Annotated in this window: 51 protein-coding genes and 1 pseudogene (2 of these 52 only partly in view); 23 read left to right on the plus strand and 29 right to left on the minus strand. The window is 71.0% G+C overall.

All coding sequences use genetic code 11. The features are described from left to right. From ACZ3I3_RS11195 to arfA, 3 genes are all read left to right on the plus strand, one after another. Window positions 1-96: the 3' portion of a carbohydrate ABC transporter permease gene (locus ACZ3I3_RS11195; protein ID WP_467364217.1), read on the plus strand. Its footprint begins 843 nt before the window's first position; only the last 96 of its 939 coding nucleotides appear in the window; its start codon lies off the left edge, out of view; the stop codon is at window positions 94-96. Next, on the plus strand, window positions 93-947 hold the full coding sequence (locus tag ACZ3I3_RS11200) for a carbohydrate ABC transporter permease (protein ID WP_467364218.1): 855 nt from the start codon (window positions 93-95) through the stop codon (window positions 945-947). Before ACZ3I3_RS11195 ends, ACZ3I3_RS11200 begins: the two co-directional genes overlap by 4 nt. 94 nt (window positions 948-1041) lie before the next feature. Then, window positions 1042-2556, plus strand: coding sequence for an arabinosylfuranosidase ArfA (arfA, locus tag ACZ3I3_RS11205; protein ID WP_467364219.1), 1515 nt, complete (start codon window positions 1042-1044; stop codon window positions 2554-2556). A 13-nt stretch (window positions 2557-2569) separates the two neighbouring features. Here arfA and ACZ3I3_RS11210 read toward each other — a convergent pair whose 3' ends face one another. Together ACZ3I3_RS11210 and ACZ3I3_RS11215 are read right to left on the minus strand one after the other, a co-directional pair. Beyond that, entirely contained in the window at window positions 2570-3676 is a 1107-nt protein-coding gene (locus tag ACZ3I3_RS11210; RefSeq protein WP_467364220.1) for an NHL repeat-containing protein, read from the minus strand. A 90-nt stretch (window positions 3677-3766) separates the two neighbouring features. Then, window positions 3767-6739 (minus strand): glycoside hydrolase family 35 protein, encoded by a 2973-nt coding sequence (locus ACZ3I3_RS11215; RefSeq protein WP_467364221.1) that lies wholly within the window; start codon window positions 6737-6739, stop codon window positions 3767-3769. Between the two features lie 81 nt (window positions 6740-6820). Between ACZ3I3_RS11215 and ACZ3I3_RS11220 the strand changes: the two genes are divergently transcribed. Together ACZ3I3_RS11220 and ACZ3I3_RS11225 are read left to right on the plus strand one after the other, a co-directional pair. Continuing rightward, window positions 6821-7279, plus strand: coding sequence for an RrF2 family transcriptional regulator (locus ACZ3I3_RS11220; RefSeq protein ID WP_467364222.1), 459 nt, complete (start codon window positions 6821-6823; stop codon window positions 7277-7279). 341 nt (window positions 7280-7620) lie between these two features. Further along, a complete protein-coding gene (locus ACZ3I3_RS11225; protein ID WP_467364223.1) occupies window positions 7621-8271 on the plus strand; it encodes a DUF4360 domain-containing protein in 651 nt (216 codons plus the stop codon). Window positions 8272-8327: 56 nt separating this feature from the next. On the opposite strand, the gene ACZ3I3_RS11230 is transcribed toward ACZ3I3_RS11225, so the two are convergent. Beyond that, complete coding sequence (locus tag ACZ3I3_RS11230; RefSeq protein ID WP_467364224.1) at window positions 8328-9059, minus strand: alpha/beta fold hydrolase; 732 nt, start codon at window positions 9057-9059, stop codon at window positions 8328-8330. Between the two features lie 100 nt (window positions 9060-9159). Between ACZ3I3_RS11230 and ACZ3I3_RS11235 the strand changes: the two genes are divergently transcribed. The 3 genes from ACZ3I3_RS11235 to ACZ3I3_RS11245 all read left to right on the plus strand — a co-directional run bounded on the left by ACZ3I3_RS11235 (window position 9160) and on the right by ACZ3I3_RS11245 (window position 12299). Further along, window positions 9160-9711, plus strand: coding sequence for a YciI family protein (locus tag ACZ3I3_RS11235; RefSeq protein WP_467364225.1), 552 nt, complete (start codon window positions 9160-9162; stop codon window positions 9709-9711). Between the two features lie 186 nt (window positions 9712-9897). Beyond that, entirely contained in the window at window positions 9898-10878 is a 981-nt protein-coding gene (locus tag ACZ3I3_RS11240) for an arabinan endo-1,5-alpha-L-arabinosidase (protein WP_467364226.1), read from the plus strand. Beyond that, on the plus strand, window positions 10860-12299 hold the full coding sequence (locus ACZ3I3_RS11245; RefSeq protein WP_467364227.1) for a family 43 glycosylhydrolase: 1440 nt from the start codon (window positions 10860-10862) through the stop codon (window positions 12297-12299). The genes ACZ3I3_RS11240 and ACZ3I3_RS11245 overlap by 19 nt, the downstream gene beginning before the upstream one ends. A gap of 114 nt (window positions 12300-12413) precedes the next feature. Here ACZ3I3_RS11245 and ACZ3I3_RS11250 read toward each other — a convergent pair whose 3' ends face one another. From ACZ3I3_RS11250 to ACZ3I3_RS11285, 8 genes are all read right to left on the minus strand, one after another. Then, a complete protein-coding gene (locus tag ACZ3I3_RS11250; RefSeq protein WP_467364228.1) occupies window positions 12414-14237 on the minus strand; it encodes a pyridoxal phosphate-dependent aminotransferase in 1824 nt (607 codons plus the stop codon). Between the two features lie 162 nt (window positions 14238-14399). Then, window positions 14400-15548 (minus strand): aldose epimerase family protein, encoded by a 1149-nt coding sequence (locus ACZ3I3_RS11255; protein WP_467364229.1) that lies wholly within the window; start codon window positions 15546-15548, stop codon window positions 14400-14402. A 75-nt stretch (window positions 15549-15623) separates the two neighbouring features. Further along, window positions 15624-16868, minus strand: coding sequence for a multiple monosaccharide ABC transporter permease (gene mmsB, locus ACZ3I3_RS11260; protein WP_467364230.1), 1245 nt, complete (start codon window positions 16866-16868; stop codon window positions 15624-15626). Beyond that, window positions 16865-18415, minus strand: coding sequence for a multiple monosaccharide ABC transporter ATP-binding protein (mmsA, locus tag ACZ3I3_RS11265; protein WP_467364231.1), 1551 nt, complete (start codon window positions 18413-18415; stop codon window positions 16865-16867). The genes mmsB and mmsA overlap by 4 nt, the downstream gene beginning before the upstream one ends. A gap of 46 nt (window positions 18416-18461) precedes the next feature. Continuing rightward, a complete protein-coding gene (chvE, locus tag ACZ3I3_RS11270; protein ID WP_467364232.1) occupies window positions 18462-19574 on the minus strand; it encodes a multiple monosaccharide ABC transporter substrate-binding protein in 1113 nt (370 codons plus the stop codon). Between the two features lie 142 nt (window positions 19575-19716). Beyond that, window positions 19717-20685 (minus strand): glycosyltransferase family protein, encoded by a 969-nt coding sequence (locus ACZ3I3_RS11275; protein WP_467364233.1) that lies wholly within the window; start codon window positions 20683-20685, stop codon window positions 19717-19719. Between the two features lie 111 nt (window positions 20686-20796). Then, the gene (locus ACZ3I3_RS11280) at window positions 20797-21801 is read right to left on the minus strand and encodes a zinc-dependent alcohol dehydrogenase (protein WP_467364234.1); all 1005 of its coding nucleotides are present in this window, start codon (window positions 21799-21801) and stop codon (window positions 20797-20799) included. A gap of 61 nt (window positions 21802-21862) precedes the next feature. After that, the gene (locus tag ACZ3I3_RS11285) at window positions 21863-23026 is read right to left on the minus strand and encodes a mandelate racemase/muconate lactonizing enzyme family protein (RefSeq protein ID WP_467364235.1); all 1164 of its coding nucleotides are present in this window, start codon (window positions 23024-23026) and stop codon (window positions 21863-21865) included. A gap of 243 nt (window positions 23027-23269) precedes the next feature. Here ACZ3I3_RS11285 and ACZ3I3_RS11290 point away from each other — a divergent pair, with 243 nt between their 5' ends. From ACZ3I3_RS11290 to pdxR, 5 genes are all read left to right on the plus strand, one after another. Continuing rightward, the gene (locus ACZ3I3_RS11290; RefSeq protein WP_467364236.1) at window positions 23270-24088 is read left to right on the plus strand and encodes an SCO2400 family protein; all 819 of its coding nucleotides are present in this window, start codon (window positions 23270-23272) and stop codon (window positions 24086-24088) included. 113 nt (window positions 24089-24201) lie between these two features. Continuing rightward, window positions 24202-24882 carry a class I SAM-dependent methyltransferase gene (locus tag ACZ3I3_RS11295; RefSeq protein ID WP_467364237.1) on the plus strand — a complete coding sequence of 227 codons (681 nt, stop codon included), beginning with the start codon at window positions 24202-24204 and terminating at the stop codon, window positions 24880-24882. A gap of 94 nt (window positions 24883-24976) precedes the next feature. Then, window positions 24977-25582, plus strand: coding sequence for a LysE family translocator (locus tag ACZ3I3_RS11300; protein ID WP_467364238.1), 606 nt, complete (start codon window positions 24977-24979; stop codon window positions 25580-25582). A gap of 1 nt (window position 25583) precedes the next feature. Next, window positions 25584-26318 (plus strand): B3/B4 domain-containing protein, encoded by a 735-nt coding sequence (locus tag ACZ3I3_RS11305; protein WP_467364239.1) that lies wholly within the window; start codon window positions 25584-25586, stop codon window positions 26316-26318. Window positions 26319-26383: 65 nt separating this feature from the next. Further along, complete coding sequence (gene pdxR, locus ACZ3I3_RS11310; RefSeq protein WP_467364288.1) at window positions 26384-27895, plus strand: MocR-like pyridoxine biosynthesis transcription factor PdxR; 1512 nt, start codon at window positions 26384-26386, stop codon at window positions 27893-27895. 16 nt (window positions 27896-27911) lie between these two features. Here the strand turns inward: pdxR and ACZ3I3_RS11315 are convergent, their stop codons facing one another. Beyond that, on the minus strand, window positions 27912-28358 hold the full coding sequence (locus ACZ3I3_RS11315) for a MarR family winged helix-turn-helix transcriptional regulator (RefSeq protein WP_467364240.1): 447 nt from the start codon (window positions 28356-28358) through the stop codon (window positions 27912-27914). A gap of 126 nt (window positions 28359-28484) precedes the next feature. On the opposite strand from ACZ3I3_RS11315, the gene ACZ3I3_RS11320 reads away from it, so the two are divergent. Both ACZ3I3_RS11320 and ACZ3I3_RS11325 read left to right on the plus strand, forming a co-directional pair. Then, window positions 28485-29507: an NADP-dependent oxidoreductase gene (locus tag ACZ3I3_RS11320; protein WP_467364241.1), complete on the plus strand. Its 1023-nt coding sequence runs from the start codon at window positions 28485-28487 to the stop codon at window positions 29505-29507. Between the two features lie 94 nt (window positions 29508-29601). Next, complete coding sequence (locus ACZ3I3_RS11325; protein ID WP_467364242.1) at window positions 29602-30021, plus strand: organic hydroperoxide resistance protein; 420 nt, start codon at window positions 29602-29604, stop codon at window positions 30019-30021. Between the two features lie 69 nt (window positions 30022-30090). On the opposite strand, the gene ACZ3I3_RS11330 is transcribed toward ACZ3I3_RS11325, so the two are convergent. Further along, on the minus strand, window positions 30091-31236 hold the full coding sequence (locus tag ACZ3I3_RS11330; protein WP_467364243.1) for a serine hydrolase domain-containing protein: 1146 nt from the start codon (window positions 31234-31236) through the stop codon (window positions 30091-30093). Continuing rightward, a complete protein-coding gene (locus ACZ3I3_RS11335) occupies window positions 31233-33806 on the minus strand; it encodes a M14 family zinc carboxypeptidase (RefSeq protein ID WP_467364244.1) in 2574 nt (857 codons plus the stop codon). Before ACZ3I3_RS11335 ends, ACZ3I3_RS11330 begins: the two co-directional genes overlap by 4 nt. Window positions 33807-33949: 143 nt before the next feature. On the opposite strand from ACZ3I3_RS11335, the gene ACZ3I3_RS11340 reads away from it, so the two are divergent. Beyond that, entirely contained in the window at window positions 33950-34777 is an 828-nt protein-coding gene (locus ACZ3I3_RS11340; protein ID WP_467364245.1) for an EI24 domain-containing protein, read from the plus strand. Here ACZ3I3_RS11340 and ACZ3I3_RS11345 read toward each other — a convergent pair. Continuing rightward, window positions 34728-35960: a pyroglutamyl-peptidase I gene (locus tag ACZ3I3_RS11345; RefSeq protein WP_467364289.1), complete on the minus strand. Its 1233-nt coding sequence runs from the start codon at window positions 35958-35960 to the stop codon at window positions 34728-34730. The two genes, ACZ3I3_RS11340 and ACZ3I3_RS11345, sit on opposite strands and share 50 nt — an antisense overlap. 135 nt (window positions 35961-36095) lie before the next feature. After that, window positions 36096-37013: pseudogene (locus ACZ3I3_RS11350) on the minus strand (LysR family transcriptional regulator); the annotation flags it as partial. A 41-nt stretch (window positions 37014-37054) separates the two neighbouring features. Here ACZ3I3_RS11350 and ACZ3I3_RS11355 point away from each other — a divergent pair. After that, window positions 37055-37441 carry a RidA family protein gene (locus ACZ3I3_RS11355; protein WP_467364246.1) on the plus strand — a complete coding sequence of 129 codons (387 nt, stop codon included), beginning with the start codon at window positions 37055-37057 and terminating at the stop codon, window positions 37439-37441. On the opposite strand, the gene ACZ3I3_RS11360 is transcribed toward ACZ3I3_RS11355, so the two are convergent. Then, complete coding sequence (locus tag ACZ3I3_RS11360) at window positions 37438-38025, minus strand: TetR/AcrR family transcriptional regulator (protein WP_467364247.1); 588 nt, start codon at window positions 38023-38025, stop codon at window positions 37438-37440. The two genes, ACZ3I3_RS11355 and ACZ3I3_RS11360, sit on opposite strands and share 4 nt — an antisense overlap. A 64-nt stretch (window positions 38026-38089) precedes the next feature. On the opposite strand from ACZ3I3_RS11360, the gene ACZ3I3_RS11365 reads away from it, so the two are divergent. Beyond that, window positions 38090-40570 (plus strand): beta-glucosidase H, encoded by a 2481-nt coding sequence (locus ACZ3I3_RS11365; RefSeq protein WP_467364248.1) that lies wholly within the window; start codon window positions 38090-38092, stop codon window positions 40568-40570. A gap of 86 nt (window positions 40571-40656) precedes the next feature. Here ACZ3I3_RS11365 and ACZ3I3_RS11370 read toward each other — a convergent pair whose 3' ends face one another. Together ACZ3I3_RS11370 and ACZ3I3_RS11375 are read right to left on the minus strand one after the other, a co-directional pair. Next, window positions 40657-41628, minus strand: a complete 972-nt coding sequence (locus ACZ3I3_RS11370) for an aldose epimerase family protein (protein ID WP_467364249.1) — start codon at window positions 41626-41628, stop codon at window positions 40657-40659. A gap of 27 nt (window positions 41629-41655) precedes the next feature. Then, a complete protein-coding gene (locus ACZ3I3_RS11375) occupies window positions 41656-42543 on the minus strand; it encodes an SGNH/GDSL hydrolase family protein (protein WP_467364250.1) in 888 nt (295 codons plus the stop codon). Window positions 42544-42802: 259 nt separating this feature from the next. Here ACZ3I3_RS11375 and ACZ3I3_RS11380 point away from each other — a divergent pair, with 259 nt between their 5' ends. Continuing rightward, window positions 42803-43297: a DUF3145 domain-containing protein gene (locus ACZ3I3_RS11380; protein ID WP_059420918.1), complete on the plus strand. Its 495-nt coding sequence runs from the start codon at window positions 42803-42805 to the stop codon at window positions 43295-43297. Window positions 43298-43427: 130 nt separating this feature from the next. Here ACZ3I3_RS11380 and fabF read toward each other — a convergent pair whose 3' ends face one another. The 5 genes from fabF to fasR form a co-directional block, all read right to left on the minus strand. Further along, complete coding sequence (gene fabF / locus ACZ3I3_RS11385) at window positions 43428-44699, minus strand: beta-ketoacyl-ACP synthase II (RefSeq protein WP_467364251.1); 1272 nt, start codon at window positions 44697-44699, stop codon at window positions 43428-43430. An 86-nt stretch (window positions 44700-44785) separates the two neighbouring features. Next, window positions 44786-45034: an acyl carrier protein gene (locus tag ACZ3I3_RS11390; RefSeq protein ID WP_187821659.1), complete on the minus strand. Its 249-nt coding sequence runs from the start codon at window positions 45032-45034 to the stop codon at window positions 44786-44788. Between the two features lie 81 nt (window positions 45035-45115). Continuing rightward, window positions 45116-46117, minus strand: a complete 1002-nt coding sequence (locus ACZ3I3_RS11395) for a ketoacyl-ACP synthase III (RefSeq protein WP_356929095.1) — start codon at window positions 46115-46117, stop codon at window positions 45116-45118. A 15-nt stretch (window positions 46118-46132) separates the two neighbouring features. Continuing rightward, window positions 46133-47065 carry an ACP S-malonyltransferase gene (locus tag ACZ3I3_RS11400; protein WP_467364252.1) on the minus strand — a complete coding sequence of 311 codons (933 nt, stop codon included), beginning with the start codon at window positions 47063-47065 and terminating at the stop codon, window positions 46133-46135. 89 nt (window positions 47066-47154) lie between these two features. Beyond that, entirely contained in the window at window positions 47155-48360 is a 1206-nt protein-coding gene (gene fasR / locus ACZ3I3_RS11405; protein ID WP_467364253.1) for a fatty acid biosynthesis transcriptional regulator FasR, read from the minus strand. A gap of 61 nt (window positions 48361-48421) precedes the next feature. On the opposite strand from fasR, the gene ACZ3I3_RS11410 reads away from it, so the two are divergent. Continuing rightward, window positions 48422-49072: a pirin family protein gene (locus tag ACZ3I3_RS11410; protein ID WP_467364290.1), complete on the plus strand. Its 651-nt coding sequence runs from the start codon at window positions 48422-48424 to the stop codon at window positions 49070-49072. Here the strand turns inward: ACZ3I3_RS11410 and ACZ3I3_RS11415 are convergent. Together ACZ3I3_RS11415 and ACZ3I3_RS11420 are read right to left on the minus strand one after the other, a co-directional pair. Then, entirely contained in the window at window positions 49069-49884 is an 816-nt protein-coding gene (locus tag ACZ3I3_RS11415) for a serine hydrolase domain-containing protein (RefSeq protein ID WP_467364254.1), read from the minus strand. The genes ACZ3I3_RS11410 and ACZ3I3_RS11415 overlap by 4 nt on opposite strands. Before the next feature lie 18 nt (window positions 49885-49902). After that, window positions 49903-50370, minus strand: a complete 468-nt coding sequence (locus ACZ3I3_RS11420) for a GNAT family N-acetyltransferase (RefSeq protein WP_356929091.1) — start codon at window positions 50368-50370, stop codon at window positions 49903-49905. A gap of 98 nt (window positions 50371-50468) precedes the next feature. On the opposite strand from ACZ3I3_RS11420, the gene ACZ3I3_RS11425 reads away from it, so the two are divergent. After that, window positions 50469-50933 (plus strand): MerR family transcriptional regulator, encoded by a 465-nt coding sequence (locus tag ACZ3I3_RS11425; RefSeq protein ID WP_356929090.1) that lies wholly within the window; start codon window positions 50469-50471, stop codon window positions 50931-50933. Next, entirely contained in the window at window positions 50930-51943 is a 1014-nt protein-coding gene (locus ACZ3I3_RS11430) for an aldo/keto reductase (protein WP_467364255.1), read from the plus strand. The genes ACZ3I3_RS11425 and ACZ3I3_RS11430 overlap by 4 nt, the downstream gene beginning before the upstream one ends. A 78-nt stretch (window positions 51944-52021) precedes the next feature. On the opposite strand, the gene ACZ3I3_RS11435 is transcribed toward ACZ3I3_RS11430, so the two are convergent. From ACZ3I3_RS11435 to ACZ3I3_RS11445, 3 genes are all read right to left on the minus strand, one after another. Next, window positions 52022-52891, minus strand: a complete 870-nt coding sequence (locus ACZ3I3_RS11435; protein WP_467364291.1) for a DUF4429 domain-containing protein — start codon at window positions 52889-52891, stop codon at window positions 52022-52024. A gap of 66 nt (window positions 52892-52957) precedes the next feature. Then, window positions 52958-54166, minus strand: coding sequence for an alpha/beta hydrolase family protein (locus ACZ3I3_RS11440; RefSeq protein WP_467364256.1), 1209 nt, complete (start codon window positions 54164-54166; stop codon window positions 52958-52960). Between the two features lie 73 nt (window positions 54167-54239). Then, window positions 54240-54872: a TetR family transcriptional regulator gene (locus ACZ3I3_RS11445; protein WP_467364257.1), complete on the minus strand. Its 633-nt coding sequence runs from the start codon at window positions 54870-54872 to the stop codon at window positions 54240-54242. 117 nt (window positions 54873-54989) lie between these two features. Between ACZ3I3_RS11445 and ACZ3I3_RS11450 the strand changes: the two genes are divergently transcribed. Beyond that, window positions 54990-55835, plus strand: partial view of an MFS transporter gene (locus ACZ3I3_RS11450; protein WP_467364258.1) — the 5' portion only. It continues 780 nt past the right edge of the window; 846 of the gene's 1626 nt are visible here — the first part of the coding sequence; the start codon lies at window positions 54990-54992; its stop codon lies beyond the right edge, outside the window.

Raw genomic sequence — 55835 nt, forward strand, 5'->3', positions numbered from 1 at the left:
GCCTCCGCGATCTCCGTCATCTTCTTCGTGATCATCGCGGCCGTCGCCCTCGCCCGGATGTGGCTGCTGCGCAACCGTGAGGAGAGCGCCCGATGACCACCGCCGTACCGGTGAAGCCCCGCAAGCCGTGGACCCCCAGCCAGATCGTCCTGACCCTCCTCGGCGCAGCCGTCTCGGCCGTCTTCCTGGCCCCCTTCGCCTGGGCCCTGTTCACTTCCCTCAAGTCGGAGACGGAGGCGGTGGAGGTACCGCCGCACTGGCTCCCGCGGGACTTCACCGGACAGGCCTGGAAGGCCCTCTTCGAGTCCGGCAACATCACCAACTGGTTCGTCAACTCCGTCGTCGTCTCGGTCTGCGTGACGTCCGTGGTGCTCCTCGTCAGCGCACTCGCCGGATACGGCTTCGCCCGCACCGAGTTCCGCGGCAAGAAGCCGCTGATGGGCCTGGTCATGGCCGGCCTGATGATCTCGCCCGCCGTCCTCGGCGTGCCGCTGTTCACCACGGTCCAGCAGATGGGCATGGTGGACACCTACTGGGGCATGATCCTGCCGCAGTGCGCGCCCGCCGCGATGGTCTACATCCTCTACAAGTTCTTCCAGGGCATCCCGCGCGAGCTGGAGGAGGCCGCGTTCATCGACGGCGCGGGCCGCTGGCGCGTCTTCTTCACCATCGTCCTCCCGCTCTCCCGCCCCTCCCTCGCCGCGGTCGGCATCTTCACGTTCATCGCCTCGTGGAACAACTTCCTGTGGCCGTACATGGTGACCAACAACCCCGACCTGATGACCATGCCGAACGGCATCGCGACCGTCATGAACTCCTACGGCATCCAGTGGGCCCAGCTCATGGCCGGCGGCCTGATGGCGGGCCTGCCCCTGATCATCGTCTTCGTGTTCTTCCAGCGCCAGATAGTGGCGGGCGTGGCCCACACAGGCTTGGCAGGGCAGTAGATGGTGCCCCGATAGGGGCGCGGGGAACTGCGCGAACAACCCCCACGGCCCGCAGCCGCCACCACAACAGAACCACCCACCCCGAAAGGCGAACATGCACAAGGCCCGCTTCACCCTCGACCCCGCCTTCACGATCGGCGAAGTGAACCCCCGCCTCTTCGGCTCCTTCGTGGAACACCTCGGCCGCTGCGTCTACACCGGCATCTTCGAACCCGGCCACCCCACAGCCGACGACAAGGGCCTCCGCACAGACGTCCTCGACCTGGTCCGCGAACTCGGCGTCACCGCCGTCCGCTACCCCGGCGGCAACTTCGTCTCCGGCTACAAGTGGGAAGACTCGGTCGGCCCGGCCGAAGAACGCCCCCGCCGCCTCGACCTCGCCTGGCACTCGACGGAGTCCAACCGCTTCGGCCTCTCCGAGTACATCGACTTCCTCCGCAAGATCGGCCCCCAGGCCGAGCCCATGATGGCCGTCAACCTCGGCACCCGAGGCGTCGCGGAAGCCCTCGAACTCCAGGAGTACGCCAACCACACCCAGGGCACCGCCCTGTCCGACCTCCGCGTCGGCCACGGCGACAAGGACCCCTTCGGCATCAAGCTGTGGTGCCTCGGCAACGAGATGGACGGCCCCTGGCAGACCGGCCACAAGACCGCCGAGGAGTACGGCCGCGTCGCCGCCGAGACGGCCCGGGCCATGCGCCAGATGGACCCGGGCGTCGAACTCGTCGCCTGCGGCTCCTCCAGCCAGTCCATGCCGACGTTCGCCGAGTGGGAGGCGACGGTCCTGGAGGAGACGTACGACCTCGTCGACTACATCTCACTCCACGCCTACTACTGGCCCGAGAAGGGCGACACCGACTCCTTCCTGGCCTCCGCCGTCGACATGGAGTCCTTCATCGACAACGTGGTCGCGACCGCCGACCACGTGGGCGCGAAGCTCAAGTCGAAGAAGCGGATCAACCTCTCCTTCGACGAGTGGAACGTCTGGTACCTGCCCGAGTGGGAGGCCCGCGCGAAGACCTTCGAGCAGGACGACTGGCCCGAGGCCCCCCGCCTCCTGGAGGACAACTACAGCGTCACCGACGCGGTCGTCTTCGGCTCGCTCCTCATCGCCCTGCTCCGGCACGCCGACCGCGTCACGGTCGCCTGCCTCGCCCAGCTCGTCAACGTCATCGCGCCGATCATGACCGAGCCGGGCGGTCCGGCCTGGCGGCAGACGACGTTCTTCCCCTTCGCGCAGGCGAGCAGGTACGGCCGCGGCCAGGTCCTCGACGTCCGCGTGGACTCGCCGACGTACGAGACGGCGAAGTACGGCGAGACGGACCTGCTGCACGCCACCGCCGTACGCGCCGAGGACGGCACGGTCACGGTCTTCGCGGTGAACCGCAGCCGCACCGAGGCCCTCCCGCTCGACGTCGCCCTGAACGGCCTCGACCTCACCCGGGTCGTCGAGCACAGCGTCCTCGCGGACGCCGATCCCGACGCCCGCAACACCCTCGACGACCCCGAGCGGGTCGCCCCCCACCCGGGCGACGGCACGGCACTCCAGGACGGCACGCTGAGCACCGTCCTGGAGCCGCTGTCCTGGAACGTGATCCGGCTGGCGTGACGGACCGGACGGGTCAGCGTTCGATGCGCACCCGGGCGGACGAGGACGGCGACGTGGACGTCGTGCCGACCGCCCAGTAGCCGCCCGAACCCGGCACGGCGGCGAGTGAGTTCATGATGACGGGGGTCGTGGCCACCGGCCCCCGCTCGCTCGCCCAGGCCGTGCCGTCCCACCGCAGGTAGTGGGCCCGGGTCTGGTCCCAGAAGTCCCACCCGGCGATCCGGTCCGGCCGCCCCCGCGCGTCACCCACGATGCCGGTGAGCATGCCGACACCGAACGGCGCCGTGACGCTCTCCCAGGGACCGCCGTCCGAGTGCAGCAGCCGGACACCCGGGGGCTTGCCGGGCGGACCGCCGATGCCGTAGTCGTAGCCCGTCAGCCAGATGTCGTCGCGGGCGACCGCGAGCAGCCCGGTGAAGCCGGCCCGGATGCCGCCGGGCGCCGGCAGGACGGTCCAGGCCTCCGAGTCCCAGCGGGCGACGAGCTGATCGCCGTAGACCCAGATGTCACCGCAGGGCGCGCGGTGCACGCCGGAGGGCGCGCCGGTGGTCGTGGCCGGGGGCGCCTCCAGCCAGGTCCAGGTGCCCCGTCGGCCGTGCAGCAGCACCGAGCCGTCGCTGTTGCGGCCACAGACCCAGACGTGCCCGCGAGGGCCGGTCGCGACCCCGGTGAAGGAGGTCCCGGCCGCCCCGCGTCCGGGGAAGTCGGCCTCCTGCCAGGCCGACCCGTCCCAGGCGAGCAGCCGGGCCGTGCCGGAGGTGTCGGTGCCGACGGCCCAGGCGGAGCCGTCGGATGTGGCGGCGACGGAGCCGAGGTGGCCGGCGAAGCCGGGGCCGGTGCGCTGCCAGGCCGTGCCGTCCCACACGAGCGCCAGCGCCGTGCCCCGTACGCTCCCGCTGCGGCCCTCCTCGCCCACGGCCCAGGCGAGGTCGGGGCCCGCGGCCGCCACGTCGATCAACTGCGCGGCCGGGGTGGCCTCCGGGCCGGGGACGGCCTGCCACTCGCGGGGCTCACCCAGGAGACCGGGAGCCGCCCAGGCCGTACCACCCTGCAGCGGGGCGAGGCCGAGCCCGGCCCCGACGAGTCCGCCTAATCCACCGATGAAACGCCGTCTTCGCACGAGGTTCCCCTCCCTGTCGGCAGTTCTTGAAAGGCCAAACGGTGGCCCAGCCTGCCGGAGAAGGCAATGCACACGGACGGCTCGATCCGGTCACACCGGTGAGACCGGCACCCCTCCCGCCGCCGCGCCCAGCAGCGTCAGCCGCACGTCCCCGGGCCCCGACGGTGTGGTCCCGTCGGACAACACGGCCAACGCCAGTGTGTTGGCACCACGTGTGCGGAGGATCCCGTTCGGCAGCACGAACGTGTGCTGTGGCCCGACGTCGTTGATGTACTGGCCCATGTTCCAGCCATTGAGGAAGATCTGGACGCGGTAGGCCCGCTCCGGATCGTCGTCGAGGACGAGCCCGACGGAGGCGTCGACGCCGGGCTCGACACCGAGCCGGAAGTCCGTCCGGTACCAGGTGACGCCCTGCCGCCGGTCGGCACGCGGCAGTTCGGCGTCCTTCCAGTCCCCGTCGTCGTACTCGGGGAGATGCCAGCCCTCGCGCTCCCCGTACAGCCCGCCGTTGTTCATCGGCCCGCGCACGGGATCGGGCGCCGACGCGCCCTGGATCCGCCAGGTCACCTTCGGGGAGGCGCCCTCGAAGGCCACGGCGGTCAGCCCGCGCGCCGCCTTGTGCGTGTCGCGCGCCGTGCCGTCCATGTCGTGCTGCATCCGCCGGACGAGCACGGACAGCACATGCCGCTGCTCCGGGCTCTCCTCACGGAACCTCTTCCGCAGCTCCTTCGGCAGGTCGAAGGTGGCCTTCGCAGTCCAAGTGCCCTGCCTGGCCCGGTCCTTGTCCGGCACCAGCATCCGGTGCGTGCCCAGCGGCTCGCCGTCCAGCCAGGCCATCAGCAGGCCCTGCGTGCCCGTGCTGTAGTCGAGGGAGACCGACTCGATGCCGCCCTCCCCGGTCCACTCGCCCCGGTACCAGACGTCGCCGTAGTGGAAGCCGTAGTCGTCGGCGAACAGCACGGGCTGCCCGTCGGGCACGGGCGTCGTACTGAACGTCGTCTTCTTGTCGGCCGCCGTCCAGCCGGAGTCGTCGAAGCCGGGCTCGGCCTCCGGGTTCTCGGTCCGCCGCCGCCAGCCGTCGAGGGCGGGCAGGGCCGGCCGGGCCACGCCGGGCAGCGGCCGCAGCGCCAGCAGACTGCCGGACGCGCTGATCCGGGTGGGCACCGGGCGCCCGTTCCACGTGACATGGGTGATCCCGCGCGGCCCCCACACCTCCAGGCCGGTCTGCACGGTGGTGTCGCCGGTGAGGTGGACCGTGGAGCCGCGCAGCTTCGCCGACCGCAGCAGGGCCGGGCCGTAGACGAGGAGCGGGCCGGACGGCGTCTCGTACGGCCACAGCCTGAGGGCCGTCGCGTCGTCGGCGAACAGCAGCAGCATCGGCGTGTCGACGCCGTCGCCCTCGACCCGCACCCGGCTCAGCCCGCCGGCGCCGAGCGGAGCGGTGACGTTGAGCTTGCCGAGGTTCCAGGACCACGCGGGCTCCGCGTCCAGCCGCATGGGCGTCGGCTCGTCCGCGCAGTCCAGGACGACCTGCGCCAGATCGCCCCGCCGGCCCGCGAACACCGCGATCTCCTGCCGCCCGGCGGCCAGGCTCAGCATGGGCTGCACGGTGGCGTGCACCAGCGTCCGCTGCCCGAGCTTCAGCCCGGCGGCGATCAGCTTGGCGTCCCGCGCCGGGACCGTGACCGGCACGTCGATCCCGGCCTCCGGCAGCGTCGAGGACACCGCCTCACCGGAGTCGTTGCGCAGGACGTAGAAGTGGGCGCCGGTGTCGGGGTTGGCCAGGTGGTAGACCTTGATCCGCTCGTCGGCGGCGCGTACGGCCTTCGCCCGGTTCAGCCTGGCGAGGTCCGGCACGAACCGCAGCAACTGCCCGATCTGGTGCATCGGGGCGAGCTTCGGGGTGGCGTTGCGGGCCTCGTCGAAGGCCGCGCCGTAGTCGTACGACGTGTAGACGGCCGGCGCGGGCAGCCAGCCCCAGGAGGTGCCGCCGTACGTCATGTAGACGTTGTGCAGCGTGATGCCGTTGGCGAGGTTGGTGAGGTAGAAGCGCCGCTCGTACGCCGCGTCCCGGGTCCGGCGCGCCTCGGCGTAGCCCTTCCCGTCGAACCAGGACCCGCCCCACGGGTCGAACCAGCCCCCGCCGAACTCGGGCACGAACCCGGGCGTGCGCGGACTGGCCGTGGCCCCGCCCTTCGTCCCGCCGGCCCCGAAGTGCCCCCAGTCGGGCGGCACCTCGTCGGGCTCCGGATATCCGTCGAACCCGTACAGCCAGCGCCCCTTCTCGCGGCCTGTGCCGAACGACCCGGGGGCCCAAGCCCCGTTGCGTCCCTTGTCGTTGTGGAACAGCGGCACGTCGATGCCGTCGGCGCGGACCTTCTCGTACAGGTAGGACATGTAGGCGCGCCCGGCCGGCTCGTCGACGTGCGCGTCGTACTCGTTCTCGATCTGGTACAGCAGGACCGTGCCCGTGCCCCGCGTGAACAGGCGCTTGGCGACGATGGCGTTGACGGCGGTCAGCCACTCGTCGACGTACCGCAGATACGTCGGGTCGGAGGTCCTGGCCGTCCCCTCGGTCGCGGTCAGCCAGCCGGGGAAGCCGCCGGCGTCGACCTCGGCGTTGATGTACGGGCCGGGCCGCAGGATCACGTACAGACCGGTCTCGGCGGCCATGCGCAGGAACAGGTCCAGGTCGCGCACACCGGTGAAGTCGTACCGGCCGGGGGCGGGGGAGTGGTAGTTCCAGGCGACGTACACGCTGACGGCGTTGTAGCCGTGGGCACGCATCTTCTGCAGCATGTCCCGCCACAGGGACGGGCTCGGCAGCCGGAAGGGGTGCAGCTCGCCCGACCAGAGGACGAGGCGCCGGCCGTCGACCAGCAGCGAGTACCGGTCGAAGCCGACCTCGTGCCGCCTGCCGTCGGCGCTCGGCACCGGGGGCGGCGGGCCCGTGGGCACCGTCCGTGCCGGGTTGGCGGAGGTGGGCGACCCGCTGCCGGTCAGCGCGAAGCCGAGCGCCGCCGTGCCGGCGAGAGCGTGGAAGGTACGCCTGCTGAGCTCCAAGGGAGCGCCTCCTGTTGTGCTGCCGTGCCGTACGTGGTGCTGGTGGGTCATTGTCTACGGACCGACCGGGACAATGGTCGTATGAGGATCTCGGCACGTGCGGACTACGCGGTACGAGCGGTCGTGGAACTGGCCGTCCGGCAGGGCGAGGGGCCGGTCAAGGCGGAGGCCGTCGCCACCGCGCAGGACATCCCCCACAAGTTCCTGGAGGGGATCCTCGGCGATCTGCGGCGCGGCGGGGTCGTCGACAGCCGGCGCGGCGGGGGCGGCGGCTACCGGCTGGCCCGGGAGGCCGCGCGGATCACGGTCGCGGACGTGATCCGGGCCGTGGACGGACCGATCGTCTCGGTGCGCGGCGAGCGCCCGACCGGCCTCGCCTACTCCGGCACGGCCGAGCCGCTGCTGCCGCTGTGGATCGCCCTGCGGGCCAATGTGCGCAGGATCCTGGAGGGCGTGACGATCGCCGACCTCGCGGCGGGGGCGCTGCCCGAGCCGGTGGAGCGGCTGGCGGCGGAACCGGCGGCCTGGGAGAACCCGTGACGGGCCGCGTCCGCGGGGGTGCCGGTGGGTGATCCTCATCGCGTCCTCGGGTGTCCTGGGTCTGACGCACTGGTAACGCACCTTATGCGCCCGCCGGTACTGCTGGTGTCGACGGGGCCCGCGCGAAAGGTCCCCGCGCCCCTTCTCCCGGTGTGATCCCGCCACTGTGAATGGCCGGAGACCGCCCTGGCCCGCCCCCTCCGCCGTGCGTACGATGCGACCGCTCCCGGCCTTCACAGATCCTTCATGGAATGGTCACAGGCCGGGTGTACATGAGCTGTCGCTTTGACATGCCCATGCTTACCCCTGTGTTCCACCCCCCACGAACGGATGGGAGAACCATGGCCGGTGGCCTGCTTCTGAGCGGCGCGATCGCCGCGCTCCTCACCAGCGCACTCCCCGCACAATCCCCGTCCTCCGGGTTCGTCGACCCGCCCCCGGACAAGATCGTCATCAAGGTCGCCACCGTGAACGGCTCGGGCTGCCCGCAGGGCACGGCAGCGGTCGCCGTCTCCGAGGACAACACGGCGTTCACCGTCACCTACAGCGACTACCTCGCCCAGGCCGGCGGGGGCTCCGACCCGACCGCGTTCCGCAGGAACTGCCAGCTCAGCCTGATCGTCCACGTGCCGCAGGGCTTCACGTACGCCATCGCCAGCGCCGACTACCGGGGCTTCGCCTCACTCCAGCGCGGCGCGAGCGCCACCCAGCGGGCCTCGTACTACTTCCAGGGCTCCCCGAGCACGGTGTCCAGGAACCACCCCTTCAGCGGCCCCTACAACGACAACTGGCAGGCCACCGACGAGACGGACTGGGCCCAACTCGTCTACGCGCCCTGCGGAGTCCAGCGCAACTTCAACATCAACACCGAACTCCGGGTCAACGCCGGCACCCAGTCGGCCGACAAGGTCAGCTTCATGACGATGGACTCGACGGACGGGGACATCAGCACGGTGTACCACATGGCGTGGAAGGAGTGCCCGGGGAAGTAAGTCCTGACGGGATGAGGGGCGGCCCACCGGTCGTCGGGCCGGGCGGGCCGCCCCGTTCATGCGCTGTCGCCCAACTGCCGGGCGAATCGGCGAACGGCATCGCTGAAGACGTCCGGATCGTCGAAGTTCGCGAGGTGCCCGGCCCTCGGGACCAGCTCGACGCGGGCGCGCGGATGCGCCCGGGCGAACTCGGCCTCGCCGGACCGGAAGACGCCGTCCTTCTCGCCGTTCAGGATGAGCACCGGAGCCGCCACATGACGCATCGCGCCCGCGTCGAAGCGCCCCAGCACCTCACCCCAGGCGGCGGGCAGGGCGTGAAACGCGTAACCGGACCTGATGGTGTCATCGACGACCTCGGCCGGATACATCCTGCGCAGCAGCCAGTCGTTCCAGCCGGCCAGCCGATCCGCGGGCAGTCGCGGCACGAGCCCGGCGACCCACCGGTACGGCACCGCCCACGCCCCGCGGGTCGAGGCACTGGCCCCCGCGAGCACCAGCCCGCGCAACAGCTCCGGTCGAACCCGCGCGAACTCCAGCGAGGCGTAACCACCGAGCGAGTGCCCCACGACCAGGGCCGGCCCGCACCCGAGCGACTCCACGGCGTCGGCGATGACCTCCACGGCCGCCTTCAGGCTCCAGGCCTCGGCGGAACGGGCCCCGTGCCCCGGCAGATCGACCGCGGCCACGGGGAACTCGTCCCGCAGCGCGGCGAGTTGCGGACTCCACTGCCCAGCGCTGAACCGCGTCCCGTGCACGAAGACGATGGGCGGTGCGTCGGCTGCCCTCATGATCCCCCCGAATCGGCGTTGCTGCCGGATCGACCTTACTCCGGCACCTGCTCCGAAAGCCGCTTGAGCCGCTGCCCTCCCATGGGCAAGGGTCTGCGCCATGGAGTTCTTCTGTTACCACCGCGATCGTCCCGGCTCGCTGCCGCTGCGCGAAGAGCTGCTGGAGCAGCACTGGTCGTACATGGACCAGTACGCGACCGAGATGATCGCCCGTGGCCCGACCTTCACTGGTGACGGAGAAACTCTTACCGGTAGCGTCCACATCCTCGACCTTCCGGACCCCGCCGCCGCCCGCGCCTTCGCCTTCGACGAGCCCAACTACCAGGCCGGCGCGTACCGGGACGTGATGCTGCGCCGCTGGCGCAACCTCCTGGGCCGCACCATGTGGGACTTCCCCGGCGGCCCGACGACCGGCAACCGCTACCTCGTACTCGGACTGGGCTCGGCCCCGGCGGCGCCCGGCCTCGACACGCCACCCGACTCGGACGACCTGATCGCCTACGGCCCCCTGCTCTCCGACGACGGCTCCGCCTGGCTGGGTACGGCGGCGCTGGTGCGGGCCCCGGACGGGGAGACGGCGCGCGGTGTGCTGACGCGGGGGCGGTATGCCGATGTGGAGGTGCATGCGTGGGAGCCCGGCGGACGGCGGTGACGAACGCCGGTCCGTGTTCCGGTGCGTGATCCGGGTCGTGTACCGGTCCGTGTCCCGACGTCAGCCGAGCGGTTTGTTGCTGCGCGAACCATTGACGCGCAAGAGGTTCGATTCTACGTTCCGTTCGAACTTGCGATCGCTGTTCGAAATACCGGTCAGCTGTGCCCCCACCGCAAGGAGGACCGTATGAGCCGCTCCATCCTGCGCAAGAGAACCGCCCTGCTCGCCCTCCCCGCCGCCGCCCTGCTCGCCCTGATGCCGAGCGCGGCGTCCGCGTACCCCAACCCCGGCCGGGTCACCGGGGACATCGTCACCCACGACCCGTCGATGCTCCGCACCTCGTCCGGTGAGTACCTGCTCTACGCCACCGGCGGCGGCATCGCCAGTAAGACGTCCGGTGACCGTACGGCCTTCCGGAACGGCGGCGACGCCTTCTCCAGCAGGCCCGGCTGGTGGCGGAACTACTCCTCCGTGCCGGAGGCCTGGGCGCCGGACATCTCGTACCACGGCGGCAAGTACCTGATGTACTACTCCGTCTCGAAGTTCGGCTCGAACACCTCCGCCATCGGCCTCGCGACCTCCAGCACCGGCCGGCCGGGCAGCTGGACCGACCAGGGCACGGTCTACACGTCGAACTCCGCCAGCGACTTCAACGCCATCGACCCGAACCTCTTCGTGGACGACGACGGCAAGTGGTGGCTGTCCTTCGGCAGTTGGTGGACCGGGATCAAGATGATCCAGATCAACCCGTCCACCGGGAAACAGCTCTCCTCCAACACCACCCGCCACTCCCTCGCCTCCCGCCCCACCGGGACCAAGGCCGTCGAGGCGCCCTTCATCGTCAAGCGGAACGGGTACTACTACCTCTTCGCCTCGTACGACACCTGCTGCAACGGCACCAGCTCGACGTACAAGGTCAAGGTCGGCCGCGCGTCCAGTGTCACCGGGCCGTACCGCGACAAGAACGGCGTCGACCTGCGGAACAACGGCGGCACGCCCGTCCTGGAGTCGCACGGCAGCGTCATCGGCCCGGGCGGCCAGTCGATCCTGAAGGACGCCGACGGCGACCTGATCGTCTACCACTACTACGACGGCAACGACAACGGCACGCCCAAGCTCGGCGTCAACCTCCTGAACTGGAGCAGCGGATGGCCCGTCGCCTACTGACCCTGCTGGCCGCCCTGCTGCTCGCCCTCACCCTCGGCCAGCCCACCGCGAGCGCCGCCTCCTTCGCCAACCCGGTCAAGTCCGTCAAGGGCGCCGACCCCTGGATCTCCTACCACGACGGTAACTACTACCTGGTGACGACCAGTTGGACCGACGTCATCACCATCCGCAAGTCCGCCACGCTCGCCGGGCTCTCCACCGCGCCCAGCGTGCAGGTGTGGAAGGGCGACGCCGCCTCCCGGTGCTGCAACATCTGGGCACCCGAGCTGCACTTCGTCGGCGGCCGCTGGTACCTGTACTACGTCGCCGGGCAGAACGTGTCCGACTACAACCCCACGCAGCGCAGCCACGTGCTGGAGAGCGCCGGGTCCGACCCCATGGGCCCCTACACCTACAGGGGTCAGCTCAACTCCGCCTGGATGCTCGACCCGAGCCTGATGAACGTGGGCGGCCGGCTGTACATGCTGGGCAGTGCGATCACCACCGGCGGGACGCAGAACCTCGTCATCGCGCCGATGTCCAACCCGTACACCGTCAGCGGTTCCTACGCGACGATCTCGACACCGACGCACGCCTGGGAGCGGCAGGGCGGCACTGTCAACGAGGGCGCGGAGGTGCTGCAACGCGGCGGCCGGACCTTCCTGATCTACTCGGCGAGCGGCTGCTGGACGCCCGACTACAAACTCGGGCAACTGGAGCTCACCGGCTCCAACCCGCTGTCCGCCTCCTCCTGGACGAAGAAGTCCACGCCCGTCTTCCAGCGCAGTGACGCGAACGGGGTGTACGGGCCCGGCCACAACGGCTTCTTCACCTCACCGGACGGCCGCGAGAACTGGATCGTCTACCACGCCAACGACTCCGCCTCCGAGGGCTGCGACAACGGCCGTACGACCCGGGCCCAGAAGTTCACCTGGAACTCCGACGGCACCCCGAACCTCGGCACGCCGGTCCGGCTGGGAGCTTCCCTGCCAGGACCCTCGGGTGAGCCGTCCACCGTCTCGACGACCTACACGGTCACCAACCGCAACAGCGGCAAGTGCCTGGATGTCGCGGGCAGTTCGTCGGCCGACGGCGCCAACGTCGTGCAGTACACCTGCAACGGCGGAAGCAACCAGCGCTGGCGCCTGGAGGACCTGGGCGACGACACCCACCGCCTGGTGAACGCCGCCACCGGCAAGGTCCTCGACACGGCCGACTGCTCCTCCGCCGACGGCGCCGACCTACGCCAGTGGTCATGGCTGAACAACACGTGCCAGCGGTACCGGTTCACAGCCACCGACAGCGGCTACGTCCGGATCACCAACCAGGCCACCGGAAAGGTGGCCGACGTGGCCAACTGCTCGACAACGGACAGCGCGGACGTACGCCAGTGGACCTGGCTCAACAACAACTGTCAGCAGTGGAAATTGACAGCGGTGTAGGTCCTTCAGGGGCGCGGGGCTGTGTTTGATGTGCGGCTCCGCCGCGTGGGCGCGATCAACCACAGACGCCCCCGCGCCCGCCCACCCGCACAGACCACCTACGGCGAGAAGGCCCTAGCCGGCCTGCCCCATCCCCGCCGCATTGGGCCAAGCCTGCGCCCCCGGCCACCCGGTCGCCGGCGCAGGCGAAAGCCCGTTCGTCCCCCTGACCTGCGCCGCGGTCAGCCCACCCCGCGCGGGAACCCCCGGCGGCGTGGGCCCGGTGGCGGCCGGCACGGGAGCCGGTGCAGGCGCCGGGACCGGAGCCGGTGCCTGCGCCACAGGGGCCAGCGGCGGCGCCGGCGCGGCCATGGGCTGGGGCGCCGGCTGCGGCACGGGCTGCGGCACGGACTGCGGAGCAGGCTGCGGCACGGACTGGGGCATGGACTGGGGCATGGACTGCGGGACGGCCTGCGGCATCTGCTGCTGCCCCATCTGCCCGAAGTGCCCGCCCTGCCCTGACGGTCCACCCAGCCCTGACGGTCCACCCAGCCCTGACTGTCCACCCAGCCCGATCTGCGCCGCCGCCGGCATCGGCATCCCACCGCCCGGCCCGGCGGGCACGGCACCCGCCGGCACGGCGGACGCGGCGGCGGGGAGCGGCATGCCGGTGCCGGCGGCAGCCGGAGCGGCGGCGGGCCCGGGAAGGCCGCCGCCGGTGGCCTGAGCGGCAAGGCCGCGCATGCCGGATCCGTTGGTCTCGCTCACCAGACGGTCCACTGCCGCCGTACCCGAGCTGTAGCTGGTCCCGTTGCCCAGCTCGGGTACGGCGGCTCCCCTCCTGGACGTCCCGTAGAGCACCTGTTCCAGGCCGGACACCAGGCGACGCACGTCCACCTGGGGGCGCACGACGAGACGCAGGAAGCGGCTGGACGAACCGATCTTGTTGCCGCACTCGCGGACCAGGATCCGGTGCTCGGTGAGCATCCGGTCCCGGACCACGGTGCCCTCGGCGCCCACGGGGAGGCGCACGAAGAGGAAGTTGCCCTGCGACGGGTAGACCGTCAGTCCGGGCAGGGCGGACAGCTGGCTGGCCATGTCGAGGCGGTCGCGCCGGACCTGCTGGAGGCTCTGCGCGTACTCGGCGCCGTGCTCCTTCAGCATGAAGACGACATGCTCGGCGAAGGAGTTGAGGTTCCACTTGGGCAGCATGGCGCGGACGCGCCCGGCGAGCGCCGGGTTGGCGACCAGGTAGCCGAAGCGGATGCCGTGCAGGCCGAAGTTCTTGCCGAGGCTGCGCAGCACGATGACGTTGGGACGCAGCATCGCCTCCTGCACGACGCTGGGCTCGGCCTCGGCGTCCGCGAACTCCAGGAACGACTCGTCGATGACGACCAGGTCGAGGTCGGCCATGGCGTCCATGAACTGGACGATGGCGTGCTTGTGCAGGAAGCCGCCGTCGGGGTTGTTGGGGTTGCAGATCACGGCGACGCGCGTGCCCCGGGCGCGGATGAACTCGGCGTACTGCGCCAGGTCGAGGGCGAACCCGCTGGACTCCTGGAGCGGGAACATGTCGACGCGCTTGCCGGTCTCCATGGGCTGGTCGGTCCAGCGGCCGAAGGTGGGGACGGGGATGGCGAGGGACTCGCGGACGAGCAGGTGGTCGATCCAGGTGATCAGCTCGGTGGAGCCGTTGCCCATCGCCACGCACTGCGGCGGCAGCTGGAGCAGGCTGCACAGCTCGGCCGTGATGGTGTCGGCGCTGGAGGGGTAGTACGTGATGATGTCGCGCAGTCTGGCCGACATCTCGTCGAACATGGCCGGGGTCGGGAAGTACGGGTTGCAGGGGATGCAGAAGTCCACCGGTCCCGCGCCTTCGCCGCCCTCACGTGTCAACGCCGCCATCGACGGGCTGTGCGCCGCGGTGCTGCGGAACAGCGACGTGACGTTGTCGGCCATGGAACCTCCGTATAGGGCGGATCCGCTGGGGACGAACGGACCCGACGTTTAAGGACGGCCCGCGCGGGGGAGCGCGGGCCGCCCTTAGATACGGAGGCTGCGGTGACACTGTTCAACCACTGAGGTTTCCCTCAGGAAAATGTGTGCCACCTGTGAAGGCGGTCAGCAGCCGAACGTGTGGACCGTCGTCGTCCGGTACGTCTGCCCGGGCCGCAGCACCGTCGACGGGAACTTCGGCTTGTTCGGCGAGTCCGGGAAGTGCTGTGTCTCCAGGCAGAGCGCGTCGCCCTGCCGGTAGGTGCGGCCGGAAGGGCCGGTCAGCGTGCCGTCGAGGAAGTTGCCGGAGTAGAACTGCAGGCCCGGCTCGTTCGTGGCGATCTTCATCGTGCGGCCGGAAGCGGGGTCGCGCAGGGTGGCGACGTGCTCGGGCCGGGCGGTGATGCCCTTGTCGAGGACCCAGTTGTGGTCGAAGCCCTTGGCGGTGACCAGCTGCGGGTGGGAGACCCGGATGTCCCGGCCGATCGGCTTGGCCTTGCGGAAGTCGAAGGGGGTGCCCGCGACCTTGGCCAGCTCGCCCGTCGGGATCAGGCCCGCGTCGGTGGGTGTGTAGCGGGAGGCCGCGATCTGGAGCTCGTGGTCCTCGATCGTGCCGCTGCCCTCGCCGGCCAGGTTGAAGTAGACGTGGCTGGTGAGGTTGACGACGGTGGCCTTGTCCGTGGTGGCCTCGTAGTCGATGCGCCACTCGCCGCGCTTGGTGAGCGTGTAGGTCACCTTCGTCTTGAGCGTGCCCGGGTAGCCCATCTCGCCGTCGACGCTCGTGTAGTACAGGTGCAGACCGACGTCGGAGCCCTTGGTGAACGGCTCGACGTCCCACACGCGCTTGTCGAAGCCCTTGGCGCCGCCGTGCAGGCTCTGCTCGCCGTCGTTGACGGAGAGCTGGTAGTTCTTGCCGTCGAGGGTGAACTTGCCCTGGCCGATGCGGTTGCCGTAGCGGCCGATCAGCGCGCCGAAGTACGGGCTGTCGGCGACGTAGTCGTCGATGTTGTCGAAGCCCGCGGAGACGTTGGCGTAGCGGCCGCGGCGGTCGGGGATCTCCAGCGACTGGACGATGCCGCCGTAGGAGAGGACCTTCAGGCGGGTGCCGCCGTTCTCCAGCGACCAGCTGTAGACCTTGGTGCCGTCCGCGAGCTTGCCGAAGAGTTTCTTCACCGGCTTCCTTCCTCCCGTGGCGTGTGCCGTGCCGCCGAGCGTGGTGGCTCCTAAGCCCGCAGCCGCCGCTCCCGCGATGACCGTGCGTCTGTTCAGTTCCATGTGCGGCTCCGCTTCATTGAGAAACTGCGTGGGAAAGAACCGGGCCCCGCCTTCCGGCGGGGCCCCCGGTCCGACTTACGAACCGACCTTGCGCTTGTTCCACACGTCGAACCCGACCGCCGCCAGCAGCACCAGGCCCTTGATGACCTGCTGCCAGTCGGTGCCGATGCCGACGAGGTTCATACCGTTGTTCAGCACGCCCAGGACCAGGCCGCCGATGATCGCGCCGAGGACGGTGCCGACACCGCCGCTCATCGACGCGCCGCCGATGAACGAGGCCGCGATCGCCTCCAGCTCGAAGTTGAGGCCGGCCTTGGGAGAGGCCGCGTTGAAGCGGGCGGCGAAGACCAGACCCGCCAGGGCCGCGAGCATGCCCATGTTCAGGAAGACCAGGAAGGTGACCTTCTTGTCCTTCACACCCGACAGCTTGGCCGCGGGCAGGTTGCCGCCGATGGCGTAGATGTGGCGGCCGATGATCGCGTTGCGCATCACGTAGCCGAAGCCGACGAGCAGCACGCCCAGGACGAGCAGCACGATCGGGGCGCCCTTGTAGCTGGCCAGCAGCATGGTCAGCGTCAGCACGGCGGCGCCGATCGCGACCAGCTTCAGCAGGAACAGCTTGGTGGGCGGGACGTCCAGGTTGAACTCCTGCTGCCGCCTGCGGTCACGGACCTCCTGGAAGATCACGAAGGCGATCATCGCGAAGCCCAGCAGCAGCGTGAGGTTGTGGTAGTTGGTGTTCGGGCCGACCTCGGGCAGGAATCCGTTGGCGGCCTTCTGCAGGCCCTCCGGGAACGGGCCGAGCGTCTGGCCCTCCAGGAAGATCTCGGTGAGACCGCGGAAGATCAGCATGCCCGCCAGGGTCACGATGAACGACGGTATGCCGCCGTACGCGATGAAGAACCCTTGGACGGCACCCGCGACCGCGCCCACCGCCAGGCACAGCACCACGGCGAGCGGCCAGGGAATGTCCTGTTTGACCATGAACACGGCGGCCATCGAGCCCACGAACGCCGTCAGTGAGCCGACCGACAGGTCGATGTGGCCCGCGATGATGACCAGCATCATGCCGATCGCGAGGATCAGGATGTAGCTGTTCTGGAGGACCAGGTTGGAGACGTTGCGGGGCAGCAGCAGGTCGCCGTCGGTCCACACGGCGAACAGCACCACGATCAGGCCGAGCGCGATCAGCATGCCGTACTGCCGCATGTTGCGGCGCATGCCGTCCATCAGCAGCTGCAGCAGGCCGTCGGCCGCGGCCCCTCCGCTCTTGCCCGGCGGCGCGGGGGCCGGGCTCTTGGCGGTTACGTCCGTGCTCATCGGGTTACCTCTTTGTCCTTCGTCATCTGACGCATCAGCGATTCCTGGGAGGCCTCGGCCCGCGAGAACTCACCGGTCAGCCGCCCCGCGGCCATCGTGTAGATGCGGTCGCACATGCCGAGCAGTTCGGGCAGCTCGGAGGAGATGAAGACGACCGCCTTGCCCTGGGCGGCCAGCTGGTCGATGACCGTGTAGATCTCGTACTTGGCACCGACGTCGATGCCGCGTGTCGGCTCGTCCAGGATCAGCACGTCCGGGCCCGAGAAGATCCACTTGCTGAGGACGACCTTCTGCTGGTTGCCGCCGGACAGCTTGCCCACCGGCTCGAACACCGTCGGCGCCTTGATGTTCATGGACTTGCGGAAGCCCTCGGCGACCTGCCGCTCCTCGTGCTCGTCGACCACACCGCGCTTGGCGACCTTGCTCAGGGCGGTCAGCGAGATGTTCCGGTTGATGGTGTCGATGAGGTTGAGGCCGTAGTGCTTGCGGTCCTCGGTGACGTACGCGATCCCGTGCTTGACCGCCTCCGGGACGGACTTCGTACGGATCTCCTTGCCGTCCCTGAGGACAGTGCCGCCCGCGTACCGGCCGTACGTCCGCCCGAAGACGCTCATGGCGAGTTCGGTGCGGCCGGCGCCCATCAGGCCCGCGATGCCGACGATCTCGCCGCGCCGCACCGTCAGGGAGACGTCGTCGACGACCTTGCGCTGCTGGTCGATCGGGTGGAACACGGTCCAGCCCTGGATCTCCAGGGCGGGCGCCACGCCCTCCTCGGGCTCGTGCGGCGACCGCTCCGGGAAGCGGTGCTCCAGGTCGCGGCCGACCATGCCGCTGATGATCCGGTCCTCGGTGGTCTCCGGGGCCTTCACATCGAGGGTCTCGATGGTCTGGCCGTCGCGGAGGATCGTCACCGAGTCGGCGACCTTGCGGATCTCGTTGAGCTTGTGGGAGATGATGATCGAGGTGATGCCCTGCTTCTTCAACTCCAGGATGAGATCCAGGAGTTTGTCGCTGTCCTCGTCGTTCAGGGCCGCGGTCGGCTCATCCAGGATGAGCAGCTTCACCTTCTTCGACAGGGCCTTGGCGATCTCCACCAGCTGCTGCTTGCCCACGCCGATGTCGGCGACGCGGGTGTCGGGGTGGTCGCTGAGCCCGACCCGCCGCAGCAGCTCGGTGGCGTGCCGCAGCGTCTCCCTCCAGTCGATGAACCCGCCCTTGGCGTGCTCGTTGCCGAGGAAGATGTTCTCCGCGAGGGAGAGGTACGGCGACAGTGCCAGTTCCTGGTGGATGATGACGATGCCGCGCTGCTCGCTCGCCCGGATGTCCTTGAACTCACAGACTTCGCCCTCGAAGAGGATGTCCCCCTCGTAGGTGCCGTGCGGGTGGACGCCGGAGAGGACCTTCATCAGGGTCGACTTGCCGGCGCCGTTCTCCCCGCAGATGGCGTGGACCTCGCCCTGCCGGACGGTCAGCGTGACGTCCGACAGCGCTTTGACGCCGGGAAAGGTCTTGACGATCGAGCGCATTTCCAGGACGGGTCCCGCCATGGTCGTGCCTTCCAATCAGTGGTGAATCGTCGGTCGGTGGCGGGGACTACTTGATGTCGCTCTCCTTGAGGTAGCCGGAGTCGACGAGCTCCTTCTGGTAGTTGCTCTTGTCGACGGCGACCGGCTCGAGCAGGTAGGCCGGGACGACCTTCGCGCCGTTGTCGTAGGTCTTGGTGTCGTTGACCTCGGGCTTCTTGTCCTGCAGCAGCGCGTCGACCATGTTCGAAGACACCTTGGCGAGCTGACGGAGGTCCTTGAAGACGGACATCGACTGCTGCCCGGCGATGATCGACTTCACCGAGGCGACCTCGGCGTCCTGGCCGGTGACGATCGGCAGCGGCTTGCTCTTGGAGCCGTAGTCGTCCGACTTCAGCGCCGACAGGATGCCGATGGAGATGCCGTCGTAGGGGGAGAGGACCGCGTCGACCCGCTCGCGCTTGTAGGCCGAGGTCAGGATGTCGTCCATGCGCTTCTGGGCGGTGCCGCCGTCCCAGCGCAGGGTCGTGACCTGGTTGAGCTTGGTCTGGCCGGAGCGGACGACGAGCTGCTTCTTGTCGATGTAGGGCTGCAGGACCTTCATCGCCCCGCCGAAGAAGTAGCGGGTGTTGTTGTCGTCGTTGGAGCCGGCGAACAGCTCGATGTTGAAGGGGCCCTTCTTGCTGCCGTCCTTCAGGCCGAGCTTCTCGACGATGTAGGTGCCCTGGAGCTCGCCGACCTTCTCGTTGTCGAAGGAGGCGTAGTAGTCGACGTTCTGCGTGCCGAGGATCAGGCGGTCGTAGGAGATGACCGGGATGTTGGCTTCCTTGGCCTGCTGGAGCACGTTGTTCATCGACTTGTTGTCGATGGCCGCGATGATCAGCGCCTTGACACCCTGCGTGATCAGGTTCTCGACCTGTGAGACCTGCTGGTCCGGGTCGTCCTCGCCGTAGACCAGCTGGGTCTTGTAGCCCTTGGACTCCAGCTCCTTCTTGACGTTGTTGCCGTCGGCGATCCAGCGCTCGGAGGACTTCGTCGGCATCGCGATGCCGATGGTGCCGCCCTTGGCGCTGTCCCCGCTCTCCTCGCTGCCGCCCTCGCTGTTCTGCCCGCAGGCGGACAGGGTCAGGGCGAGGGACGCGGCTCCGGCTATGGCGGCGAGTGCGGCTCTGCGGTTACGCATGATCATCATCCTTGATGTGTGTGCAGGGCTCGGTCTGGGAGGCGCGAAGTCGCTCCGGGGGGTCGGGCCGGAAAGACCGAGAAGAGATGTGTCGGATTGTGGTCGGCTGTGTCTTCTTTTGTGAAGGCGAGTAGCCGGAACGTTATGACGAGATTTCGAACCGTTGCAGATCGCCCGGCAGCCGTGACCCGAGCGGGGCCATGTCCCCGTCGGCTCCGTGGCGGGCCAGCAGGTCCAGGGCGAGCCGCCCGCGCCGCACGCGCTCCTTGGCCGTGGCCAGGGTCAGCTCCCGCATGTGGTGCCCGTAGGGGTAGATCCCGGGCGCCTTGGAGAGGCCGAACTTCAGGTAGAGCGGTGCGCCGCGCCGGATGAGCTCGGCGACCTCGTACATCCGGACATAGCCGCCGAGGTCGTCGGGGGCCTCGATGTACATGTCCATCGGAGCGCCCGACACCCGGCGGATCTCGGTGAGGTGATCGAGCGTCAGGTCGCTGGGCACGTTGACCGAGTCGGCGCCGAGCCGCTCGTACACCGCGTACGCCGCCGGGTTGACCGGCCCGATGAGCGCGCTCACCTTCAGGGTCGTGTCGGCCGGGATGATGCCGGCGGCTCTCGCCCGGTGCAGCGTCCACAGCACGCCCTCGTCGGCGACGAGCAGGCACTTGACGCCCAACTCCGTGGCCCGCACGGCGTCTTCGACGCAACCGGCGACGGCGTCGTGGCCGCGGGCGCGCAGTCCGGCCCCCCGCGAGTCGGTGCGCGTGGACCCGCCGATGTCCCACGTGCCGCGCGGGCCGGTGAACAGGCAGAGCTCGATGTCGCGCTCGGCCGTCGACTCGACCATCTCGGTGATCTCGGAATCGGTCAGCATCCACACGCCGCTGCCCTGGCTGATCCGGTGGATCGGCACGTCCAGCCGCGAGGCCTCCTTCAGGACCACCGCCAGCGCCTCGGGCCCCTCGCACGAGGGGATCTCGGTGCGCCAGCGGCCGCCGCCGGGGAAGGAGTGCGGCGAGGCGTCGGCGGGGTTGAGGGCGGGCGCGCTCAGGCCCAGCGTGGTGAGCGCCTGCTCACCGGGCCTGCGGGCTGCCGTGGCGGAAGCGTCGGTCACAGGAATGTCCTTCGGTTCGGTATTTCGGACGAGGTTCGCGGCTCTGGGTACGGCAAGGCTGGGTGTACGCCGGTACGGGAGCCGTCAGGTTGCCCCCGTACCGGCGTACGTCTAGGGGCGGAGCAACACCTTGCCCACCTTCGGATCGCCGGCTCCCACCAGCTCGATGGCCTGCGAGAACTCGGCGAGCGGCAGCTCGTGCGTCACCAGCGGCAGCGGGTCGAGCAGCCCGGCGGCGAACACCCGCACCGTGTGCGCCCAGGCGTCCGGCGGAGCACCGAAGACGGTGTGCACCTCCAGCTGCCGTACGACGAGGTCGGTCGGGTCGAGACCGTCGGCGCCCGGCGCCGGGATCCCGGTCAGGACCAGCCGGCCGCCGCGCCGGAGCAGGGCGGCGGAGAGCCGGGCGGCGTCCGCGGAGCCCGCCGTCTCGATCACCACGTCGAAGTCGTCCGGGAGCTCCTGGTCCTTCGTGCGGAAGTCCGTCGCGCCGTACTGCCGCGACAGCGCCTCGCGGTCCCGGCGGGTGCCCACGACCAGCAGCTCGGCCGGCGAGTTCGCCTTCAGGAACTGCACGGCGAACATGCCGAGCGTGCCGGTGCCGACCACCGCGACGCGCTCGCCGGGCTGCGCGTTCCCCTTCAGCGCGGCCGCCGCGATACAGGCGGCGGGCTCCAGGAGGGCCGCGGCCGTGAGGTCGCAGTCGTCCGGGAGGGCGTGCAGGAGACGGGCGGGGAGCGTCAGCGTGGCCGCCATCGCGCCCGGCTGCGTGAACCCGGTCTCCTCGTACCCGGCCGTGCACAGGGTCGTGTCTCCCGCGTGGCAGCGGTCGCAGACCTGGCAGTTGCGGAAGCCCTCACCGACGACCTTGCGGCCGACGAGGGACTCGGGGACACCGGCGCCCACGGCCTCGACCGTCCCGGACCACTCGTGGCCCGGGGTGAGCGGGTAGCGGACATAGCCCTCGGGGCGGTTGCCCTGGTAGACCTCGCGGTCGCTGCCGCAGATCCCGGAGGCGTGGACGCGCACCAGTGCCTCGCCGGCCTCGGGCCGCCGGGGCTCGTGCGGGACGAGGCGGTGCTCGCCCGGGGCGTCGATCACTACCGCGGTGCTCACGTCGCTCCTCCGGTTTTCGAAGGTTTCGGTTGCCGGTTCCGGGTTTCCGGGGCCGGGACGGTCACTGGGCGCTCTTGGGCTTGCGCTGCTCCCAGCCGTCCGCCCAGAGGTCGAAGCGGGCCTGCTGCTGCGGGAACTCCGCGGCGGCATCGACGTCCAGCTCCACGCCGAGACCCGGGGCGTCGGACAGGTGGAAGCAGCCGTCCTCCGGGTTCACCTGCGGCGCGCCCTTCACGACCTTCTTGATCTCCGCGTCCGCGAAGTCGTTGAAGTGCTCGAGGATCTTGAAGTTCGGGGAGGTGAAACCGACCTGGAGGGAGGCGGCGGTCAGGACCGGGCCGCCGACGTTGTGCGGGGCCACCAGCATGTAGTGGGTCTCGGCCGTCGCGGCGAGCTTCCTGGTCTCCCAGATTCCACCGATATGGCCGACGTCCGGCTGGATGATGTCCACGGCCTGGCTCTCGAACAGCTCGCGGAACTCGATCCGGTCGTGGATCCGCTCGCCGGTGGCCACCGGCATGTCGACCTTGGCGGCGACCTTCTCCAGGGCCTTGAGGTTCTCCGGCGGGACCGGCTCCTCCAGCCACGCCGGCTTGAACGGCGCGAGCTCCTTGGCCAGGCGCACGGCCGTGGCGGGGGAGAAGCGGCCGTGCATCTCCAGCATCAGCTCGGCCTCGGGGCCGATGGCGTCCCGGACGGCCTCGATCAGGGAGACGGCGTACAGGGTCTCCTTGTGGTCCAGCTCGAAGTGACCGGTGCCGAAGGGGTCGATCTTGAGCGCCCGGTAGCCGCGCTCCATGACGCCCTGAGCGGCCTTGTGGTAAGCCTCCGGGGTGCGCTCCGTGGTGTACCAGCCGTTGGCGTACGCCTTGACCTTGTCGGTGACCTTGCCGCCCAGCAGCTGCCAGACGGGGACGCCGAGGGCCTTGCCCTTGATGTCCCAGCAGGCCATCTCGATCACGGCGATACCGGACATCACGATCTCGCCGGCGCGGCCGTAGTCGCCGTACTTCATGCGCTTGACGAGGTCCTCGACAGCGAAGGGGTCGGAACCGAGAATGTGGTTGGCCTCAGCCTCCTTCAGGTAGCCGAGGAGGGCGTCGGTGTGTCCCAGCATCCGGGTCTCGCCGACTCCGGTGAGCCCCTCGTCGGTGTGCACCTGGACGTACGTCAGGTTGCGCCACGGCGTCCCGACCACGTGTGTGCTGATTCCGGTGATGCGCACGGCGGTTTTCCCTCGCAGCTTCGTCGGCTCTGTCTCTGTCAGTCGCTCAGTTCGACGTGTTCGAGATTTCGGCACACGTTCGAAATGCTGGCGTGACAGTAAAGACGCGGCGGCGGGAGTGTCAATGGGTCGCGCGCATAACGGTTTCGACAGTTTCGAAACCATGGAGGCGGAGTGTCCCTACAGAACCTTCACAGCTGGATCTAGGAACGTTACCGGCGTGGAACTTAATCTTCCCGCGACATGGACTACTGCGACCCGTGCCGACGGCACCTCAACGGCGCGCTGGCCTGCCCGGGCTGCGGCACCTCAGCCGAAGCGCTGCGCTGGCGCGAGCCGGAGTACGGCGGGTATGACGCTGTTCCCGACGGCGGGGAGGGCGTGCACGACGGCTCGGGCGAATCCGGTGAGCCGGACGAGCGGGATGAGCCGGATGCCCCCGACGGTGAACACGGCGACGAGGGCGAGCCGTTGGGGCGCGCCGCCCGGCGACGTGGGCGCGGACGCGGGCGTGAGGACGAGCACGGGCCGGCCGGTGACGGTCCCGGTGGCGGGACGAGCCGGCGGGACCGGAAGGCCGCGGCGCATCGCCGCCGGCGGCGCCGGACCCTGTTCGTCGCGGCGGGGTTCGTGCTGGCGGCGGGCGGACTGAGCCTCGCGGAGCTCGGCATGGACGCGCCCAAGTCGACGCCGAAGCCGGCGGCGGCCGGGGGAGAGTCGGCGGACGGCGACGCGTCGGTGGAGGCGGGGGAGACGGGCGGCCAGGGCGAGGCGGCCCGGGCCGAGGGCGCATCAGGCTCCCCTTCGCCCAGCGTGTCCGACTCGCCGTCGGCCTCCCAGTCGCCGAAGGCCGACAAGTCCAAGGACGCGAAGGACGACGAGACGCCGAAGGACTCCGACCCGACCTCGGCGGACCCGCCCCCCGCCCGCCCGACGTCGGCCCCGACGGCCGACCGGCCGGACCCGGCCCCGACCCGGACCGCGGCCCCGACGACCGCGCCCCCGGACCCGGAACCGTCCCCCTCGGAGACCTGCAACCGCTTCCTGTGGTGGTGCACGTAGCGCCGGAGTGGAGGCCCCGCGCCGGCGGTCCTGGACGACCCGTCGCCGCCGAAGGTTTGCCGAACCGGCAACAGGAGTGGCAGACCCATGAGCCGGTGGGTGACGGTGGGCCCGTGACCGACGACATCGCAGCAGGATCGCCCGCGTCCGGATTCCCCTCGCCTGCCGACGGATACGTCGGAGACCCGGCGGTGCGGGCCGAGTGGGACGACCGGTACGCCGACCGACAACAGTTGTGGAGCGGCCGGCCCAACGGCGCACTCGTGGCGGAGGTCGCCGGGCTCACACCCGGGCGGGTCCTCGACGTCGGCTGCGGCGAGGGCGCGGACGCCGTCTGGCTCGCGCGCCGCGGCTGGGACGTGACCGCGCTCGAGGTCTCGGGCGTCGCGCTGGAGCGGGCGGCCGGGCACGCGCGGGACGCCGGCCTCACCGTTCACTGGGTACACGCCGAACTCACCGAGGCGGCGCTCCCGCCGGCCTCCTTCGACCTGGTGTCCGCCCAGTACCCGGCCTTGCTCCGCACCCCCGACGCCGCGGCGGAGCGAGCACTGCTCGCCGCCGTCGCGCCCGGCGGCGTGCTGCTCGTCGTCCACCACGCGGGCGTGGACACCCGGCAGGCGGACGACAGCGGGTTCGACCCGGCCGACTACGTCTGGCCCTCGATGGTCGTCGACGCACTCGACGACGACTGGGAGGTGGAGGTGGACGAGCAACGGCCACGCGTGGCACCCGACGGCGGCGCCGGCGCGCACCACACCGACGACCTCGTGCTGCGCGTGCGCCGCCTGCGCTGAGTTTATGGACCCGTCGACTCGGCATGCTTTGGCTCTGTCCGCCGGTCCATGACCGAGGCAGGGTGGGGGGACCTTGAACGTTGTGGAGGTCTCCTTGAGCATCGCGTTCCTGCTGACCACCTTGGTCGTGGTGGTCACCCCCGGCACCGGAGTGGTGTACACCCTGGCCACCGGGTTGTCCCACGGCCGCAGGGCGAGCGTGGTCGCCGCACTCGGCTGCACCCTCGGCATCGTGCCGCACCTGGTGGCGACGATCACCGGCCTCGCCGCGCTGCTGCACACCAGCGTCGTCGCCTACGAGGTGGTGAAGTACCTCGGTGTCGCCTACCTCCTGTACATGGCGTGGGCGACGCTTCGCGACAAGGAGGCGCTGTCCGTCGAGGGGGAGGCCGAGCCGCGGCCGGCGGCCCGTGTGATCGCTTCCGGGGTTCTGATCAACCTTCTCAACCCGAAGCTCACGATGTTCTTCGTCGCGTTCCTGCCGCAGTTCGTGCCCGCCGACGAGCCCGGCTCACTCGGAGCGATGCTCCGGCTCAGTGCCGTCTTCATGGCGCTGACCTTCGTCGTCTTCGCCGCGTACGGGATGTGCGCCGCCGCCGTACGACACCGCGTGCTGGCCAGGCCGAGGGTGATGACCGGCATCCGCCAGGGGTTCGCCGCCTGCTTCGTGGGCCTGAGCGCGTGGCTGGCGGTGGGCTGAGATGCGCTTCCGGCACGCGGACGCGATCTGGTCCGACCACCCCGGGCTCGCCGCCGGTGCCCTGTGGGCCACCGGCGTCGATGCCGCCGCCGATGTCGGCGCGCGCGTCGCCGCACACACGGCCCGTGCCGCGGCGCGGCTGGCCGGTGCCCCCGAGGGCGAGTTCCCCGAAGTGCTGGCCTGGCGGCGGGCGTTCTCCCGGATGGGGCTCAAGCCGACGCAGTACCGCTGCGCCTCGGAGTCGCTGCTGCGGCGGCTGAGGAAGGAGGGAGAACTGCCGCGCATCCATCCGGTGGTCGACCTGTGCAACGCGATCTCGGTCGCCTACGCGGTGCCGGTGGCGGTCCTCGACGCGGACCGCATCGCCGGCCCTCTGCTGGAGGTGCGCCACGCCCGCGGTGACGAGCAGTACACGACCTTCGGCGGCGGCACCGAGCACCCCCGACCCGGCGAGGTGATCTTCACCGACGGCGCCGACCGGGCGCACGCCCGCCGCTGGACCAATCGGCAGAGCGGCCACTCCGCCGTCGGCGAGCGCACCAGCCGGATCCTGGTGGTGGCGGAGGCCATGCACGACGGCGGCGCCGACGTCGTGCCGGAGCTGTTGAAGACGGTGGCCGAGGAACTGGCCGCGCACTGGCCGGCCGACCCCACGGCGGCCGTTCTCACCCCGTCCGCACCGGAGTTCGTCTTCGGTGATGAGAGCCCTTGGCGAGGCACGCGGAAGCCGCGGTGACGTATGGCACCATCGGCCCGGTGAACCAGGGGAGACAGGGAGCGGACGGGACGGTCGGCGTACCCGTGACGGCAGCCGCGTCGGCGGACTGCGGATCCCCGGCCTACGGCTCCGATTTCCTGCAGCTCGACGCCGGTGACGCACCCGTCGGCGGCAAGGCGGACTGGCTGGCACGGCGGCTGCGGCAGGCGATAGCCGACGGCCGGCTGGCGGTGGGCAGCAGGCTGCCGCCGACCCGGGTGCTGGCCGCCGAACTGCGCGTGTCGCGCGGGGTGATCACCGAGGCGTACCGGCGGCTGGCCGAGGACGGCCACGTCGAGGGGCGTCGCCGCGGTGGGACGGTGGTGGTCGCGGCACCTCCTGTGCAGCCGTCGGCACCCCGCGGGACCAGGCCGAGCCGGGACCAGGCGCCCGTCACCGCCGACCGTGCGGCGCCGGCCACGCTGTTCGCCGGCGAACCCGATGCCGACGTCTTCGACGCGCTGCGCGCTGCCCGTGCGCGCATCGACTTCACCCCCGGCCAGCCCGACCTCACCGCGTTCCCCCGCGCGGCCTGGCTGCGCGCCGAACGGGCCGTGCTCGCCGAGCTGTCCGCCGAGAACCTCGGCTACGGCGATCCCCGCGGAGCCCCACGACTGCGCCGCGCCGTCGCGACCTGGCTGGCGACCAGCCGCGGCATCCGGGTGGAGCCGGACGACGTGCTGGTCGTCGCCGGCACCGCACAGGCCCTCACGCTGCTGCACCCCGTGCTGCGGGCGGACGGCATCGACAGCGTCGCGGTCGAGGACCCCGGCTCGCTCGGCACCCGTCAGCACCTGCGGAACGGGGCCCTGGCCACCCCACCGGTACCGGTCGACGACGGTGGCGTGCGCGTCGACGCGCTGCGCGCCACCGGGGCACCCGCGGTGCTGCTCACGCCCGCTCACCAGTTCCCCACCGGCGTGGTGACCAGCGGCGAGCGCCGCCGCGAGCTGATGCTCTGGGCGAAGGACGGCGGGTTGATCCTGGAGGACGACTACGACGCGGAGCACCGCTACGACCGGCCGCCGGTGGCCGCGCTGCGCGCGTTGCTGGCCGACCAGGTGTGCTACATGGGCAGCGTGTCCAAGCTGCTCGCGCCCGCGCTGCGGATCGGCTGGGTGATACCGCCGCCCCGCCACCTCGACGCGCTGACCGACGCGAAACGCTTCACCGACCTGGGCAATGCCGTGCTGCCGCAGCTGGTGCTCGCCCGGCTGATGGAGTCCGGCGACCTGGAGCGGCACCTGCATCTGCTGCGCGGCCGTCACCGGCGGCGCCGCGACGCGATGATCGACGCCATCGCCGAGCACCTGCCGGGCGCGGTCGTGCACGGAGCGGCGGCCGGCCTGCACCTGACCGTCACGTATGCGCCGGACGTGCCGGACACCCAGCTCGCCGCCGCCGCGCTCACCCGGGGCGTGAAGTGCCAGCCGCTGTCGTGGCACCGGCAGCTGCCCGGCCGCCCCGGCCTCGTCCTCGGCTACGCGGCCACGCCGCCGGGGGCCATCGCCGAAGGAGTGGCGGCGCTCGGCGAGGCGCTGCGCGAGCTGGCCTGACGCCGGCGCACCGGCCTCACCCCAGCATCCCCCGCAACGCGTCCCGCAGCGCCACTCTCTCCCCCTCGGAGAGCCCGGCCAACGGCTCCCGGGCGAACCGCAGCGACTCCCGCAGACTCCGGGCCACCCGCCGCCCTTCCGGCGTCGCCGCCGCCACCTTCACCCTCCGGTCGGTGGGATCCGGCTGCCGCTCCACCAGCCCCCGCGCCTCCAGCCGGTCCACGATCCCCGTGACGTTCGACGGCTCGCACTTCAACCGCTGGGCAAGTCTGCGCATCGGCAGCGGCTCGAGGCACAGCAGGCTCAGCAGCCGCGCCTGCGCCCCGGTCAGCGTGTGTTCCGCCGCCGCCGCCTCGTAGTCCTCGTGGAACCGCGCCACGACCTCCCCGATGAGCTCGACGACTTCGAGCGTCAGCGGATCAGGACGGTGGCTGTTCTGGGAGGCGGATGTGGTGGAGGCCATGGAATCGAGGGTACCCGGTTATTTGACAACCTGAAATTTTCAGGAGCATGGTTGTTTCAGGTACTGAAACATTCCCGGTGAGCCAACGAGCCAACCGAACCAACCGAGTCAGTGGAAAGGCGCATCATGTCCGACACCTCCGCCCTCCCCGCCGTCAGCCGCGAGTGGCACCTGGTCAGCCGCCCCGTCGGCTGGCCGAAGCCCGAGGACTTCGCCTTCGTCGAGGCGGAGGTTCCGCAGCCGGGTGAGGGGCAGGTCCTCGTGCGGAACAAGTACCTCTCCGTGGACCCGTACATGCGCGGCCGGATGAGCGACGCGAAGTCCTACGTCGCCCCGTTCGAGCTCGGCAAGGTCATGCAGGGCGGTGCCGTCGGCGAGGTCGTGGCCTCCAACGCCGAGGGGCTGGCCGTGGGCGACCACGTACTGCACTTCCTCGGCTGGCGCGAGTACGCGGTCGTGGCCGCGAAGAACGCCGTCAAGGTGGACCCGGACGCCGCGCCGCTGTCGACGTACCTCGGCGTGCTGGGCATGACCGGTCTCACCGCCTACGCGGGGCTGCTGCGCACCGCCGCCTTCAAGGAGGGCGACACCGTCTTCGTGTCCGGTGCCGCCGGTGCCGTGGGCGGCCAGGTCGGGCAGATCGCCAAGCTGAAGGGCGCCTCGCGGGTCATCGGGTCCGCCGGGTCGGCCGAGAAGGTGAAGCTGCTCGTCGACGAGTACGGCTTCGACGCCGCCTTCAACTACAAGGAGGGCCCCGTCAGCGAGCAGCTGCGGGCCGCGGCGCCCGACGGGATCGACGTGTACTTCGACAACGTCGGTGGTGATCACCTGGAGGCCGCCATCGGCTCCCTCAACGAGGGCGGGCGGATCGCCGTCTGCGGGATGATCTCCGTGTACAACAACACCGAGCCCGCCCCGGGCCCGAGGAACCTCGCCCGCCTGATCCAGACCCGCGGCCGTATCGAGGGCTTCCTGGTCGGGGACCACTACGACCTCCAGCCGGAGTTCGTGCGCGAGGTCGCCCCCTGGGTCGCCTCCGGCGAGCTGAAGTACCGCGAGACCGTCGTCGAGGGCATCGAGAACAACCTCGAGGCGTTCCTGGGCGTGCTGCGCGGTGACAACACCGGGAAGATGATCGTCAAGCTCTGACGCCTTCTGCTGCTTTCCGGCATGCGGTAAGTTTTTTCCGAATCCGCTCGGCCCGGGCGCGAGCCGCGGCGGACGACCGAAGGAACACAACCGCATGCCCATCCAGCAGTCCGACGTCCTGTACACCGCCGTCGCCACCGCCGAGGGCGGGCGCGACGGGCGGGTCGCCACCGACGACGGCAAGCTCGACGTCGTCGTCAACCCGCCGAAGGAGATGGGCGGCAGCGGCGCCGGGACCAACCCGGAGCAGCTGTTCGCCGCCGGCTACAGCGCCTGCTTCCAGGGCGCCCTCGGCGTCGTCGCACGCCAGGAGGGAGCCGACCTCACCGGGGCGACCGTCACCGCGAAGGTCGGCCTCGGGAAGAACGGGGACGGGTTCGGGATCATCGTCGAGATCTCCGCCGACATTCCCAAGGTGGACCGGGGGACCGCACGGTCACTCGTCGACAAGGCCCACGACGTGTGCCCCTACTCGAAGGCGACGCGCGGGAACATCACCGTGACGCTGGTCTGACGACAGTCGTTGCGTACGCGGAGGCCGCACCCTTGGACGTGGGGTGCGGCCTTCGCCTGTGCCCGGGCCTCAGAGGGAGAGCGCCGCCGTGTGGATCGCCTTCGCCAGGCGGTCGTTCTCCGGGGCCGCGCCGCCCGGGAAGGCGAAACGGCGGCGCGTGTAGCCGTACGCCAGGCCGCTCCACGGGTCCGCGAAGGCCTGTGAGCCGCCCGCGCCGCTGTGCCCGATCGTCCCGGCGCCGAGGAACGGGTGCGCCACGTCGGCCGTCATCTGGAAGCCGAGGCCGAACGCCCTGTGGGCACGTGCCACCAGGTCGTAGCCGACCGAGTGGATCTGGCCGAACTCCGCCACCGTGTCCGGCTTCAGCAGCGGCGCCTGCTCGCCCACCTCGCTGATCGCCGCCGCGTACATCCCTGCCAGGCCCCGCGCCGACGCCACCCCGCCCACCGAGGCCGGGCCCTTGGCGCGCACCAGCGGCAGGTTGGGCAGCGAGGCGAGGTCGGTCGGTTCCGCGGCGTTGCGGTTGAAGGCGATCGAGGCGAGCGTGTGCGGACCGGTGGGCGTGGCGTCGAGGAGTGCCTGCTGCTCCGGGGTCGGGGCCATCGGCTGGGTGGTGCGGAAGCGCGGCTCGTGGGGGGCGGGCAGGCCCAGGTGGAAATCCAGGGCGTACGGGGTGCGGATCCGCTCCTGGTAGACCTCCTGGAGCGTGCGGCCCGTGGCGCGGCGCACGACCTCGCCGGCCAGGGCGCCGCTGACCATCGCGTGATAGCCGAACGCCGTGCCGGCGCGCCAGAACGGCCGCTGGTCGGCGAGGCGTTCGGCGAGCTGGCGGTCGTCGGCCAGCTCCGCGAGGGTGAAGCCGGTGTCCGTGCCGACCACACCCGCCCGGTGCGCGAGCAGGTCGCGCAGGGTCAGCGCGCCCTTGCCCTCGGCGGAGAACTCCGGCCAGTAGTACGTCACTTTGCGGTCCAGCTCGAGCGTGCCGTCCTGGACGAGGAGCGCGACGACCAGGTAGGCGGCGCCCTTGGTGGACGAGAACACACCGTAGAGGGCGTCCGCGTCGGTCCCCGCCCACAGGTCGACGACCCTGCGCCCGTGGACGTAGGCGCACAGCTGGCCCTCGTAGTCCGCGCGCTCCCCGGCCACGAACGCGGCGAACTCCTCGCGCACCCCCTCGAAGCCGTCGGCCACCGTGCCGTGGATCTCCTGCGTCATCCGCTCTCCTCAACTGAACCGCTGTGTGCCACTGTGAACAATGCCCTCGCCACCTGCGGGAATTCCCCCTTGGGGTGGTCTCGGAAGAGTGGTTCGGTGCCGAACAGGACCGTCCGGCCACCGCTGACCACCGAGGCCTGTCCCGCTGCGGCCGCGGGACCGCCGGTGCCGTCCCGCAGCGGGCGCCAGTGTCCGGAGACGAGCGGATTCCCGGTCGCGTACGACTGCTCCACCCGTACGCCGGGGCCGAGGCCGGTGAACCACAGCGGGGCGTAGACGAAGGCGTGCGCCGGTGCGCCGTGCGTGACGCGGCCCGTGTTCCGCGTCCGTACGACGCCGTTCGCGTCCGTGTTGCCCGCGACCGGCCGCACGGGCAGCCGGTCCGCCGCCGCGTTCAGGGCCGCTCCCGTCGCGCCCCGGCCGACCAGGCCGTGCTCGTCGAGGAAGGCGTCGAGGGCCCTGCGGGCGGGGGCGGTCAGGGCGGCGTGGTCCAGGCCGGCGGACACGAACAGCACGTCCGTGCCGGACCAGTCGAAGCCCGCGTTCAGGACGGCCGTCGAGACCGGCGTGACGTCGAAGTTCATCTCCCGCAGAGCGAACAGCTCACCCGGCGTGACGGCGGCCGCGACCCGCAGGCGGTGCAGGGGCGTGCCGCCGCTGAGCCGTGTGGCAGCGAAAGAGACATCGTGCGTACGGGCGGCCGCGACCGCCTCGCGGCGGGCCCGTGCCGGGACGATCGCGCTGCCGTCCGGGCCCCGGCGTACCGGAACGCCCTGCTGGAGAAGGGAGTTGAGGGCCGCGACCTCGCGCGGGTCGGTCAGGCGCAGAAGGAGGGCGCCGTGCGCGGGCACCCGGGCGACCGGTGCGGCCCTGGTGACCGGGCGCAGGGGCGCGCCCCGCAGGCTGCCCGACGGCACCCGCTCGACCGTGGCACCCCACAGACGGCCCAGGCTCCAGCCCGAGATGTCGTACATCACCGACACCTTGCCGCTGATGTCCCGCCCGTCGGCCAGCAGCGCGTTCGCCATGCCGCGCTTGGGCTGGTGCAGATCGACGACGTACGAGCCCTCGGGATACGTCCGTCCGTCGAGCCGGAAGGGGCGGGTGGCGCGGGTGACGCGGACGTCGTTGGCGAGGAGATGGTCGACGAGGCGGGCCGCCGCCGGGGCCGAGCGCTGGGTGCGGGAGTCGCCGGGCGGGATGACGTAGGCGCGCGGGAACGTGGTCGTGTAGACGTCCTCCGGGCCGATGCCGGGGACGCCGGGGACCGTCTCCGGCGACACCGGCACCTGCGGGGCGCCGGCCGCGCCGCGGCGGAAGACCTCGATCTGGTCGGCGACGAGCGAGGCGCGGTGCTCCCGGACGTGGTTCAGGGTCGCCCGGATCGCCGCGCCCGCCACGGCCGTGTTGACCGCCGAGCGGCGGCGCAGCTCCGGGACGGGCAGTGCGTCGTACTCCTCGTTGTTCACCGCCAGCGGGATCTCCACCGTGTGCGCGGCGACCGTGCCGTGGAAGGCCGCGTACTGCGGGGTGAAGATCGGCGGCCAGTCGTCCCAGCCCTCCTCCTGGTCGCGGAACGGGATCTGGGCCGGTTCGACGCCGTCCTTGGCGGGCGTGTAGCCGAGGGCGTTGACGGCGGACTCCATGCCGAGGGCGTTGGCGTAGCTGTTCTTCAGGAAGAGGTCGTACTCGTAGTTCTCGCCGTGCGGGGGAGTCGTGGGCTCGATGAGGGTGCCGTTGACGTAGCCGTGCAGGTCGAGCAGGACGGCCGGCTGCTTGTCCAGCTCGATCTGCCGCATCGCGCGGGTCTCGGGCTGCGAGGCGGTGACGAAGTCCCGGTTCAGGTCGAAGCCGTTGGCGTTGGCGCGGGTGCCCGCGATACGGCCGTCCGGGTTGGCCGTGATGTTGAAGTACAGGCGGCTGTGCGCCAGGAGGTCCCGGGTCCTGGCGTCCTTCGCTGTCGCCAGCTGCTCGACGATCTTCAGGGCGGCGTCCGTGCCCTCCCACTCGTTGCCGTGGATGTTGCTGTTGACGAAGACCGGCGTCTTGTAACCCCGCTTGATCTCCGGGGACTTGGCGGCCGCCGCGGGCGCGTTCTCGATCAGCTCGCGCATGCGCTCCTGGGCGCGGGCCTGTCGGGTGGTCTCCGGGGCGGTGACGGTGACGAGGTAGAGGCGGTGCCCGCCGGCCGAGCGGCCGGTCACCTCCACGCTGACCCGGTCTCCGAGACGTTGCAGGGCGTTCAGCTTCGGGGCGATCGCGTGGTACGGAGTCAGGCCCAGCTTCAGGGACTTGTCGCCGGGGTTCTCCGGGTCGGGGGAGAGGGCCTGGCGGCGGGGGTAGCCGCGGGTGGCCGTGCCGGTGGAGGTCTCTTCGGGAGCGGCCAGGGCCCGCCGGGCCGCGCTCGCGGGAGCCCGTGCCGCGCGGTCGTCCACGGCGGCGCCCTCGCGCGTGACGGGCTTCGGGTCCGCGCCGGCGGCGTCGGGTCCGAGCAGGAGCGAACCCGCCGTCGCGAGGGTGAGGGTGACGATCAGTAAAGGTCTCGCAGGAACGGTTCTCGTGGTGCGCACGCGTACCTCCTCCGGGGCTTCCTGAGATCGGTACGGCGAGGTGTACCGGTTCGACTCAACGGCAACAAGGCCGCCTCGGTGTCACCGGTGACCCGTACGGCCCTGTCGGGGAGCGGCTTGGCCTGCCCCGATAGGGTTTTCCCATGAGCGATCTCAGGGTGGGTTTCCGGTACCTGCTGAAGGGCCAGCGGTGGGTGGCCCGGCACGGCAAGCAGTACGGCTTCGGGCTGCTTCCGGGCCTGATCACCCTCGTCCTGTACGCGGCGGCGCTCGTCGCGCTGGCGCTGTGGGGCGAGGACGCCGTCGCCTGGGCCACCCCGTTCGCCGACGACTGGTCGAGCCCGTGGCTCGGGCTCTTCCGCGGCTTGTTGACCGCCGTGCTGTTCGCCCTCGCCCTGCTCCTGTCCGTCGTGACGTTCACCGCGGTGACCCTGCTGATCGGGCAGCCCTTCTACGAGAACCTCTCCGAGAAGGTCGACCGGGACGTGTCACCGGACGGCCACGCCCCCGAGTCGGGCCTGCCGCTCTGGCGGGAGTTGTGGATCTCCGCCCGGGACAGCCTGCGGATCGTCGTCCGGGCCGCCCTGTGGGGCGTGCTGCTGTTCGCGTGCGGTTTCATCCCCGTCGTCGGGCAGACGGCCGTACCGGTGATCGGGTTCTTCGTCACCGGGTTCTTCCTCACCGAGGAACTGACCGCCGTCGCCCTCCAGCGCCGCGGCGTCGAACTGCGCACCCGCCTCGGCCTGCTCCGCTCCCGCAAGACCCTCGTCTGGGGCTTCGGCACGCCGCTGGCCGTGGCCTTCCTGGTCCCGTTCGTCGCGGTGTTCCTGATGCCGGGCGCGGTCGCCGGTGCCACCCTCATGGCACGTGACCTGCTGGGCGAGGAGAACCGGGAGGACGGCGCGGAGGGCGACGCGGCCGTCACGACTCCTCCGCAGCCACCTTCAGGATCGTCCTCACCTGCGCGATGATGTCCAGCCGGTTCCGCACGAACTCCGGGTCGGTGACCTCCGTGGTGTTCCCGGTGCCGAACTGGAGCACGGGCGTGTGCACATGGCCGCCCGGCAGGACGTCGTGCAGCCCCAGCCGGTCCCGCAGCAGCGTCGCCCGGTAGGCGATCTCGTTGGAGAGGTAGTCACCGCCGCCGCCCGCGCGAGCGGTCGAGCCGGGCGTCGGCCCGTCCGGGCGGACGACGGGCTCCGTGCCGCCCGCCGGGATCTCCGAGACGCTCGTGTTGTCGTACACCGGGAAACGGCCGGTGTCCGCGGCGACGATCGCCCGGTACGGCAGCGTGGTCGTCGTCCACTGCGGCTGCGAGGCCGGGTCGGTGACGGGGACGGTCTCCGTGCGGCCGATGTTGTCGTTGTCCCCGAAGCCGCCCCGCCAGGCCCCGTTGGTCCGCTCCACGTCGAACCGCCCGACCCGGCCCTGGCTCACGGTCGTGAACAGGTCGACCTTCGGCAGGTACGGCCGCAGCGTCCGCTCCACCGTCCCGTCCGTGAAGTCCCGCCAGCGCACCGGGAACACGGCCGTCTCGATCCGGGCCGGGCCGTCCGCCGTCTCGATCACCGTGCCGTCGAGGGCGAGCGCCGTGGCGCCGGACGGGTTGGAGATGCGGATGTCCCGGTCCAGGGTGAACGGGTCGAAGCCGGTGACCAGGATCCGCTTCAGGTTCTTACCGTGCGGGTAGCCGATGGCGGTCTGGCCGCGTGAGGTGCGCTCCAGTTCGTCCAGCAGGGCGGTCCGCTGCCCGTCCGTCAGGCCGAACTCCGGCTCCCAAGTGCGTACTTCACGCGTCATGGCGAGCCGCGCCCAGTACAGCGGCCGGTCGTCGTCCCGGCTGAGGTCCCCGCCCGCCGGACCACGCCCCTGCGCCCGGTCGACGGCCCGCCGCCACAGCTCCGTTCCCTCGCGTACGACGGCCCGGCGGGCCTGCGCGTAGGAACGGGCCCCGTCCAGGGCCCGGGCGAACCTCGGGGCGACGGTGTCGAATCCGGAGCGCCGCAGGATCTCCTGCGGGACGGCTCCGTCGAGCCGCCGCTCCTCGACGGTGGGGGAGGGAGGCGCCTCGGCGGCACTCGCGGCCGTCGGGGTGCCGAAGCCGGTCAGCAGGGCCAGACCGAGGACGCCTATCCGGATACGCAGGGGAATCAAGGGAGTTGGGCCTTCCGTCGCAGTGGGGTGCGCTGAGTGGTGCCGGACGGCCGCAGTATCGCGTGACGGGAGTGGTCCACGCCATGGGTGGGGCTCGCGTGCGGATCGGGAAGGGACGGCCGCCGCGGCTTCCCGCACCGCCCCCAGGAAGGCCACGCCCGCCGGGGTCAGGGACCGCCCCCGCACGGTCGCCGCGTACACCGCCCGGGCCGGGGCACCCTCGTCGAGCACCCGCAGCAGCCGGATGTCCGGACGGGCGGCCTCGGCGGCGAGCGCCGGCATGAGCGTCACACCGAGCCCGGCGGCGACGTAGCCCTGCTTGGCGGTCCACTCGCCGACGACGTGGGCGACGCGGGGGCAAAAGCCCTGGCGCAGGGCCGCGTCCAGGAGGGTGCCCTCGGGCCGCGCGCTGCCGCAGATCCAGTCGGCGTCGGCGAACCGGCCGAGCGGCACCGGGCCCTCGTGACCGGCGAGCGGATGCCCGGCGGGGACGGCGACGTACAGCGGCTCGTCGAGGAGATGGTGCAGTGCGTACGCCTCCAGCGGGGCGCGGCCGGTCGTCGACACGATCGCCAGGTCCAGGTGACCGGCCGTCAACCGGTCCAGCAGAGCGGGGGTGAAGCCCTCCTCGCGGGTCACACGGACCCGCGGGTGACGGGCGCGGAAGCGGGCCAGGGCGTGCGGCACCAGGGCCGCGTCGGCGGTGGCGAAGGCGCCGAACCGGAGCCGCCCGCCGGCCGCCTCGCGCAGGGCGTCGAGGTCGCGCCGGGCATCGAGCAGCGCGGCGGCGACCGTCTCGGCGTACGGCACCAGGAGCCGGCCCGCCTCCGTCAGCCGCACTCCGCGCGGCAGCCGGTCGAAGAGCGGGCCGCCGCCCAACGCGGACTCCAGCGAGGCGACTTGGCGGGACACCGCCGACTGCGTCCAGCCGAGCGTCCGCGCGGCCCCGGTGAACGACCCGTGCCGGGCGACCTCCAGGAAGGCCCGCAGCCAGACGGTGGAGAGGTCGGGCATCTCGCCATGCGTGTACGGCATGGCGGCCATGCTAGACATTCGCTTGTCGCATCAGCGCACCCCGCCCTAGCGTCGACGGCATGCAGATCACGCTGGACAATCCCGCCTCCGCGCCCCAGCCCCTCAGCCCGTACTACTCCCAGGTCGCCCGCGTCGAACACGCCGATGGCAGCGCCCTGTTGTTCGTCTCCGGCCAGATCGCGGAGGGCGACACCCTCGCCGAGCAGACCCGGGGCGTCTTCGAGACCCTCGCCGCCCTGCTGGAGGAGCACGGCGCCACCCTGGCCGACGTGATCAATATCCGCACGTACCTGACCGACATCTCGAAGCTGGACGAATACGGCGCCGTGCGACGGCAGTTCCTCACCGGGACCCCGCCGACCAGCATGACCTTCGAGGTGTCCCGACTCTTCCGGCCGGAGGCCCTCGTCGAGGTGGAGGTCGTGGCCGCCGTCCCCGTTCGCTAGGCCGCGTCGTCGCTCTCGCCCAGCAGGGTCAGGAAGTCCCGGAACGCGGACGCCATGTCGACCGACTCCGGGTCCAGCAGCCACTGGTACTGCAGCCCGTCCAGGATCGCCACGAGGAGCGGTGCCGCCCGCTCGGGGGTGAGGCCGCTGGGCAGTCGGTCACCGTACTCGGCGCGCAGCACCTCGGCCATGCCGGCGCGCACCCCGACATAGCGCTCCGTGAAGTATCCCCGGGCCGGATGTCCCTCCGTGACGCTCTCGCCGAGCAGCGCCGAGAAGGTCTGGATGATGGCGGGCCGCATCGCGTTGTACTCGACCAGCGAGGCCAGCAGGTCCAGCCGCAGTCGGCCGGCGGGCATCGCGTCCCAGCGGTCCCGCTCCTGGAGCACCGCGACCAGCAGCGCCTCCTTCGTCGGGAAGTGGTGCAGCAGCCCCTGCTGGGTGAGCCCGACCCGTTCGGCGACCGCGGCCAGGCTCGCCCCCCGGTAACCGCGCTCGGCGATCACCTCCAGAGCGGCCCGCACGATCTCCGCGCGCCGTTCCTCGCTTCTCGTCCTGGCCCTCATGGCGTCACCGTACGACATGTCGAACCGCTCATCATCACGAGGAGATAACGAAACCTACCGCATTACAGGCGACCCGGGCACGATGGTGACATCCAGCGGCTTTCGACGTGGAGGTGCCGACGTGGCGGAGACAGCAGAGGTACGGCGCGAGGCGGCGGTCGAGGCCGCACTCGGCAAACTCGACCTGGACGCCAAGACGCGGCTGCTGGCCGGCCAGGACATGTGGAGCCTGCCCGCGCTGCCGGAGGCCGGACTGGCCTCCCTGGTGATGTCCGACGGCCCGATCGGCGTCCGCGGGGTGCACTGGAGCGCCGACGACCCGTCCGTCGCCCTGCCCTCACCGACCGCCCTCGCCGCCACCTGGGACCCGGGGCTCGCCCACCGGGCCGGCGTGCTGCTGGCGCAGGAGGCCCGCCGCAAGGGCGTCCACGTCCTGCTCGCCCCCACGGTCAACCTGCACCGCTCCCCGCTCGGCGGCCGCCACTTCGAGGCCTACAGCGAGGACCCGTACCTCACGGGCCGGATCGGCGCCGCGTACGTCCGGGGCGTCCAGTCCGGCGGCGTCGGCACCACCGTCAAGCACTTCGTCGCCAACGACGCCGAGACCGACCGCCTCACCGTGAACAACCTCGTCAGCGAACGCGCCCTGCGCGAGCTGTACCTGGCCCCCTTCGAGGCGATCGTCGAGAACGCCCACCCCTGGGGCATCATGACCGCCTACAACACGGTCAACGGCACGACGATGACCGAGCACCACTACCTGGTCAACGAGGTCCTGCGCGGCGAGTGGGGCTTCGACGGGATCAACGTCTCCGACTGGACCGCCGCACGCTCCACCACCGGCGCCCTCGCCGGCGGCCTCGACATCGCCATGCCCGGCCCGCAGACCGTCTACGGCGAGGCCCTCGCCCAGGCCGTACGGGACGGCCGGGCCGACGAGGCGCAGGTCGACGAGGCCGTCCGCCGCGTGCTGCGCCTCGCCGCCCGTGTCGGCGTCCTGGAGGGCGCCGAACCGGCCGTCACCGAACTGCCCGAGCCTGTCCACGGCGAGTCGCTCGCCCGCGAGGTCGCCCGCCGCTCCTTCGTCCTCGTCCGCAACGACAGCGGCGCGCTGCCGCTGAAGCCCGGCAGGATCGCGCTGATCGGCGCCGCCGCCCGCGACGCCCGCGTCCTCGGCGGCGGCTCCGCCACCGTCTTCCCTGCCCGGACCGTCTCCCCGCTCGACGGCCTCACCGCCGCCCTCCCCGACGGCAGCCTCACCTACGCCCTCGGCGCCGACCCGAACACCGAACTCCCCGTCGCCGGCCAGGGCTTCGAGCTGCGCGCCGTCTGCCGCGACAGCGAGGGCACCGTCATCGGCACCCGCTCGGCCGCCGGCGGCCACATCCAGTGGATGGGCGACGACCTCCCGGACGGCGTCACCCACGACACCCTGGCGACCGTCGAGCTGACGGGCACCTTCACCCCGCGCGAGACCGGCACGCACACCTTCGGCATCAAGGGCCTCGGCCCCTTCCGGCTGACCGTCGCGGGCACCACGTACTTCGACGACGTCCAGCGCCCCGCCGAGGACGGCGACCCCTTCGCGGCGTTCTTCGGATCCCCGGTGCCCCACGCCCGGGTCGACCTGACCACGGGCGAACCGGTCGACGTCTCCCTGACCTACACCGTCCCGCCGGCCGGCGACCACCCCATGCGGACGATCGGCTTCACGCTCGCCCACCAGGACCCGCAGCGCGACCCCGACGAGCTGATCGCCGAGGCCGCCGCGGCCGCCCGGGCCGCCGACACGGCCGTCGTCGTGGTCGCCACCACCGACCGCGTCGAGTCGGAGGGCTTCGACCGCACGGACCTGCGCCTGCCCGGCCGCCAGGACGACCTGGTCCGCGCCGTCGCCGCCGCCAACCCGGACACCGTCGTGGTCGTCAACGCCGGCTCCCCGGTGGAGATGCCGTGGCGCGACGACGTCGCCGCCGTGCTGCTCACCTGGTTCCCGGGCCAGGAGGGCGGCGCGGCTCTCGCCGACGTCCTCACCGGCGCCCACGAACCCGGCGGCCGCCTGCCCACCACCTGGGGCTCCCTCGCCGACGCCCCGGTCACCCAGGTCGTCCCGGAGGGCGGCGAACTCCCCTACGAAGAGGACGTCTTCATCGGCTACCGCGCCTGGGAGAAGCAGGGCCGCACCCCCGCCTACCCCTTCGGCCACGGCCTCGGCTACACCGACTGGACCTACGAATCGGTCGAGGTCGAAGGCGCGGCCGACACCACCACCGCGAAGGTCCGCCTCCGCAACACCGGCGACCGCCCCGGCCACGAGGTCGTCCAGATCTACCTCGCCCCGAGCGAGCCCGACCCCGACCGCCCGGCCCGCTGGCTGGCCGGATTCTCGGGCGTGGACGCCGGCCCCGGCGAGAGCGTCGAGGCGACCGTCGAACTGCCGCGCCGGGCCTTCGAGATCTGGGACGAGACGACCATGTCGTGGTCGTGTGTGAAGGGTTCGTACGAGATCCAGGTCGGGCGCTCGATCACGGACCGCAGGATCACCGCGACGATTAACGTCTGATCCGGGACGAGTTCCCCACCGAGCAGCCCCGGTCCGGGACCTGACCCCTGGACCGGGGCTCGTGGTCTCTCAGGCCCCGACACTCTCTAGCGGATGCCGAACCCGTACACCGTCTCCGAGCGGTACACCCCGCCCGGCCGCAGCACCGTGCCCGGGAACTCCGGCCGGTTCGGGGAGTCGGGGAAGTGCTGGGTCTCCAGCGCGATGCCGTCGCCGGGGGCGAAGGGCTCGCCCAGATGGTCGGCGGTGTACAGCTGGAGTCCGGGCTCGGTGGTCGCCACCGTCAGCACCCGCCCGGACGCCGGGTCGTGCAGCTCCGCGACCTGTTCGGGAACGTCCGTCACGCCCTTGTCGAGCACGAAGTTGTGGTCGTAGCCGGCGCCGACCTTGCGGGCCTCTCGGAAGTCGAAGCGCGTGCCGGTCACGTCGTCCAGGCTGCCGGTCGGGATCAGGTCCGCGTCCACCGGCGTGTACCGGGAGGCGGCCAGGCGCAGCTCGTGACCGCCCGCGTCACCGGAACCGGCCAGGTTGAAGTAGCTGTGGTTCGTCAGGTTCACCACGGTCGGCGCGTCCGTCACCGCCTCGTACGCGATCCGCAGCGCACCGCTCTCCTGGAGCGTGTACGTCGCCGAGACCTCCAGCCGTCCCGGGAAGCCCTCCTCCCCGTGCGAACTGACCCGCGCGAGCCGCACCCCGTGCTCGACGGGCGTCCCCTCCCACACCCGCTTGTCGAAACCACGCAGGCCACCGTGCAGCGCGTTCGGCCCGTTGTTCGGTTCGAGCGCGTACGTCCGCCCGTCCAGCGGGAACCGGGCCCCGGCGATCCGGTTGGCGTACCGCCCGACCAGGGCGCCGAGATACGGCTCCGGGTGAGCGAGATAGCCGTCGAGGCCCGGGAACCCCAGCACCACGTCCCCGGCCCGCCCCTCCCGGTCCGGCACCTCGACGGACTGCACGATTCCGCCGTACGACAGGATCCGCACCCGGACGCCCGCCCGCTCCAGGGTCCAGCGGTGCACCGGCGTGCCGTCGGAAAGTGTGCCGAAGAGTTCGTTCATGTGCGGAACTCTAAGTCAGGCCTCGGGTCAGGGCCGCTCCGCCGTGACCGTCCGGTAGGCGATCTCCGCCAACCGGGCCTGTCCGTTCACGCTCGGGTGGAAGTAGTCCCAGCGGCTCAACTGGGCGGTGCCGAAGCGGTACTCGTACACCGCGCCCCCGTCGTGGCGGCACCGCTTGTCCTCGGCGCAGACCTCCTTCAGGACCTTGTTGTAGTCCTCCACCCGCTTCTGCACCGTGTTCCGCCGCAGGTTGGCCGCCGAGTCCAGGGCGTCCGCGTCACCCAGCATCGACGGGCAGATGCCCAGCTGCCAGATCTGCTTGCCCATCGGGCTGGCGCGGCCCTCGGACCACAGCCGCTTCAGGTTCGGCACGCTCGCCACGAACACCTGGGCCTTGGGCAGCGCCTTGCGCAGGGAGCGCAGGGAGTCCTCGAAGTCGGCGCGGAACTCGCTGACCGGGGTCATCGCCGAGGGGGTGGCCCGGCAGGCGTCGTTGGCCCCCACCATCACCGTCACCAGCTGCGGCTTCCTCCGCACCGCCTGGGCGATCTGCCCGGGCAGGTCCGCCATCCGCGCCCCGGTCACGGCGTAGTTCCAGCTCCGCTTCGCGGCTCCCGCCCGGCCCAGCAGCCGGACGGCGAGGGAGTCGACCTCGGGGCTCGCGCCGGTCGCCCAGGACGCCTCCGGGCAGTCCGACAGCACGTCACAGGCGTCGAAACCCCGCGTGATGGAATCGCCCACGGCCGCGACGGAACTCGGGCTGCGGTCCCACAGGGGTGTGGGCCTGGGGGACGGCTCGGCGGTGGCGGACGGGGCGGGGGAGTCGCCCCCGACGGCGTCACACCCGGCGGCACCCAGGGCTGCCGCCACGGCCACGGCAAGAACGACGCGCGAGCGGTGGCTTCGCTTCCGCATCCCTGGTCCATCCCCTCGCCGCGCCGTGCCTGTCTCCCCAACCAATAACAACGCACGAGGGTTCCCGACCGATCAGGTGCAACGGCTCACACCCGTACAAGCGTCCCCCTGGGTGAATGGCGGGAGTTTCCCGGCACCTGGACCGACCGTACGTCACACTCCTTGCGTCACCGCACGGTAGCCTCGCCATCAACGTGACCCGCCCGGTCACAGCCGTTCCGCCCGTTTCCAAGATGTCCCGCTCTGCCCGGAGGTTCCGGTGACGACACGTGGAGTTCTGTACGTGCACTCGGCGCCGCGCGCGCTGTGCCCGCACGTCGAGTGGGCCGTCGCCGGGGTGCTCGGTACGCGCGTCAGCCTGGACTGGATCCGTCAGCCCGCCGCCCCGGGCACCTGGCGCTCTGAGTTCTCCTGGCAGGGCCAGGTGGGCACGGCGTCCAAGCTCGCCTCCGCCCTGCGCGGCTGGCACCTGCTCCGCTTCGAGGTCACCGCGGAACCCTGCCCCACCGCCGAGGGCGAGCGCTACAGCTGCACCCCAGACCTGGGCATCTTCCACGCCGTCACCGGCATCCACGGCGACATCCTCATCCCCGAGGACCGCCTGCGCGCGGCCCTGCAGCGCAGCCAGCGCGGCGAAACGGACCTGGAGGCCGAGCTCAACAAACTCCTGGGCAAGCCCTGGGACGACGAGCTGGAACCCTTCCGCTACGCGGGCGAAGGCGCCCCGGTCCGCTGGCTCCACCAGGTGGTGTGAGGCCCTTCTTTTAGGGGCGCGGGGAACTGCGCGAACAACCCCCACCGGCCGGCACTCGGCACACAACCCGCCATACAACGGCGAACGGCCCGAACCCCCCACGGGGAGTTCGGGCCGAACAACGCTCAGATCACACGGTCCGGAACGCCAGCACCACGTTGTGCCCACCGAACCCGAACGAGTCGTTCAACGCGGCGATACGCCCATCGACCGGCAGCTTCCGGGCCTCACCCCGCACCACGTCCGCGTTCGCCTCGGCCTCGGGGTCGAGGTTCTCCACGTTGATCGTCGGCGGAGCCACCCGGTGGTACAGCGCGAGCACGGTCGCCACCGTCTCGACACCACCCGCACCACCCAGCAGATGCCCGGTCATCGACTTCGTCGCCGACACCGCGATGTGGTCGGTGTCGTCGCCGAACACCTTCCGCAGCGCCTTCAGCTCGGCGATGTCACCGGCCGGCGTCGACGTCGCGTGCGCGTTGACGTGCACGATCTCCGCCGGGTCCAGGTCGGTGCGCTCCAGCAGGTTCTGCAGGGCCTGCGAGATGCCCCGCCCCTCCGGCTCCGGCTGCACGATGTCGTGGCTGTCGGCGGAGATGCCCTGCCCGACCGCCTCGGCGTACACCCGGGCCCCGCGCTTGGCGGCGTGCTCGGCGGACTCCAGGACGACGACACCGGCGCCCTCGCCGAGGACGAAGCCGTCGCGGGCCACGTCGTAGGGACGCGACGCGCCCTGCGGGTCGTCGTTGTTCTTGGACATCGCCATCATGTTGCCGAACGCGGCGATGGGCAGCGGGTGGATCGCCGCCTCCGTACCACCGGCGACGACGATGTCGGCGCGGCCGGTGCGGATCATCTCGATGGCGTAGCCGATGGCCTCGGCGCCCGAGGCACAGGCGGAGACCGGCGTGTGCACGCCCGCCCGGGCACCCACGGCCAACCCGACGTTGGCCGACGGGCTGTTGGGCATCAGCATGGGAACGGTGTGCGGGGAGACGCGGCGGACGCCCTTCTCCTTGAGCACGTCGTACTGGTCGAGGAGCGTCGTCACGCCGCCGATGCCGGAGGCGATGACCGCGCCGAGCCGGTCGGGGTCGACGGCCGGGTCGTCGCCGGCCTTCGCCTCGAAACCGGCGTCCGCCCAGGCCTCCTTGGCCGCGACCAGCGCGAACTGCGCCGAGCGGTCGAGTCGGCGGGCCTGCGGCCGGGGGATGACCTCGGTCGGCTCCACGGCGACCGGGGCGGCGATCTTGACCGCCTGATCGGCCGCCCAGTCCTGCTCCAGGGGCTTGACGCCGGAACGTCCGGCGATCAGGCCCTCCCAGGTAGAGGCTACGTCGCCACCCAGCGGTGTGGTTGCGCCGATACCGGTGACGACCACGGTGCGATTGGTCGAGCTCACGGGAATTCTTTCTCCAACGGATCCGAGGATTAAGCGGCGCCACCGCCGGGTGGCGGGGCAGTCAGCCCAAAGGCCTGATCGGCCGATCAGGCCTGGTGCTTGAGGATGTAGTTCGTCGCGTCGCCGACGGTCTTGAGGTTCTTGACGTCCTCGTCCGGGATCTTGACGTCGAAGCGCTCTTCGGCGGCGACGACGACCTCGACCATGGACAGCGAGTCGACGTCCAGGTCGTCGGTGAAGGACTTGTCCAGCTGGACGTCCTCAACCGGGATGCCGGCGATCTCGTTCACGATCTCGGCGAGACCGGCGACGATCTCTTCCTGAGTGGCGGCCATGTCGGCGCTCCTTCGTAGATGTTCCAGAGGGTGTGGCAGGTGTTTCTCCCGTACCGGACCGCATGATCCGGCACGGAGTGCCTAGGGGAGGGTAACGACAGTCGCGGCGTAGACGAGACCCGCCCCGAAGCCGATGACGAGCGCGGTGTCGCCGCTCTTCGCCTCGCCGGTCGCCAGGAGCCGCTCCATCGCGAGCGGGATCGAGGCGGCCGAGGTGTTGCCGGTGGTGCGGATGTCACGGGCGACCGTGACGTGCTCCGGCAGTTTCAGTGTCTTCACCATCGAGTCGATGATCCGCACGTTGGCCTGGTGCGGGATGAAGACGTCCAGGTCGTCCACGGTGATCCCGGCCGCGTCCAGCGCCTGCTGGGCGACCTTCGCCATCTCGAACACGGCCCAGCGGAACACCGCCTGGCCTTCCTGGGTGATCGCGGGGAACTTCTCGACCGTCCCGTCGCGGTAGTCCGTCCACGGCACGGTCTGCTTGATGGTGTCGGACTTGTCGCCCTCCGAGCCCCACACGGTCGGGCCGATCGCGGGCTCCTGGGCCGGGCCGACCACGACCGCGCCGGCACCGTCGCCGAACAGGAAGGCCGTCGCCCGGTCCTCCAGGTCGGTCAGGTCGCTCAGCCGCTCGACGCCGATCACCAGGACGTACTCCGCCGAGCCCTCGACGATCATGCCCTTGGCGAGCGTGAGGCCGTAGCCGAAGCCCGCGCAGCCCGCCGAGATGTCGAAGGCGGCGGCCCGGTCGGTGCCCAGCTTGTCGGCGATCTCGGTGGCGACGGCCGGAGTCTGCTTGAAGTGCGAGACGGTGGAGACGATCACACCGCCGATCTGCTCGACGGAGATACCGGCGTCGGCGATGGCCTTGCCGGACGCCTCGATCGACATCGCGGCGACGGTCTCCTCGTCGGAGGCCCAGTGCCGCGTCTCGATGCCGGAGCGCGAGCGGATCCACTCGTCGGACGACTCGATCGTCTCCAGGATCACCTCGTTCGGCACGACCCGCGTCGGGCGGTAGCCGCCGACGCCGAGGATCCGCGCGTACGGGGCGCCCTTGCTGGGCTTGATCTTCGCCATGCTCTCGGGCTCCTTCTAGGCACTCTGCTCGGCGATGAGCTCGCGAGCCGCGTCGAGGTCGGCGGGGGACTTCAGGGCCAGCGTCTTCACCCCGGGCAGGGCACGCCTGGCCAGGCCGGTGAGGGTCCCGCCGGGGCACACCTCGATCAGGGCCGTGACACCGAGCTCCTTGAAGGTCTCCATGCACAGGTCCCAGCGGACCGGGTTGGCGACCTGGCCGACCAGCCGGTCCAGCACCTCGGTGCCGGTGGTGACCGCCTGCCCGTCCTTGTTCGAGACGTAGGTGACCTCCGGGTCGCCGGGCGCCAGGGCCTCGGCGGCCTTCGCCAGCGTGTCGACCGCGGGGGCCATGTGGTGCGTGTGGAAGGCGCCGGCCACCTTCAGCGCGATGACCTTGCGCACGCCCTCGGGCTTGTCCGCCTCCAGCGCGGCGAGCTGCTCCTTGGTGCCGGCCGCGACGATCTGGCCCGCGCCGTTGATGTTCGCCGGGGTCAGGCCGAGCTTCTCCAGGTGCGGAACCGTCACTTCGGGGTCGCCGCCGAGGAGCGCGGCCATGCCGGTCTCGGTGACGGCGGCGGCCTCGGCCATGGCGAGCCCGCGGGTGCGGACCAGGCGGAGCGCCTCCTCGTGCGGGAGCACCCCGGCGAGCGAGGCCGCGGTGATCTCACCGACGCTGTGACCGGCGAGGGCACCGACCTTGCGCGGCAGCTCGGCCGGGTCGTCGAAGAGCATGTACGCGGACGCCAGTCCGGCCGCGACCAGCAGCGGCTGCGCCACCGCGGTGTCGCGGATCTCCTCCGCGTCGGCCTCGGTGCCGTAACGGATCAGGTCGAGTCCCACGGCGTCCGACCAGGCCTCGAGGGCACCGCGGACACCGGGGAAGTCGAGCCATGCTGACAGGAAGCCGGGCGTCTGGGCGCCCTGGCCGGGAGCGACGAGTACGAGCACTCTCACACTCTCTCTTGGGTACGGGCACGGCCGCCCGTGGGGACAGGGACGAAGAACACGAGGGGGTTTTGTCGAGCCCCGACAAAACCTTAGGGCTGGAGATCTCCATCGACCAGACGCCCCAGGATCAGCGCTATCCGCAGGGTGAACGCAGAGCGTACATCGGAGGGTGACCAGCCGGTGACGTCAGTCACACGTCGAAGCCGGTAGCGGACGGTGTTGGGATGCACGAAGAGCATCCGCGCGGCCCCTTCGAGGCTGCTCGCCTGTTCGAGATAGACGCTGAGGGTCTCCAGGAGCGCGGCCCCGGCCTCCTCCAGCGGTCTGTAGATCTCCTCCACCAGCTGGTCGCGGGCCGAGGGGTCACCGGCCATCGCCCGCTCCGGAAGCAGGTCGTCCGCCAGGACCGGGCGCGGGGCGTCCTGCCAGGCGGAACACGCCTTGAGCCCCGCCGCCGCGGCCTGCGCGGACCGGGTCGCGGCCTGGAGGTCGGGCACCACGGGGCCCGCCACGACCGGTCCGGCCGCGAACGGGCCGATGAGCGACTTGGCGACGGCCAGCGGGTTGTCGCTGCCGCCCGCGATGACGACCAGCCGGTCGCCGAGCACCCCGGTGAGCACCTGGAGCTTGGCGTGCCGGGCCGCTCGCCGTATGGCCTCGACGGTCAGCTCGCTGTCCCCGTCGGGCGCGGTGCCGAGCACGACGCACACGTGCTCGGGCGAGTTCCACCCGAGGGCGGCGGCCCGCGAGACGGCGCCCTCGTCGGCCTCGCCGCTGAGCACGGCGTTCACGACCAGGGACTCCAGGCGGGCGTCCCAGGCACCGCGTGCCTCGGCGGCCTGCGCGTACACCTGGGCGGTGGCGAAGGCGATCTCCCGGGCGTACACGAGCAGGGCCTCGCGCAGCACCCGCTCGTCGCCGGGGGCCGCGACCTCGTCGATCGCGGACTCCATGACCTCGATGGTGGTGCGCACCATCTCCACGGTCTGGCGCAGCGTGATCGCCCGGGTCAGCTCGCGCGGCGCGGTTCCGAACACGTCGGTGGAGATGGCCTGCGGGGCGTCCGGATGCCGGAACCACTCGGTGAAGGCGGCGATACCCGCCTGCGCGACGAGACCGATCCAGGAACGGTTCTCCGGGGGCATGGCCCGGTACCAGGGCAGCGTCTCGTCCATCCGCGCGATGGCCTGCGCGGCGAGCGATCCGGACGACTGCTCCAGCCGCTTCAGCGTCGCGGCATGCGGATGGACGTCGTGGGCTGCGGCCTGGTGCTTGCTGGTTTCGGGTTCGGGCACGGGACAAGACTGCCTTATCCGGACGGGAAGGTGCGTCGCAGGGCCTACGGTGGACTCCGTGATGGACATTCGGCGCGCCGAAGAGCGCTACCAGGGCGGTGACCCGGCGGCCGGAATCGAGAGCCGGCACGCCTTCTCCTTCGGGCCCCACTACGACCCGGACAACCTCCGTTTCGGCGCGGTGATCGCCTGCAACGAGGAGCACCTGGCGCCCGGTGCCGGCTTCGACGAGCATCCGCACAGCCACACCGAGATCGTGACCTGGGTGGTCGAGGGCGAGCTGACGCACCGGGACTCCATCGGGCACGAGTCGGTGGTGCGCCACGGAGACGTCCAGCGGCTCAGCTCGGCGGGCGGGGTGCGGCACGTGGAGCGCAACGACGGCCCCGGCCCCCTCACCTTCGTCCAGATGTGGCTGGCCCCGCTCCGGCCCGGCGGCGACCCGTCCTACGAGGTCGTCCACGGCATCGCCGACTCGACGCCGTACGCCGTCCCGGAGGCCGGAGCGATGCTGCACGTCCGGCGCCTGGGGCCGGGGGAGCGGACGGCCGTACCGGACGCGGCGTTCGCGTACGTGCACGTCGTACACGGCGACGTACGCCTGGAGGGCGAGACGCTGCGCGCCGGCGACGCGGCCCGGATCGCCGACGCCAAGGGCCTGGAGGCCGAGGGCGTGACGGAGGCGGAGCTGCTGGTCTGGGAGATGAACTAAAGCTCGGCGAGCACCGCGTCCGTGAACGCCGGCCACGTCTCGATCGCCCACGGCCCGAACGCCCGGTCCGCCAGCGCCACGCACGCGGCCCGCGCGTCGGGGTCGATCCACAGGAACGTACCCGACTGCCCGAAGTGACCGAACGTCCGAGGCGAGGACGAAGAGCCCGTCCAGTGCGGCGACTTGGAGTCGCGGATCTCGAAGCCGAGCCCCCAGTCGTTGGGGTTCTGGTGCCCGTACCCCGGCAGGACGCCCTTCGTGCCCGGGTAGTGCACGGTCATCGCCTCGGCGACCGTACGGGGGTCCAGCAGGCGCGGGGCCTGCACCTCGGCCGCGAACCGCAGCAGGTCCTCGATCGTGGACACGCCGTCCTTGGCCGGAGAGCCGTCGAGGGTGGTCGAAGTCATGCCCAGTGGCTCCAGCACGGCCTGCCGCAGGTACTCCCCGAACGGGATGTCGGTCGCCTTCGCGAGGTGGTCGCCGAGCTGCTCGAAACCGGCGTTGGAGTACAGCCGCCGCTCCCCGGGCGGGGACGTGACCTTGTGCTCGTCGAAGGCGAGGCCCGAGGTGTGCGCGAGCAGGTGCCGGACCGTCGACCCGGCCGGACCGGCGGGCTCGTCGAGTTCGACGGCCCCCTCCTCGTAGGCGACGAGCGCCGCGTAGGCGGCGAGCGGCTTGGTCACCGACGCGAGCGGGAACCGCTGTCCGGCCGGTCCGTGGGTGCCCAGCACGGTGCCGTCCGCCCGTACGACACCCGCCGCGGCGGTGGGAACCGGCCAGTTCTCGATCAACGCGAGGCTCTTCAGCGACATGCGTTCGAGCCTATGCGCTCAGAGCGTCAGCTCCAGCAAGGGGTCGGGCTTGGGTCGGAAGCCGAGGGAGACGTACAGCGGCTCGGCCTCCGGCGAGGCGGTGAGCTGCACGCGCCGGGCACCGCGCTCGCGGAACCACTCCAGCAGCGTCGTCATGCACGCGCGCGCGTAGCCACGGCGCCGGGCGGACGGGTCGGTGGCGACGCTGAAGACGAAGCCCACCATGCCCCGCGGGTCGCCCGGCTTCCCGATGCGGTAGTCGATCGTCCCGGCGACCAGCGACGCCAGCGCCCCCGGCCGCTCCGGGTGGTCCACGACGAACGCCGTGAAGTCCCCGTCCGGCTCGCCCAGTTTGGCCCTCAGCGTGGGGAGCGACTCCCCGTGCCAGACGGCGGAGGGGTCACCGAACAGCGAGTCGATCATGATCTGGCGCAGGCGGAGGACTTCCTCGGCGTCCTCGGGCAGGGCGCGGCGTACGGCACTCATGACGCCCTACGTTAACCAGCCGGATCAAGAAGCGTCCTGCCGATTTCTTACCGTCCGCGCTTGCTTGGAGTGCACTCCAAGGTTCTAGCGTTGGGGCCATGACGGTGATGGAGACCACGGGTGCCAGGGCCGACAGCTGCGCCGGGCCGCCCCAGCAGAACCGGCGTCCGGACGGCGAGGACCGCTACACGATCAGCGAGGTCGTCGCCCTGACCGGCCTGACGGCGCACACCCTGCGCTGGTACGAGCGCATCGGCCTGATGCCGCACATCGACCGGTCCCACACCGGCCAGCGACGCTACACCAACCGCGACCTCGACTGGCTCGACCTCGTCGGCAAGCTCCGCCTGACGGGCATGCCGGTCGCCGACATGGTCAGGTACGCGGAACTCGTGCGCGAGGGCGACCACACCTACGGCGAGCGCTTCGAGCTGCTGAAGACGACCCGCGAGGACGTGCTGGCCAGGATCGACGAACTCCGGGGCACGCTCGCCGTGCTCGACCGGAAGATCAGTTTCTACGCGGACGCCGGGCGGGCCCTGGCGTCGGAGAGGTCCCGATGACGGACGGCAGGATCACGACGGCGAAGCTCGGCGACCACGGCCCCGAGGTGGGTGTCCAGGGCCTCGGCTGCATGGGCATGAGCTTCGCCTACGGGCCCGTGGACGCCGACGCGTCCCGGGCCACCCTCGAACGGGCGCTCGAACTGGGCGTCACCTTCTACGACACGGCCGACGCGTACGGCGCCGGCGAGAACGAGCGGTTCCTCTCGCCGTTCTTCAAGGCACACCGCGACGAGGTCGTCATCGCGACCAAGTTCGCCCTGTCGATCCCCCCGGACGACCCGACCCGCCGCGTCATCCGCAACGACCCGCCCTACATCCGCCAGGCCGTCGAGGAGAGCCTGAAGCGCCTCGACGTCGACGTCATCGACCTGTACTACATGCACCGGCGCGATGTGAACGTGCCGATCGAGGAGAGCGTCGGCACCATGGCCGACCTGGTCCGCGAGGGCAAGGTCAAGCACCTGGGCCTGAGCGAGGTCACGGCGGACGAACTGCGCGCCGCCCACGCGGTGCACCCGATCGCGGCCGTGCAGTCGGAGTGGTCGCTGTTCAGCCGTGACATCGAGCCGAAGGTCGTCCCCGCGGCCCGCGATCTCGGGGTGGCCTTGGTCCCCTACTCCCCGCTCGGCCGGGGCTTCCTCACGGGTTCCTTCGCCAAGGCCGAGGACCTGACCCCCGACGACTTCCGTCGCCAGCAGCCCCGTTTCACGGGGGACAACGCGGCGCGCAACGCCGCCCTGCTGGAGCCGATCCGCACGATCGCCTCGTCCCACGACGCCACCCCGGGCCAGATCGCCCTGGCCTGGGTCCAGCAGCAGGCAGCGGTCCACGACCTCCCGGTCATCCCGATCCCGGGCACCCGCAAGCCGACGAGGGTCGAGGAGAACACGGCGGCAACCAGGATCGTCCTGACGGACGAGGAACTGGCCCAACTGGACGGCATCGCGGCCCAGGTAGCAGGCAACCGCTACGCGGACATGGCGTTCACTTCAGCGGGCAGGGAGTAAAGGCTCTTAGGGGCGCGGGGAACTGCGCGATCAACCACGCACAACCCGCGCCCGCCCACGGCGAGAACACGGCAGACGCTAAAGCTCCGCCAGCAATTCCGCCTTTTTGACCGAAAACTCCTCATCGGTCACCAACCCCGCCTGATGCAACTCCCCAAGGTGCCGAATCCGCTCGGCGATATCCGCAGGATCACGCCGCGGCCCGCCCGCGGACACGGCCGCCACCGGACTCGACGCCCGCACCGCCGCCAACACCGCCGCGGCGAACGGCAGTGACTCATGCACAGGCCCGTACCCCAGCCCGAACACCACCGCGGCAGGATCCTGGTCGGCCTGCGCAGCCACCCCGGCCCCCGACTCGTCGCGCCGCAACAACCGCAGATGCCCCTCGAAGACCTCGGGCGAGCGCCACTCCACCCCGTTCAGCTCCCCGACGGGGAAGCTCTGGTCCCCGGCCTTCCACTTCGCCGACGACGCCCCGGTCCAGAACCACCGGAAGTTCACGGTCCGCCCGTCGAACGAGGCCTTCCCGTCGTACGCCTTGAACGACAGCGGCCCCTTCGGCGGCTCCACGAGGAACCGGTCCGCCGGCCCGGAGTCCGACTCCGTCAGCAGCGACCGCAACTCGTCGGCGTAGTACTCCGCGAGGACCTCCCGGTCGGCGGGCAGCACCAGCCGGTAGGGATCGCCGCTGTCCTTGAGCTGTCCGGCGGCGGCCTCCATCAACGGATCCGCACCCGGCCGCGGCTCGACGCGCAGCACCACCGTGCCGCGCTTGCCGCGCGTCAGTGTCACCCCGGCGATCGCGTCCAGGGGCACACGGCGTTCCCCCAGCGCCTGGAAGAGTTTGGGTGTTCGAATCCCCCGTTCGTAGCGGATGAGCACGGAGTCGGACTCGAACTCCCAGGCGGCATGAAATCCGGCCAGTACGTCACCCATGCGGCTCATCGTATGCGGCACGCGCTCCTCCGTCCCCCTCCCGAGCAGACCGCAGTTTCTTCGCCTCTACGCGCGTCAGGCCGCGGCCGTGCCGGACAAACCGGTCCGGCAGACGCCGTCTTCGTGCGCGCAGTGCACCGAGCGGTATGCGCCAACGCCGATCTCTGCGAAATTCATCAGACTTGCCGTACCCGGCTCGAAGTAGCCGGCGTGACCCTTCGCGCCCTGCGCCGACAGCACCCGCGCACCGAACCCGGTGGACACCGGATCGGCCCCGTGGCCGAGCCCGCCGAACTCCAGGTAGGGCACGTCCTGGATCCAGTCGTCGGCGTCCCGCATCGCCCACACCCGGGCCGTGGTGTGCAGCTGGGCGGCCTTCTGCGCGCGCATGCCGGGGCTGCCGGCCACCGCGATGTCGGACACCCGGCCCGGCAACGAGTGCGCGGCGACCCCGCACACCACGGAGCCGTAGCTGTGGCAGAACAGCGACACCGGCGAGCCGCCCGGCAGCGCCCGCACCAGCGCGTTCAGCCGTACGGCGCCCTCCTCGGCGCGCATCGCCGTGGCCGAGTCGATACCGAGTCCGCTGGGTGCCGTGTAGTCGGCCCAGGCGATCACGGCCGTACGGGTCGAGGGGCTCGCCGTCCGCTCGGCCGCGTACAGGGACTCGGCCATGCCGACGGGCGCCGCGTACTTGCGCTGCGTGCGCTGGAAGGTGAGCAGGTTGGTGTCCACGCCGGGCACGACGACCGAGACCCGCTCCGCCTCGCGCAGGTCGCCGAAGACCTCCGCCACCCGTCCCGAACCCTCGGGGTCGAAGGCGAGGATGTGGCGGCCCTTCTCCATGAGGTCTTCGAAGCGGTGCATCCGGCGGCGCGCCTCATGTTTCCCGGACGGGGTGAGACGGCTGTCGTGCATGCGCTCCCGCTCGACCTCGCGTGCCTGGCCGAGCGCGACGCGATTGGCGCGGTAGCGCAGTTCGACCGGGGCGCCGTTCATGTTGCCGATCGCGAGCGGGTACTTGCGGACCAGGCTCGCGCGGTCCCGCTCGGTGAGCGAGGAGAAGAAGCGGGCCAGCTTCGTCGGCTGGGACTGCGGGTCCGGCAGCCGGTAGCCGCCGATCCGGCCGTGCTCCCAGGCGGAGAGCGAGGCCTGGAGCGGCGTGTCGCCCCGCTGGTTGCGCAGAGCGGTCCAGCCGGTGGTCGCCAGCATCACGAACACGACGGCCAGAGCGAGCAGTGCGCGCCAGACGTTCAGCTGCGGGGTGGTGTCGAAGGAAGTCACTGAAAGGACACACTAGGAGAACGAGAGGGTCTCGCGTTAACCAAGTGACCGGGATCACGTTTCGGGGGATGTGCTAAGGGGACTGCTCTGTACGCCAGTTCCCGGCCAGGGCCGGACCCACCTGATCGAGGTAGGCGGCGGTGAGTTGGCGCATTCCTTCCAGGGTGAGGTCGTCCCCCGCGGACCACAGTCGCTCGGTGACGCGAATCACTCCGCCGAAGAGGGCCACGATGATGCGGGGCCGCGGATCCGTGTCCACGTCGAGCCCCTCGCGCTCGGCGATGATGCGCGCGAGCTCCTCCTCCAGTTCCGCCGACCGCCGCAGATGGGCGGCGAGCAGTGCGGGCGTGGACTCGATCACCCGGTAGACGCGCAGGTGGAGCTCGACCGGCACGATCTCCTCGATGATCTCGTTGATCGTGTCCCAGCTCTCCAGCACGGCCCGGCGCAGCGCCTCCAGCGGCGCCTCGCCCGGCGGGCGGGCCCGTACGGCCTCGACGACCTGGGTCTCCGCGAGCCGCGGCACGTAGAACGCCGTCTCCTCCTTGCCCGCGAAGTAGCGGAAGAAGGTGCGCTGTGAGACGTCGACGGCGGCGGCGATGTCGTCGACGGTCGTCTCCTCGTACCCGCGCGTGGCGAACAGTTCCAGGGCGGCTCGCAGCAGCGCGTCCCGGGTGCGCCGTTTCTTGCGTTCGCGCAGGTTCAAAGAGGTGCCTCTCTCTTTCGGTGTTTGCCCAGTTCAGGTTATATGGAAGGTGTCATGTCAGTTACCGGCTTGTGAATTGGTTTGTCAATTGTCAGTGGCTGTCATTAGCCTCGAAGCATGACTAGTCAGACCACCATCGACACGACGGGGTCGGGGGGCAAGGCACCGGCGACGCCGTCGGACGCGACGCCGGGCAAGGGGCTGCGAGGGCACCCCTGGCTCACCCTCATCACCGTCGCAGTGGGGGTCATGATGGTGGCCCTCGACGGCACCATCGTGGCCATAGCCAACCCCGCGATACAGAAGGACCTGGGCGCCAGCTTCGCCCAGGTCCAGTGGATCACCAACGGATACTTCCTCGCCCTCGCGGTCTCGCTGATCACCGCGGGCAAGCTCGGCGACCGCTTCGGTCACCGGCAGACCTTCCTCATCGGTGTCGTCGGCTTCGCGGCCGCCTCGGGGGCCATCGGTCTGTCCGACAGCATCGCGCTGGTCGTCACCTTCCGCGTTCTCCAGGGCCTCTTCGGCGCGCTGCTGATGCCGGCCGCGCTCGGCCTGCTGCGGGCCACCTTCCCGGCCGAGAAGCTGAACATGGCGATCGGCATCTGGGGCATGGTCATCGGCGCGTCCACCGCCGGCGGCCCGATCCTCGGCGGCGTGCTCGTCGAGCACGTCAACTGGCAGTCGGTGTTCTTCATCAACGTGCCGGTCGGTGTCCTCGCCGTCGTCCTCGGCGTCTGGATCCTCCTCGACCACCGCGCCGAGAACGCCCCGCGCTCCTTCGACATCCTGGGCATCGCCCTGCTGTCGACCTCCGTGTTCTGCCTGGTGTGGGCGCTCATCAAGGCTCCGCCGTCCGAGTGGGGCTGGGGCGACGCCAAGACGCTGGCGTTCCTCGGCGCCTCCGTGCTGGGCTTCGCGCTGTTCGGCTTCTGGGAGACGAAGGTGAAGGAGCCGCTGATC

The organism is Streptomyces sp. NPDC016851, from assembly GCF_055562795.1.

What these genes read in the sequence shown, in the direction of transcription:
- ACZ3I3_RS11200 (WP_467364218.1), top strand. Translation starts at nt 93, where the DNA reads ATGACCACCGCCGTACCGGTGAAGCCCCGCAAGCCGTGGACCCCCAGC.
- arfA (WP_467364219.1), top strand. Translation starts at nt 1,042, where the DNA reads ATGCACAAGGCCCGCTTCACCCTCGACCCCGCCTTCACGATCGGCGAA.
- ACZ3I3_RS11220 (WP_467364222.1), top strand. Translation starts at nt 6,821, where the DNA reads ATGAGGATCTCGGCACGTGCGGACTACGCGGTACGAGCGGTCGTGGAA.
- ACZ3I3_RS11225 (WP_467364223.1), top strand. Translation starts at nt 7,621, where the DNA reads ATGGCCGGTGGCCTGCTTCTGAGCGGCGCGATCGCCGCGCTCCTCACC.
- ACZ3I3_RS11230 (WP_467364224.1), bottom strand. Translation starts at nt 9,059, where the DNA reads ATGAGGGCAGCCGACGCACCGCCCATCGTCTTCGTGCACGGGACGCGG.
- ACZ3I3_RS11235 (WP_467364225.1), top strand. Translation starts at nt 9,160, where the DNA reads ATGGAGTTCTTCTGTTACCACCGCGATCGTCCCGGCTCGCTGCCGCTG.
- ACZ3I3_RS11240 (WP_467364226.1), top strand. Translation starts at nt 9,898, where the DNA reads ATGAGCCGCTCCATCCTGCGCAAGAGAACCGCCCTGCTCGCCCTCCCC.
- ACZ3I3_RS11245 (WP_467364227.1), top strand. Translation starts at nt 10,860, where the DNA reads ATGGCCCGTCGCCTACTGACCCTGCTGGCCGCCCTGCTGCTCGCCCTC.
- ACZ3I3_RS11250 (WP_467364228.1), bottom strand. Translation starts at nt 14,237, where the DNA reads ATGGCCGACAACGTCACGTCGCTGTTCCGCAGCACCGCGGCGCACAGC.
- ACZ3I3_RS11255 (WP_467364229.1), bottom strand. Translation starts at nt 15,548, where the DNA reads ATGGAACTGAACAGACGCACGGTCATCGCGGGAGCGGCGGCTGCGGGC.
- mmsB (WP_467364230.1), bottom strand. Translation starts at nt 16,868, where the DNA reads ATGAGCACGGACGTAACCGCCAAGAGCCCGGCCCCCGCGCCGCCGGGC.
- mmsA (WP_467364231.1), bottom strand. Translation starts at nt 18,415, where the DNA reads ATGGCGGGACCCGTCCTGGAAATGCGCTCGATCGTCAAGACCTTTCCC.
- chvE (WP_467364232.1), bottom strand. Translation starts at nt 19,574, where the DNA reads ATGCGTAACCGCAGAGCCGCACTCGCCGCCATAGCCGGAGCCGCGTCC.
- ACZ3I3_RS11290 (WP_467364236.1), top strand. Translation starts at nt 23,270, where the DNA reads ATGGACTACTGCGACCCGTGCCGACGGCACCTCAACGGCGCGCTGGCC.
- ACZ3I3_RS11305 (WP_467364239.1), top strand. Translation starts at nt 25,584, where the DNA reads ATGCGCTTCCGGCACGCGGACGCGATCTGGTCCGACCACCCCGGGCTC.
- ACZ3I3_RS11315 (WP_467364240.1), bottom strand. Translation starts at nt 28,358, where the DNA reads ATGGCCTCCACCACATCCGCCTCCCAGAACAGCCACCGTCCTGATCCG.
- ACZ3I3_RS11320 (WP_467364241.1), top strand. Translation starts at nt 28,485, where the DNA reads ATGTCCGACACCTCCGCCCTCCCCGCCGTCAGCCGCGAGTGGCACCTG.
- ACZ3I3_RS11325 (WP_467364242.1), top strand. Translation starts at nt 29,602, where the DNA reads ATGCCCATCCAGCAGTCCGACGTCCTGTACACCGCCGTCGCCACCGCC.
- ACZ3I3_RS11330 (WP_467364243.1), bottom strand. Translation starts at nt 31,236, where the DNA reads ATGACGCAGGAGATCCACGGCACGGTGGCCGACGGCTTCGAGGGGGTG.
- ACZ3I3_RS11340 (WP_467364245.1), top strand. Translation starts at nt 33,950, where the DNA reads ATGAGCGATCTCAGGGTGGGTTTCCGGTACCTGCTGAAGGGCCAGCGG.
- ACZ3I3_RS11355 (WP_467364246.1), top strand. Translation starts at nt 37,055, where the DNA reads ATGCAGATCACGCTGGACAATCCCGCCTCCGCGCCCCAGCCCCTCAGC.
- ACZ3I3_RS11360 (WP_467364247.1), bottom strand. Translation starts at nt 38,025, where the DNA reads ATGTCGTACGGTGACGCCATGAGGGCCAGGACGAGAAGCGAGGAACGG.
- ACZ3I3_RS11365 (WP_467364248.1), top strand. Translation starts at nt 38,090, where the DNA reads ATGGTGACATCCAGCGGCTTTCGACGTGGAGGTGCCGACGTGGCGGAG.
- ACZ3I3_RS11370 (WP_467364249.1), bottom strand. Translation starts at nt 41,628, where the DNA reads ATGAACGAACTCTTCGGCACACTTTCCGACGGCACGCCGGTGCACCGC.
- ACZ3I3_RS11375 (WP_467364250.1), bottom strand. Translation starts at nt 42,543, where the DNA reads ATGCGGAAGCGAAGCCACCGCTCGCGCGTCGTTCTTGCCGTGGCCGTG.
- ACZ3I3_RS11390 (WP_187821659.1), bottom strand. Translation starts at nt 45,034, where the DNA reads ATGGCCGCCACTCAGGAAGAGATCGTCGCCGGTCTCGCCGAGATCGTG.
- ACZ3I3_RS11395 (WP_356929095.1), bottom strand. Translation starts at nt 46,117, where the DNA reads ATGGCGAAGATCAAGCCCAGCAAGGGCGCCCCGTACGCGCGGATCCTC.
- ACZ3I3_RS11410 (WP_467364290.1), top strand. Translation starts at nt 48,422, where the DNA reads ATGGACATTCGGCGCGCCGAAGAGCGCTACCAGGGCGGTGACCCGGCG.
- ACZ3I3_RS11415 (WP_467364254.1), bottom strand. Translation starts at nt 49,884, where the DNA reads ATGTCGCTGAAGAGCCTCGCGTTGATCGAGAACTGGCCGGTTCCCACC.
- ACZ3I3_RS11420 (WP_356929091.1), bottom strand. Translation starts at nt 50,370, where the DNA reads ATGAGTGCCGTACGCCGCGCCCTGCCCGAGGACGCCGAGGAAGTCCTC.
- ACZ3I3_RS11425 (WP_356929090.1), top strand. Translation starts at nt 50,469, where the DNA reads ATGACGGTGATGGAGACCACGGGTGCCAGGGCCGACAGCTGCGCCGGG.
- ACZ3I3_RS11430 (WP_467364255.1), top strand. Translation starts at nt 50,930, where the DNA reads ATGACGGACGGCAGGATCACGACGGCGAAGCTCGGCGACCACGGCCCC.
- ACZ3I3_RS11435 (WP_467364291.1), bottom strand. Translation starts at nt 52,891, where the DNA reads ATGAGCCGCATGGGTGACGTACTGGCCGGATTTCATGCCGCCTGGGAG.